General features: G+C 61.9%; 49 protein-coding genes (2 of these 49 only partly in view). 31 read left to right on the forward strand and 18 right to left on the reverse strand.

Annotated features, from left to right (window positions below):
- A protein-coding gene (locus QZH45_RS14980; protein ID WP_024777683.1) for a L,D-transpeptidase family protein crosses the window boundary here: on the forward strand, positions 1 to 1,534 show its 3' portion. Its footprint begins 38 nt before the window's first position; 1,534 of the gene's 1,572 nt are visible here — the last part of the coding sequence; the start codon falls outside the window, past its left edge; it ends in the stop codon at positions 1,532 to 1,534.
- Positions 1,535 to 1,858: 324 nt separating this feature from the next.
- Here the strand turns inward: QZH45_RS14980 and QZH45_RS14985 are convergent, their stop codons facing one another.
- Positions 1,859 to 2,032, reverse strand: coding sequence for a hypothetical protein (locus QZH45_RS14985; RefSeq protein WP_155254733.1), 174 nt, complete (start codon positions 2,030 to 2,032; stop codon positions 1,859 to 1,861).
- Between QZH45_RS14985 and nirB the strand changes: the two genes are divergently transcribed.
- The 3 genes from nirB (at position 2,022) to QZH45_RS15000 (ending at position 5,583) form a co-directional block, all read left to right on the forward strand.
- Positions 2,022 to 4,583, forward strand: a complete 2,562-nt coding sequence (nirB, locus tag QZH45_RS14990; protein WP_055135987.1) for a nitrite reductase large subunit NirB — start codon at positions 2,022 to 2,024, stop codon at positions 4,581 to 4,583. The two genes, QZH45_RS14985 and nirB, sit on opposite strands and share 11 nt — an antisense overlap.
- Complete coding sequence (gene nirD, locus QZH45_RS14995; protein ID WP_024777681.1) at positions 4,583 to 4,963, forward strand: nitrite reductase small subunit NirD; 381 nt, start codon at positions 4,583 to 4,585, stop codon at positions 4,961 to 4,963. The genes nirB and nirD overlap by 1 nt, the downstream gene beginning before the upstream one ends.
- A 179-nt stretch (positions 4,964 to 5,142) precedes the next feature.
- Positions 5,143 to 5,583, forward strand: a complete 441-nt coding sequence (locus QZH45_RS15000; RefSeq protein ID WP_024777680.1) for a CBS domain-containing protein — start codon at positions 5,143 to 5,145, stop codon at positions 5,581 to 5,583.
- A gap of 190 nt (positions 5,584 to 5,773) precedes the next feature.
- On the opposite strand, the gene QZH45_RS15005 is transcribed toward QZH45_RS15000, so the two are convergent.
- The 4 genes from QZH45_RS15005 to QZH45_RS15020 are packed head-to-tail and all read right to left on the reverse strand — an operon-like array spanning position 5,774 to position 10,393.
- Complete coding sequence (locus QZH45_RS15005; protein WP_024777679.1) at positions 5,774 to 6,238, reverse strand: response regulator; 465 nt, start codon at positions 6,236 to 6,238, stop codon at positions 5,774 to 5,776.
- Entirely contained in the window at positions 6,235 to 8,547 is a 2,313-nt protein-coding gene (locus QZH45_RS15010) for an ATP-binding protein (protein ID WP_055136237.1), read from the reverse strand. Before QZH45_RS15010 ends, QZH45_RS15005 begins: the two co-directional genes overlap by 4 nt.
- Positions 8,544 to 9,212, reverse strand: a complete 669-nt coding sequence (locus QZH45_RS15015; RefSeq protein WP_069018209.1) for a response regulator — start codon at positions 9,210 to 9,212, stop codon at positions 8,544 to 8,546. Before QZH45_RS15015 ends, QZH45_RS15010 begins: the two co-directional genes overlap by 4 nt.
- Entirely contained in the window at positions 9,209 to 10,393 is a 1,185-nt protein-coding gene (locus tag QZH45_RS15020) for a sensor histidine kinase (protein ID WP_055136236.1), read from the reverse strand. The genes QZH45_RS15015 and QZH45_RS15020 overlap by 4 nt, the downstream gene beginning before the upstream one ends.
- A 185-nt stretch (positions 10,394 to 10,578) precedes the next feature.
- Here QZH45_RS15020 and QZH45_RS15025 point away from each other — a divergent pair, with 185 nt between their 5' ends.
- The 13 genes from QZH45_RS15025 to QZH45_RS15085 all read left to right on the forward strand — a co-directional run bounded on the left by QZH45_RS15025 (position 10,579) and on the right by QZH45_RS15085 (position 27,721).
- Positions 10,579 to 11,100 carry an SgcJ/EcaC family oxidoreductase gene (locus QZH45_RS15025; protein WP_055136235.1) on the forward strand — a complete coding sequence of 174 codons (522 nt, stop codon included), beginning with the start codon at positions 10,579 to 10,581 and terminating at the stop codon, positions 11,098 to 11,100.
- 467 nt (positions 11,101 to 11,567) lie between these two features.
- Positions 11,568 to 12,077: a sigma-70 family RNA polymerase sigma factor gene (locus QZH45_RS15030; protein ID WP_024777674.1), complete on the forward strand. Its 510-nt coding sequence runs from the start codon at positions 11,568 to 11,570 to the stop codon at positions 12,075 to 12,077.
- Positions 12,077 to 13,021, forward strand: a complete 945-nt coding sequence (locus tag QZH45_RS15035) for a FecR domain-containing protein (protein ID WP_053191781.1) — start codon at positions 12,077 to 12,079, stop codon at positions 13,019 to 13,021. Before QZH45_RS15030 ends, QZH45_RS15035 begins: the two co-directional genes overlap by 1 nt.
- A 67-nt stretch (positions 13,022 to 13,088) precedes the next feature.
- Positions 13,089 to 15,512 carry a TonB-dependent receptor gene (locus tag QZH45_RS15040; RefSeq protein ID WP_053191783.1) on the forward strand — a complete coding sequence of 808 codons (2,424 nt, stop codon included), beginning with the start codon at positions 13,089 to 13,091 and terminating at the stop codon, positions 15,510 to 15,512.
- A 317-nt stretch (positions 15,513 to 15,829) separates the two neighbouring features.
- Entirely contained in the window at positions 15,830 to 17,206 is a 1,377-nt protein-coding gene (locus tag QZH45_RS15045) for a diaminobutyrate--2-oxoglutarate transaminase (RefSeq protein ID WP_053191785.1), read from the forward strand.
- A 170-nt stretch (positions 17,207 to 17,376) separates the two neighbouring features.
- On the forward strand, positions 17,377 to 19,161 hold the full coding sequence (locus QZH45_RS15050; RefSeq protein ID WP_024777670.1) for an IucA/IucC family protein: 1,785 nt from the start codon (positions 17,377 to 17,379) through the stop codon (positions 19,159 to 19,161).
- On the forward strand, positions 19,154 to 20,365 hold the full coding sequence (locus tag QZH45_RS15055) for a type III PLP-dependent enzyme (protein WP_024777669.1): 1,212 nt from the start codon (positions 19,154 to 19,156) through the stop codon (positions 20,363 to 20,365). The genes QZH45_RS15050 and QZH45_RS15055 overlap by 8 nt, the downstream gene beginning before the upstream one ends.
- 32 nt (positions 20,366 to 20,397) lie before the next feature.
- The gene (locus QZH45_RS15060) at positions 20,398 to 21,768 is read left to right on the forward strand and encodes a DHA2 family efflux MFS transporter permease subunit (protein WP_050593813.1); all 1,371 of its coding nucleotides are present in this window, start codon (positions 20,398 to 20,400) and stop codon (positions 21,766 to 21,768) included.
- 16 nt (positions 21,769 to 21,784) lie between these two features.
- Positions 21,785 to 23,641 (forward strand): IucA/IucC family protein, encoded by a 1,857-nt coding sequence (locus QZH45_RS15065; RefSeq protein ID WP_024777667.1) that lies wholly within the window; start codon positions 21,785 to 21,787, stop codon positions 23,639 to 23,641.
- Positions 23,635 to 24,417: an HpcH/HpaI aldolase family protein gene (locus tag QZH45_RS15070; RefSeq protein ID WP_024777666.1), complete on the forward strand. Its 783-nt coding sequence runs from the start codon at positions 23,635 to 23,637 to the stop codon at positions 24,415 to 24,417. The genes QZH45_RS15065 and QZH45_RS15070 overlap by 7 nt, the downstream gene beginning before the upstream one ends.
- Complete coding sequence (locus tag QZH45_RS15075) at positions 24,414 to 26,297, forward strand: IucA/IucC family protein (RefSeq protein ID WP_024777665.1); 1,884 nt, start codon at positions 24,414 to 24,416, stop codon at positions 26,295 to 26,297. The genes QZH45_RS15070 and QZH45_RS15075 overlap by 4 nt, the downstream gene beginning before the upstream one ends.
- 4 nt (positions 26,298 to 26,301) lie before the next feature.
- A complete protein-coding gene (locus QZH45_RS15080) occupies positions 26,302 to 27,123 on the forward strand; it encodes an IucA/IucC family C-terminal-domain containing protein (RefSeq protein ID WP_024777664.1) in 822 nt (273 codons plus the stop codon).
- Entirely contained in the window at positions 27,116 to 27,721 is a 606-nt protein-coding gene (locus QZH45_RS15085; protein WP_024777663.1) for an RraA family protein, read from the forward strand. The genes QZH45_RS15080 and QZH45_RS15085 overlap by 8 nt, the downstream gene beginning before the upstream one ends.
- Positions 27,722 to 27,780: 59 nt before the next feature.
- Here QZH45_RS15085 and QZH45_RS15090 read toward each other — a convergent pair whose 3' ends face one another.
- Complete coding sequence (locus tag QZH45_RS15090) at positions 27,781 to 28,182, reverse strand: hypothetical protein (RefSeq protein WP_024777662.1); 402 nt, start codon at positions 28,180 to 28,182, stop codon at positions 27,781 to 27,783.
- A 259-nt stretch (positions 28,183 to 28,441) separates the two neighbouring features.
- Between QZH45_RS15090 and QZH45_RS15095 the strand changes: the two genes are divergently transcribed.
- On the forward strand, positions 28,442 to 29,503 hold the full coding sequence (locus tag QZH45_RS15095; RefSeq protein WP_055135464.1) for a peptidase M42: 1,062 nt from the start codon (positions 28,442 to 28,444) through the stop codon (positions 29,501 to 29,503).
- A gap of 411 nt (positions 29,504 to 29,914) precedes the next feature.
- Here QZH45_RS15095 and QZH45_RS15100 read toward each other — a convergent pair whose 3' ends face one another.
- Both QZH45_RS15100 and QZH45_RS15105 read right to left on the reverse strand, forming a co-directional pair.
- On the reverse strand, positions 29,915 to 30,394 hold the full coding sequence (locus QZH45_RS15100; RefSeq protein ID WP_053193863.1) for a DUF1348 family protein: 480 nt from the start codon (positions 30,392 to 30,394) through the stop codon (positions 29,915 to 29,917).
- Between the two features lie 57 nt (positions 30,395 to 30,451).
- A complete protein-coding gene (locus QZH45_RS15105) occupies positions 30,452 to 31,021 on the reverse strand; it encodes a TetR/AcrR family transcriptional regulator (protein ID WP_024777329.1) in 570 nt (189 codons plus the stop codon).
- A gap of 194 nt (positions 31,022 to 31,215) precedes the next feature.
- Here QZH45_RS15105 and pssA point away from each other — a divergent pair, with 194 nt between their 5' ends.
- Both pssA and QZH45_RS15115 read left to right on the forward strand, forming a co-directional pair.
- Entirely contained in the window at positions 31,216 to 32,559 is a 1,344-nt protein-coding gene (gene pssA / locus QZH45_RS15110) for a CDP-diacylglycerol--serine O-phosphatidyltransferase (protein WP_024777328.1), read from the forward strand.
- 11 nt (positions 32,560 to 32,570) lie between these two features.
- Positions 32,571 to 33,587, forward strand: a complete 1,017-nt coding sequence (locus QZH45_RS15115; protein ID WP_024777327.1) for an AraC family transcriptional regulator — start codon at positions 32,571 to 32,573, stop codon at positions 33,585 to 33,587.
- Between the two features lie 25 nt (positions 33,588 to 33,612).
- Here QZH45_RS15115 and QZH45_RS15120 read toward each other — a convergent pair whose 3' ends face one another.
- Genes QZH45_RS15120 through arnB form a run of 8 tightly spaced genes read right to left on the reverse strand, consistent with a single transcriptional unit; the run spans position 33,613 to position 42,410 of the window.
- Positions 33,613 to 34,992, reverse strand: a complete 1,380-nt coding sequence (locus tag QZH45_RS15120; RefSeq protein ID WP_024777326.1) for a UDP-glucose dehydrogenase family protein — start codon at positions 34,990 to 34,992, stop codon at positions 33,613 to 33,615.
- On the reverse strand, positions 34,989 to 35,390 hold the full coding sequence (gene arnF, locus QZH45_RS15125; RefSeq protein WP_024777325.1) for a 4-amino-4-deoxy-L-arabinose-phosphoundecaprenol flippase subunit ArnF: 402 nt from the start codon (positions 35,388 to 35,390) through the stop codon (positions 34,989 to 34,991). The genes QZH45_RS15120 and arnF overlap by 4 nt, the downstream gene beginning before the upstream one ends.
- Complete coding sequence (arnE, locus tag QZH45_RS15130) at positions 35,387 to 35,731, reverse strand: 4-amino-4-deoxy-L-arabinose-phosphoundecaprenol flippase subunit ArnE (protein ID WP_055136142.1); 345 nt, start codon at positions 35,729 to 35,731, stop codon at positions 35,387 to 35,389. The genes arnF and arnE overlap by 4 nt, the downstream gene beginning before the upstream one ends.
- Positions 35,728 to 37,377 carry a lipid IV(A) 4-amino-4-deoxy-L-arabinosyltransferase gene (gene arnT, locus QZH45_RS15135; protein ID WP_024777323.1) on the reverse strand — a complete coding sequence of 550 codons (1,650 nt, stop codon included), beginning with the start codon at positions 37,375 to 37,377 and terminating at the stop codon, positions 35,728 to 35,730. The genes arnE and arnT overlap by 4 nt, the downstream gene beginning before the upstream one ends.
- The gene (gene arnD, locus QZH45_RS15140; RefSeq protein WP_024777322.1) at positions 37,374 to 38,258 is read right to left on the reverse strand and encodes a 4-deoxy-4-formamido-L-arabinose-phosphoundecaprenol deformylase; all 885 of its coding nucleotides are present in this window, start codon (positions 38,256 to 38,258) and stop codon (positions 37,374 to 37,376) included. The genes arnT and arnD overlap by 4 nt, the downstream gene beginning before the upstream one ends.
- Positions 38,258 to 40,249, reverse strand: coding sequence for a bifunctional UDP-4-amino-4-deoxy-L-arabinose formyltransferase/UDP-glucuronic acid oxidase ArnA (gene arnA, locus QZH45_RS15145; RefSeq protein WP_053193867.1), 1,992 nt, complete (start codon positions 40,247 to 40,249; stop codon positions 38,258 to 38,260). Before arnA ends, arnD begins: the two co-directional genes overlap by 1 nt.
- Positions 40,246 to 41,265, reverse strand: coding sequence for an undecaprenyl-phosphate 4-deoxy-4-formamido-L-arabinose transferase (arnC, locus tag QZH45_RS15150; RefSeq protein WP_024777320.1), 1,020 nt, complete (start codon positions 41,263 to 41,265; stop codon positions 40,246 to 40,248). Before arnC ends, arnA begins: the two co-directional genes overlap by 4 nt.
- Positions 41,262 to 42,410, reverse strand: a complete 1,149-nt coding sequence (arnB, locus tag QZH45_RS15155) for a UDP-4-amino-4-deoxy-L-arabinose aminotransferase (RefSeq protein ID WP_053193870.1) — start codon at positions 42,408 to 42,410, stop codon at positions 41,262 to 41,264. Before arnB ends, arnC begins: the two co-directional genes overlap by 4 nt.
- A 577-nt stretch (positions 42,411 to 42,987) precedes the next feature.
- Between arnB and QZH45_RS15160 the strand changes: the two genes are divergently transcribed.
- The 9 genes from QZH45_RS15160 to QZH45_RS15200 all read left to right on the forward strand — a co-directional run bounded on the left by QZH45_RS15160 (position 42,988) and on the right by QZH45_RS15200 (position 52,361).
- On the forward strand, positions 42,988 to 43,959 hold the full coding sequence (locus tag QZH45_RS15160; protein WP_024777318.1) for an NAD-dependent epimerase: 972 nt from the start codon (positions 42,988 to 42,990) through the stop codon (positions 43,957 to 43,959).
- 30 nt (positions 43,960 to 43,989) lie between these two features.
- Positions 43,990 to 44,733, forward strand: a complete 744-nt coding sequence (locus QZH45_RS15165) for a glycosyltransferase family 2 protein (protein WP_024777317.1) — start codon at positions 43,990 to 43,992, stop codon at positions 44,731 to 44,733.
- 1 nt (position 44,734) lies between these two features.
- Positions 44,735 to 45,028, forward strand: coding sequence for a lipid-A-disaccharide synthase N-terminal domain-containing protein (locus tag QZH45_RS15170; RefSeq protein WP_024777316.1), 294 nt, complete (start codon positions 44,735 to 44,737; stop codon positions 45,026 to 45,028).
- Positions 44,991 to 46,553, forward strand: a complete 1,563-nt coding sequence (locus QZH45_RS15175; protein ID WP_080686201.1) for an ArnT family glycosyltransferase — start codon at positions 44,991 to 44,993, stop codon at positions 46,551 to 46,553. Before QZH45_RS15170 ends, QZH45_RS15175 begins: the two co-directional genes overlap by 38 nt.
- 241 nt (positions 46,554 to 46,794) lie before the next feature.
- Positions 46,795 to 48,459, forward strand: coding sequence for an AMP-binding protein (locus QZH45_RS15180; RefSeq protein WP_024777314.1), 1,665 nt, complete (start codon positions 46,795 to 46,797; stop codon positions 48,457 to 48,459).
- 16 nt (positions 48,460 to 48,475) lie between these two features.
- Positions 48,476 to 49,237, forward strand: a complete 762-nt coding sequence (locus QZH45_RS15185; protein ID WP_024777313.1) for an SDR family NAD(P)-dependent oxidoreductase — start codon at positions 48,476 to 48,478, stop codon at positions 49,235 to 49,237.
- Positions 49,238 to 49,249: 12 nt separating this feature from the next.
- Positions 49,250 to 50,437, forward strand: a complete 1,188-nt coding sequence (locus tag QZH45_RS15190) for an acetyl-CoA C-acyltransferase (RefSeq protein ID WP_024777312.1) — start codon at positions 49,250 to 49,252, stop codon at positions 50,435 to 50,437.
- A 9-nt stretch (positions 50,438 to 50,446) separates the two neighbouring features.
- A complete protein-coding gene (locus tag QZH45_RS15195; RefSeq protein WP_024777311.1) occupies positions 50,447 to 51,574 on the forward strand; it encodes an acyl-CoA dehydrogenase in 1,128 nt (375 codons plus the stop codon).
- Between the two features lie 13 nt (positions 51,575 to 51,587).
- Positions 51,588 to 52,361 carry an enoyl-CoA hydratase gene (locus tag QZH45_RS15200; RefSeq protein ID WP_024777310.1) on the forward strand — a complete coding sequence of 258 codons (774 nt, stop codon included), beginning with the start codon at positions 51,588 to 51,590 and terminating at the stop codon, positions 52,359 to 52,361.
- A gap of 286 nt (positions 52,362 to 52,647) precedes the next feature.
- Here QZH45_RS15200 and QZH45_RS15205 read toward each other — a convergent pair whose 3' ends face one another.
- Positions 52,648 to 54,315, reverse strand: coding sequence for a diguanylate cyclase domain-containing protein (locus tag QZH45_RS15205; RefSeq protein WP_338107687.1), 1,668 nt, complete (start codon positions 54,313 to 54,315; stop codon positions 52,648 to 52,650).
- A gap of 442 nt (positions 54,316 to 54,757) precedes the next feature.
- Between QZH45_RS15205 and QZH45_RS15210 the strand changes: the two genes are divergently transcribed.
- Positions 54,758 to 55,537: a DeoR/GlpR family DNA-binding transcription regulator gene (locus QZH45_RS15210; RefSeq protein ID WP_024777308.1), complete on the forward strand. Its 780-nt coding sequence runs from the start codon at positions 54,758 to 54,760 to the stop codon at positions 55,535 to 55,537.
- Between the two features lie 175 nt (positions 55,538 to 55,712).
- On the opposite strand, the gene QZH45_RS15215 is transcribed toward QZH45_RS15210, so the two are convergent.
- Entirely contained in the window at positions 55,713 to 56,633 is a 921-nt protein-coding gene (locus QZH45_RS15215; protein WP_033034170.1) for a DMT family transporter, read from the reverse strand.
- A gap of 74 nt (positions 56,634 to 56,707) precedes the next feature.
- Here QZH45_RS15215 and QZH45_RS15220 point away from each other — a divergent pair, with 74 nt between their 5' ends.
- Positions 56,708 to 57,277: the 5' portion of a LysR family transcriptional regulator gene (locus QZH45_RS15220; protein ID WP_024777306.1), read on the forward strand. 285 nt of this gene lie beyond the right edge of the window; 570 of the gene's 855 nt are visible here — the first part of the coding sequence; it begins with the start codon at positions 56,708 to 56,710; its stop codon lies off the right edge, out of view.

Below are 57,277 nucleotides of genomic sequence, written 5' to 3' on the forward strand. Positions count from 1 at the left end.
GCTCGCTTCGCCATTGGTCGCGACAGCCGGTGACGTTCCGTTTGGTGAACAGGCACCCGTACAGGCCACGCTGGCACAGCTATCGGTTGCATGCCCGGCGCTGGCGGCGGGTGTCGACTTCCCGACGATGCTGAGCTTGCAGGCGTTTTATCAGCAAAACGCCGGCCAGGAGGTCTGGTCGGACGACGAGCGGTTGATGGCTTTACGGGTCCAGTTGCAGCAATTGGCCGATGACGGACTGGACCCGGCCCGCTACAGCTTGCCGGCCGACAACACTTCCCCAAGTCCGGACTGTGTCGATATCGCCATCAGCCAACGCTATCTGCAAGCCTTGCACGAACTGCGTTTCGGCTATTTGTCCCAGGACCGCCTCGAGCCGGTGTGGAAGGCCAATGCGCAGCCCCAGGACCGCCAGGCGATGATCCTGGCCATTGCCGGGCCAGGCCTGAACAACCTGGCCGCAGCCTTTGACCAGGCGCGCCCGAGCCTGGACCTTTATCGCAACTTGCGGGTGCTTTATGCCCAGCAGCGACAACAGCCTTTGGCCGAATGGCAACCGGTGCCCACAGGTGCCCTGTTGCAGCCGGACAAGCAGGACGCCCGGGTACCCGTCCTGGCACGACGGCTGTTCAGCGAAGGCTACCTGAGTGCGCCGCCGGCCGAGGGCGATGAGCATTACAGCCCCAGCCTGGTGGAGGCGATGAAAAGTTTCCAATTGCGGCATTCACTGCAGGCCGACGGCGTGGTGGGACCGTGGACCGTCACTGAGCTGAATGTCAGCCCTGCCATGCGTCGCGAGCAATTGCGAATCAATCTGGAGCGTATGCGTTGGCTGGCCCAGGACCTGGAACCTGACAGTGTGTTGGTCAACGTGGCGGCCGCCCAGTTGACGGTGTACCAGGGTGGCGCGCCGGTCTGGCAAACCCGCACCCAGGTGGGTCGTGCGGAGCGGGAAACCCCGCTGCTCAAATCCCGGGTGACAAGGTTGACCCTCAATCCCACCTGGACCATCCCCCCGACCATCCTCAAAGAAGACAAGCTGCCGCAGATCCGCCGCGATCCCGAGTTCCTCAGTCGCCAGAACCTCAGGATCATCGATCGCAACGGCCAGCCGCTGATGGCCGAGAACATCGATTGGGATCATCCGGGCGACCTGATGCTGCGCCAGGATGCCGGGCCGAAGAATCCGCTGGGCAAACTGGTGATCCGCTTCCCCAACCCGTTTTCCGTGTACCTGCACGACACGCCCAGCCAGGCACTGTTCAGCAAGGGGCCGCGGGCGTTCAGTTCGGGATGTGTACGAATCGAGCAGGTGATGCACCTGCGGGACCTGCTGGTGACCCCGGCCGAACGCTTGCGCACCGACACTCTATTGGCCGACGGGCAGACCCATGAGTTCAGGCTGGCCAGGCCCATGCCGATCCTGCTGGGTTACTGGACGGTGCAAGCGGACGGCCAGGGCCAGGCGGTGTACATCCCGGATATCTATGGGCGGGATGTGAAGCTGTCCGCAGCCCGCGGCCGATCGCTCTGAGCCAGGCTCAGTGCCGCTATCGCGAGCAGGCTCGCGATGAGGCCCGCCCATCCAACCTCTGTACTGACTGATCCCCCGCCAGAGGCGCTGCACTTTTATGAAGCCGGCAGTATCGGATCGCACCATGGGAAGGCAATTGCCCCGGCGTCGCAGACTTTGAGTTTCCAAGGTAAGCGGAGGGTCGTCTTGGCGAGCGAGCCTGCACCCGCAAGGTTAAAGCCAGTGCGGGTCTTTGGAATCGACGCAAGCAGCAGGGTTGGCACGCTCGCTGCAAGAGAGCCTTCAGGCCCGCCGCGAATACAATCGAGCGGGCAACCCCATCGGTCAACGAAGATCGAGCGCCAGCAGGCCGGGGGATAACGGTAGATCCGGCGCAGTCGTCAGGTCGATACCGCACAGAACAGGCAAAGACGCCTGGAACCGCAAGGTTTCAGGCGTCTTTTTTTTTGCTTTCAAAATCGTGATGGGCTTTTGTCGGGTGCTTTCTATGAATTCCAACGTTGCTTCCCTGAACAAGCTGCAAACGCTGATCGTGATCGGCAATGGCATGGTCGGTCATCACTGCGTCGAACAACTGATCGAACGCGGTGCCCTCAACCATTACCGTCTGCATGTGTTCAGCGAAGAGCCGATGCGTGCCTATGACCGCGTGCACCTGTCCGAGTATTTCTCTGGCCGCGACGCCGAATCCCTGGCCCTCGGCGAAGCCTCGTTGTACCAGACCCCCGGCGTCACGCTGCACTTGGGCGTACCGGTGCTGGAGATCGATCGCCAGGCCCGTCAGGTTGTCACCGGCCAGGAGCGCATCGGCTATGACAAACTGGTGCTCGCCACCGGCTCCTACCCGTTCGTGCCACCCATCGAAGGCGCCGACGGCGACTCTCGCCTGGTTTATCGGACCCTGGAAGACCTGGACGCGATCCGCGCCGCCGCGACCAGTGCCCGTCGTGGTGTGGTGGTTGGCGGCGGCCTGCTGGGTCTGGAAGCGGCCAATGCCCTCAAGACCCTCGGCCTGGAAGCCCACGTGGTGGAATTCGCCCCACGCCTGATGCCGGTGCAACTGGACGAGCAAGGCGGCCTTGCCCTCAAGGCGCGCATCGAAAAACTTGGCGTTGGCGTGCATCTGTCCAAGGGCACCCAATCCATCAGTGCCGGTGAGCACTACCGCTATCGGATGAACTTCGGCAACGACGACTTCCTGGAAACCGACCTGATTGTGTTTTCCGCCGGTATCCGTGCCCAGGACGCCCTCGCTCGCTACAGCGACCTGCAGATCGGCCCACGCGGTGGCGTGGTGATCGATGACCAATGCTTGAGCAGCGACCCGGACATCTATGCCATCGGCGAATGCGCGGCCTGGAATGGCAGCATCTTCGGCCTGGTCGCACCGGGTTACCAGATGGCACGTAGCGTCGCGGCGCAATTGAGCGGTGAAAACGGCGAGCCGTTCACCGGCGCCGACATGTCCACCAAGCTCAAGCTGCTCGGCGTCGACGTTGGCTCCATCGGCGACGCCCACGGGCACACGCCGGGCTCGCGCAGTTTCCAGTTCATCGACGAAACCAGCGCCAGCTACCGGCGACTGGTGGTGGACGCCGACGGCAAGCGAGTCATCGGCGCGGTGCTGGTGGGTGACAACAGCTACTACGACACCCTGCTGCAGTACATGCAGAACGGTATCGCCTTGCCCAAGGATGCCGCCAGCCTGATCCTGCCCACCTCCGAAGGCGCACCGACCCTCGGCCCGGCCGCGTTGCCTGCGGCGGCGACCATCTGCTCGTGCCACAACGTCACCAAAGGCTCCATCTGCTCGGCCATCGATGGCGGCTGTACGGATCTGGGGCAACTCAAGTGCGACACCAAGGCCGGTACCGGTTGCGGTGGTTGCGCAGCGCTGGTCAAGCAGGTGTTCGAACATGAGCTGGTCGCTCGTGGCGTCAGTGTCGACAAGAGCCTGTGCGAACACTTCGCCTACACCCGCCAGGAGCTGTACGCCCTGGTGCGGGTGGAAGGGATCATCAGCTTCGACGAATTGCTGGCCAAGCACGGCCGTGGGCACACCGGTTGCGACCTGTGCAAACCGGCGGTGGGCTCGATCCTGGCTTCGTGCTGGAACCAGCCGATCATGGATCCGTCGTTGGTGCCGTTGCAGGACACCAACGACACCTTCATGGCGAACATGCAGAAGAACGGCACCTATTCGGTAGTGCCGCGCATCGCCGGCGGCGAAATCACCGCCGACAAACTGATCGCCATCGGTGTGGTGGCGAAGAAATACGACCTCTACACCAAGATCACCGGTGGCCAGCGCATCGACCTGTTCGGCGCCCAACTGCACCAGTTGCCGGACATCTGGGCCGAGCTGATCGAGGCCGGCTTCGAAACAGGTCATGCCTACGGCAAGTCCACCCGCACGGTGAAATCCTGCGTGGGCAGCACCTGGTGCCGTTACGGCGTGCAGGACAGCGTGCAAATGGCCCTGACCCTGGAGGATCGCTACAAGGGCCTGCGCTCGCCCCACAAACTCAAGTTCGCGGTGTCCGGTTGCACGCGCGAGTGCGCCGAGGCCCAGAGCAAGGACGTCGGCGTGATTGCCACTGAGAAGGGCTGGAACCTTTATGTCGCCGGCAACGGTGGCATGCGTCCGCGGCATGCAGAGCTGTTTGCCACCGACCTGGATGACGCAACCCTGATCCGCTACATCGACCGCTTCCTGATGTTCTACATCCGCACCGCCGACAAGTTGCAACGCACGTCGGTCTGGCGTGAAAGCCTGGAGGGCGGCCTGGATTACCTCAAGGACGTGATCATCGACGACAGCCTGGGCCTGGGGGCCGAGCTTGAAGCCCAGATGCAACTGGTGGTCGACCGCTACGAATGCGAATGGGCCAATGCCCTCAACGATCCGGAAAAACTCAAGCGTTTCCGCACGTTCGTCAACGACAAGCGCGGCGATCCGGATGTTCATTTCGTCCGCGAACGCGGCCAGCGTCGACCGGTTCACGCCGGCGAACTTCACCTGATTCCCGTCACCGAGGAGGTGCTCTGATGAGCCAGTCAAACGTCGTTCGTATCCCAACCGCCGAAGCCCAGGTGCAATGGCGTGCCCTGTGCAGCCGCGAAGACCTGGTCCCGAACTCCGGCGTGGTGGCCTGGCACGACGGCAGCCAGGTGGCGCTGTTGTACCTGCCTGAACAGCAGGACAAGCCGCTGTACGCCATCGACAATCGGGATCCCAAGTCGGGTGCGAATGTCATCGGCCGCGGCCTGTTGGGCAGCATCAAGGGTGATCTGGTGATTGCCTCGCCGATGTACAAACAACACTTCCGCCTGGAAGACGGCCACTGCCTGGAATACCCGGAACAGCGCCTGCGGGTGTGGCCGGTGCGGTTGAATGGTGATGTGGTGGAGATTAGCGAAGAGGCATGACAAGGCCGAGGGGCCTGTGGGAATCCTGTGGGAGCGAGCCTGCTCGCGATAACTGTGTGTCAGGCAGCATCAATGTTGGCTGACAGCACGCCATCGCGAGCAGGCTCGCTCCCACAAGGGGATCATTGACCAAGCGGCATGCGTCTCAGCGTGCCGTCAATTGAAACCGGGAATTAGCAATGAAAACCGCCGCTCAACTGGTGAAACTCAAGAGTGTGCAGAACCAGCAGGTCCATAGCATCGCGCCCGAGCAGACGGTGCTCGAAGCCCTGCGGATCATGGCCGAGAAGAACGTCGGCGCGTTGCCGGTGATCGAGGATGGCCAGGTGGTGGGGGTGTTCAGCGAGCGGGACTATGCGCGCAAGATGGTGCTGCACGGCCGCTCTTCAGTGGGGACTCCGGTGCGCACCATCATGAGCGCGCCGGTGGTCACTGCCGATAGCCAACAGAGCATTGAGCGCTGCATGGAGGTCATGACCGACAGCCATCTGCGGCACTTGCCGGTGCTGGATAAAGGGCAGTTGATCGGCCTGCTCTCGATTGGCGACCTGGTGAAGCAGGCCATCGTCGAACAAGCGGATCTGATTCGGCAGTTGGAGCATTACATTCGCGGTCATTGAGACCGTACCCACAGGTTACTATGGGAGCAAGGACTTGCCTTGATGACAGGCAGCCAGCGCAAACCCTGTGGGAGCAAAGCTTGCTCGCGATAGGGGCAGACCAGTCGACATTTTTGCTGGTTGACCTACCGCAGTCGCGGGCAAGCCTTGCTCCCACAGCCCACAGCCCACAGCCCACAGCCCACAGCGCCTACTGGCTTGGCCCGGGCCGATGCTGGCGCAACAACTCGATCTGCTGGGCAGGAATCAACTCGCGCAGCGCCTTGTAGAGCGCGCGGGTTTCCAGCAGGTTCCAGATGCGCAGCATGGTTTCCAGGGCATCGAGGGGTTTGCTGATGAAGTCCCGGGCACCGAGGGCCAGGGCACGCAGGCGGGTGTCCCGGGTGGCGTCGGCGGTCAGTACCAGGATGGGCAGGTAATCATTGGCCGGAATGCGCCGGTTGAGTTGTTCCAGCACGGCGAAACCGTCGAACGCCGGCATGTGCAGGTCGAGGATCACCAGGTCCGGCTCGAAGCTGTTGAACAGATCCAGGGTGCGCAGGGGCTCGGTGCTGCTCAGCACGTTGTGCAACCCTTCGCGGGCCAACAGTTGCTCCATCAGGTCCAGGTTGGGGCGCTGGTCGTCGATGATCAGGATGCGCAAGTCGCGATTCATGCAGGCTCCGGTAAATAACGTTCAAGGTGGGCCAGGAAGGCCTGGATATGGATGGGTTTGGTCAGGATCGCCGTGGCACCGGCATCCTGAAGGGCGCGATGGGTCAGGTCGCTGGCATCGGCCGTGATCATCAGCACCGGGGTGGATGCGGTGGCCGGGGACTGGCGCAAGCGGCGCAAGACTTCCAGGCCTTCCAGGTCCGGCAGCGTCACATCCAGCAGGATCAGTTGCGGCGCATGCTGGCGCGCCAGGTCCAGGCCCATCTGGCCCTGCATGCTCGACAGCAGTTGGATGCCGGGGCGGCGCTGCATCAGGGTTTCGATCAACGCCAGGCTCGAGAGGTTGTCCTCTATGCACAAAATCCTGCCGTGGTATTCAACGGGCGGGCGGGTGACCTTCAGGGCCGCGATGGGTGGCAAATGAGTGGTAATGACTTGGGCGCCCGGCAACTGCAAGGTGAAACAGCAACCCTGGTCGGGTACGCTGCGCACCTGAAGATTGCCCTGCATCATCTCCAGCAGGCTCTTGCTCAGGGACAGGCCGAGGCCGGTGCCTTCGACCTGCGGATCGGCGCCCAGACGTTCGAACGGCTTGAACAACTGGTCGAGTTGTTCCGGGGCAATGCCGCGTCCGGTATCGCTCACGGCAATGTCCACCCGTTTGTCCTGGACGGTCACTTCAATGCGTACTTCACCCTCGGGCCGGTTGTATTTGATGGCGTTGGACAACAGATTGAGCAGCACCTGGACCAGCCGCTGCCGATCGGCCAGCACGCCGCTGCCCTCGGGCAGCGACGGCAGTTCGACCAGACGAATGCCGGCGTCGGCAGCCATGGGGGAAACCAGCGTCAGGGCTTCGTGCAGAACGCTTGCCAGGGCTATGGGCTCGATGTTCAGCGGCAAGCGGCCGGCTTCGATCCGGGCAATGTCCAGCACTTCGTTGATCAATGCCAGCAGGTGTTGGCCTGCGCGCAGGATGTGGCTGACCTGGGGACGCTGGCCGGCCGTGGAGTCCATGTCCAGCAGTTGCGCGAAGCCGAGGATGGCATTCAATGGCGTGCGCAGTTCGTGGCTCATGCGCGAGAGAAACTCGCTCTTGGCCCGGCTGGCACTTTCCGCTTCTTCGCGGGCGGTGCTCAGGGCGATCTCGGCGGCGCGCCGGTCGGTGATGTCGCGGGTGATCTTGGAGAAGCCGCGCAAGGCGCCGGTACTGTCGTATTGGGCGGTGATGACCACGCTGGCCCAGAAGCGGCTGCCGTCCTTGCGACAACGCCAGCCTTCTTCCATGTAGTGCCCGTCGCGGGTGGCTTCGCGCAAGGCCATCTCCGGATGCGCCGGACATTCTTCGGCCAGGTAGAACAGGGAAAAATGCCGGCCGATGATCTCCTGCTCGGTGTAGCCCTTGATCCGTTCCGCGCCGGCGTTCCAGGTGATCACATACCCCTTGGCGTCCAGGGCGAAGATCCCGTAGTCCCTTACGCCATCGATGATCAGCCGCAGGCGTTCTTCGTTGTCGCGCAGGGCCCGCTCGCGTTCGGCCAGCAACTGCCCGGCTTCCACCAGGCGAGTGCCCAACTGGCCGATTTCATCCTGTTCCGGCGGTTGCGGCCGCAAGGGTTGGCCCAACGCCAGGCGCCGGGCATTGCCTTGTACCTGCTGCACCCGGGCGACAATGCCCTTGGACAGGAACAACACCGCGACAATTGCGCCGAACAGTCCGCACAGCGCGGCGAGCAGAGTGGCGAACAGCAACCGCATGCGAGTGGCCGAGGCGGCGGCGCTGCGCTCGGCGAGCAGAGCATCCTCGCGGATACGCATGGCGTTGATCTGTTCACGCAGCACGTCCAGCACTTGCTTGTTCTTGATCAGCAGCGCGGTGATTGCCTCGGTGTCGTCGCCCTTGCCGCTACGCAGTTCCACCAGTCCGCTGAGTTTCTCGTCGATCAGCGGGGTGATGGTCTGGAGATGTTCGCGCATCCTGGCGTCGCGGACGTTGTGGTCCAGGCGTTGCAGTGCGGCCTCGATCAACTGCGTGGCCTGTTCATAGCTGGGCAGGAAGTCCTCGCGCCGGGTCAGCAGGTAGCCACGCACGCTGGCTGCCGCTTCTGCCAGCAGGGTATGCACCGTTTGGATATCGCCCTGGACGCGCAATACCCGACGAACATCTTCTTCGGCCCGGGCGGTCTGGCGTTCGGTGATGTAAATCAGCACCAGTGACAGCAGCAGGATCACCAGCGGCAGGGAGATCACCACCAATGCCTTGCCCCGTAGTGGCAGATCGGCCCAGCGGCGGGCAGCAAGGTATTTCATGGCCATTGTCCGGCGGGTTGTGCCACCAATCCCAGAGCGATGCCGCGCACGGCGGCCTGGGTCCGGTCGGCGGCCCCAAGCTTGCCGATGACCCGTTCCACGTGGGCCTTGGCAGTGCCGGGGGCGATGCCGAGCTTTTCGCCGATTTCACGGTTGCTGAAGCCGCCGGCCACCAAGCCCAGTACCTGGCGTTCCCGTGCGGTCAGGGCCTGGAGTTGTGATGCGCCGCCGGCGCCACGTTCGGTCATGCGCCGCAACAGGCGCGCACTGACCGAACTGTTCAGTGCCTCTTCGCCCCGGGCGACCCGCTTGAGCGCGTCCAGTACCTCGTCACGGCTGGCATCCTTGAGCAGATAACCGACAGCTCCCGCACCGATGGCCGCCTCCAGGTGGTCGGGACTGTCGTCCATGGTGAAGATCACCACTTTGATGCCCGGTTGGCGCTGCTGCAGGATGCGCGCCGCCCCCAGGCCGTTGAGCACCGGCATGCGGATGTCGAGAATGGCGATGTCCGGTTGCAGCTGCTCACACAGGTCGAGGGCTTCCTGGCCATCGCGGGCCTGGCCGACGACCTCGAACCCTGCGTTGCCGGCCAGCAGGGCGATGAACCCGGCGCGGGTGACTTCGTGATCGTCGGCCAACAGCAGTCGTAAAGGAGAGGTCATGGATGTGCTCCGTGGAGGGGCAGCGGTACGCTGGCCAGCAATCGGGTGCCATCGCCGGGCTGGCTGAAACACGTCAGGTGGCCTCCCAGCAGGATGGCCCGCTCCTGCATGGCTGCGAGGCCCAGGTGGCGAGTGCCGTTGGTTTCGATAGGGGGCTCCAGGGCAAAGCCACGGCCATTGTCTTCCACCCGCAGGGCGGCCTGGCCGTTGCCGATCGAGAGTCCCAGGCTCACGTGGCCGGCCCGGGCGTGCTTGAGAATGTTGTTGATGCCTTCCTGGGCGATGCGGAACAGGGCGATTTCGATATTGCCTGGCAGGCGTATGTTGCTTTGTTCGACCCAATTCACTGTCAGGCCGGCCTCGCGCAGGCGATCGGCTTCCTTGTCGACGGCTTTGTACAGGCCGAAATCATCCAGCACATGGGGGCGCAGGCCGCCGATCAGTTGCCGACCCTCACCGACACAGCCCTGGGCCAACGCCAGGATGGTCTGCAATTCGCTCGCCAGGTCTGGCGGCAACACCGGGCAACGCCCGGCAAACCCCTGCAGGCGCTGATGCAGGCCGGCCAGGTTCTGCGCCAGACCGTCGTGCAGGTCATAAGCCACGCGCTTGCGTTCGTCCTCCTGGGCAGTGAACAACCGGTGGACCAGTTCGGACATGGTGCGCTCGCGGGCCTGGAGCGCTTCGAGCAGCCGATGATTCTCCAGGTGCGCGGCCAGCAGGGTCGCCAGCAATTGCAGGGATTCGATGTCTTCGCTGTCGGGCGCGCTGATGATCACGCTGTTGCCCAGCAACAACACACCGAACACTGTCCCGTCGGCGGCTCGCAGCGGGACCCGCAGGACCTGGGGCAGGGGGCTGCCGGGGTATTCGAGCCACTGCGGGCCGGATAGTGGCGAATGAGCGAGGCTGGCGAGCCAATCGAGTCGCTCGCCACTGCCATGGCAGGCCAGGGCGCTTGCCGGGTGATCTGGCGTCCATTCCAGCAGCAGGCCATGGTCCATGGCGATGAACGCGCAGGCCCTTTGCACGACGCGCTGGCGCATCTGCGCCAGGGGTAATCGGGTCAGTTCGTGACCGGTGCCCAACAACAGGCCCAGGCGCGCGGCGCGGCTTTGAGACTGACGGTACTGGCTACGGATGGCCAGGGCGCTGCCAGGATCATGGGGTGGGCTTTGCATGAGGGCTCCAGCGTGAAAGGGACCGGTCCGGTCGCGACGTCGGTATTAGAGCGCGTCATCGGCGCCGGGCCTATCTGCCGATCGGCATAGTCGATCAGCACCGGTTGGCCGATGGCGGGAGCTGCTGCGAGCGGCAAAGTGGGGTCATTGAAACCGACGCTATTAATACCGAAAGGAACGCTACGATGAAAATGAAAACCCTGGCCCTCGCCACTTTTTTTGTACTGACTACGGCTTTTGTCCACGCCGCCGATGCCACGCCTTTCGTGTATCGCACCGTGGCTGAACAACCCCAGAACGTAAATGACCGGGAGATCGCTGCGCTGTTCGACCAATGGAACAAGACGCTGCAGACCGGCAATGCCAGCGCGATGACCAGCCTCTATGCGCCGGATGCGATCCTGCAGCCGACCCTTTCCAACAAAGTGCGCACCACGCCGGCGCAGATCCAGGATTATTTCGAACACTTCCTGGCGGGCAAGCCGGTCGGGCAGATCAACTACCGGGAAATTCGTCATCTGGGGCCCGATGCGGCGATGGACAGTGGGGTCTACACCTTCACCCTGACCAATGCCGATGGCAGCAAGAAGGACGTCCAGGCACGCTACACCTACCTCTACGAGCGCTTGAACGGGCAATGGAAGATCATCAACCACCACTCTTCGGCCATGCCGGAAGTGCCGAAAGTCCTGCACGCCAGCCACTGATATCCCACGCCACCCGAGCGCCCTTGATCCCAAGGGCGCTTTTTTTGTGTGTCAGAAAGATCCCTGTGGGAGCGGGCTTGCTCGCGAAAGCGGTAGACCTGCTTGCATCGATGTTGACTGACCCACCGCCATCGCGAGCAGGCTCGCTCCCACCATGTCCCGGTTGAATCCAATCCCAGCGTCTGACCGCCGCCCCACAGTATTGCGCGGCGCCTGCGAAAGTCCTGAAGGCCCGCAATTCCCCTGTGGGAGCGAGCCTGCTCGCGATGGCGGTGGGTCAGCTTGCATTGGTGTTGACTGGCAGACCGCTATCGCGAGCAGGCTCGCTCCCACAAGAGATGGTTGGCCTAGAGCCCTCGGTTTCGCCTTTATTTACACATCTCGCCGCACAAAGGACTTGGATTAGCTCGAGAACATTAATTAGAATCAGTCTCATTTAAGACATTCCATGCGCAGGGCTTCTTGACATGTTTGATGCAGCTACGCCGGCGGAGCACTCCCTTCACGCGTTGTACCGTGACCATGGCGGTTGGCTGGAAGGCTGGTTGAGGCGGCGCATGGGCAATGCCTGGGATGCGGCGGATCTGCGCCAGGATACTTTCCTGCGGGTATTGTCCAGTGCCCAACCCCTGGCGGACCTGCATGAACCACGGGCCTATCTGCTCACAGTGGGCAAGCGGCTGCTGAGCAATTTCTATAGCCGTCGCAATCTGGAGCAGGCTTACCTCGATGCCCTGGCAAGCCTGCCCGAAGCGTGCGTACCGTCGCCGGAGCAACGCTGGCTGCTGCTCGAAACCCTGCACGCCCTGGATGAATTGCTTGATGGCCTGCCACCCCAGGTGCGGCGGGCTTTTTTGTGGAGTCAGCTCGAAGGCCTGGGCTACCGGGAAATCGCCGAGCGCATGCAGGTCTCCGAACGCACCGTCAAGCGCTACATGGCCCAAGCCTATGAGCATTGCCTGCTGGTGGACTTTTGATGCGCCCGGCCCCGTCGTCCGAGGCTCGGGACATCGCCCGGGCGGCTGCCCGCTGGCTGACCCTGATGGAGTTCGGCGGCAACGAGTTCGACTCCGCCGGCCTGCAACGCTGGCGCGACAGCAGCGCTCACCACGAAGCGGCCTGGCAGAAGGCTCAGCGACTTCGTCAGCGCTTCGCCGGGGTGCCGCCTTCGCTGGGCATGGCGACCCTGGATCGTCCGTCCTTGCCCCGGCGTGCCGTACTCAAGCGCGCACTGGGTGTCGCCGCGCTGGTTCCAACGGCCTGGATGCTGGGCCGGGCGTTGCCACTGGACGCCTGGCGCGCCGACCTGCACACCGCCACCGGCGAACAGCGGAGCTGGTCGCTGGTCGATGGCAGCCTCTTGCAACTGAACACCGACAGCGCCGTGAACCTGGACCTCAAGGCCCGGCGCCTGAGGCTGGTGCAAGGCGAAATGGCCCTCAAGGTCAGTGGCGTCACGCCCTTGGCTGTCCAGGCGCCCTATGGGCTGATTACCGTCAGCCGGGGTGAAATCTGCGTGCGCCTGGGTGAGCAAGGTTGCCGGGTGTCGGTGGTCAGCGGTTCGGCACAGCTGCAACCGTTGCACGGACTTGTGCTGCGGCTGGAGGCGGGCCAGCAGGCCAGCCTCCACGCAGCAGGCGCAGGGCCAGTGGTCGGGCTCGACGTCACGCAACCGGGTTGGCGCGAAGGGGTGCTCGTGGCGCAGAACCAGCCGCTGGGGGACTTTCTCCGTGAACTGGGCCGCTATCGTCCCGGTGTGCTGCGCTGGGACGACGCCCTGGAGTCGCTTCGGGTAACCGGCAGTTTCCGCCTGGAAAACACCGATAAAGTCCTCGCTTTACTTTCGGCCAGCTTGCCCCTGGATATCCAGATGCGCACCCGTTATTGGGTCACTCTGACGCTTCGAAAAAATATCGCCTGAAGCCTGTCCCCTTTTTTTGTCTCGCTTGTCATTCAAGGCAAGTGCACAAAAACGAGAGCTCCTTCCAATGTCCGCAGTAGTCCCTTTGCATGTTCGCCCGGCCCTTGCCGGCTGGCGTCCGCTGTTGAACCTGAGTCTCATGCTGAGCCTGAGCGCCAGCCCGTTCTTCATCTCATCCAGCCATGCCGAAGAAGCGGCCCGGCGCAGCTACCAGGTGCCGGCCGGCAGCCTCAGCGCGGCACTGACCCGCTTCGCCGGGTTGGCGGGTGTCAACCTGTCGGTGGATCCGGCGCTGGTGAGTGGTCGCAACAGCGCCGGACTCTCGGGCGAATATGGGGTGGAGGAGGGGTTTGCCCGGTTGTTGCAAGGCTCCGGCCTGCAACTGCAATCGGTGGGTGAACAGGCCTACATCCTGGCCCCGGCGCCGGAGGGGGGCAGCCTGCAACTGGCGCCCACCTCGATTCTCGGCACCGCGAGTTCGGAGGAGGGCGAAGTGTATGCCGGCGGCCAGGTCGCACGTCGTGGCTCCCAAGGCTTGCTGGGCTCGCGTGACTTCATGGAAACGCCGTTCAGCATGACCACCTACACCAGTGAGGCCGTCAAGAATCAACAGGCCCGAACCCTGGGCGACCTGGTCAACAGCGACCCCTCGGTGCGTGCGACCAACCCGGCAGGCGGGCGGTATGAGCAGTTCACCATTCGCGGCTTCAGTCTGTTCAACAGCGATGTGGCCTATAACGGCCTCTACGGCATCCTGCCGACCTATACGATCGACATGGAAATGGCTGAACGCGTCGACATCCTCAAGGGACCGAGCCAGCTCATCAACGGCATCTCGCCGCGAGGCAGCGTAGGCGGCGGGATCAACGTGGTGCCCAAGCACGCCACCGACAAGCCCATCACCTCGTTCACCGGCAGCTACGCGTCCAACAACCAGCTCGGCGGTGCCGTGGATGTCGGCCGACGCTTTGGCGAGGACAACAAGTTCGGCATTCGCTTCAACGGCGTGAAACAGTCCGGGGACACCGAATGGGATCACCAGAGCGTGGACCGCGAGATGGCCGTGGTTGGCCTGGATTTTCGCGGTGAACGGCTGCGTCTCTCCACGGACATCGGCCACACCGAGCGCGATACCGATGCGCCGCAGGAACGTGTGCAGGTTGCCGCCGCCGCGCCGGTTCCCCATGCCAGCGATGTGCGCAGCAACTATGCCCAGTCCTGGAGCAAGGCACGGACCAAGGACACCTTCGGCATGGTGAACGCCGAGTACGATGTCAGTGATTCGACCATGCTGTACGGCGGCGTCGGTGCACGCAGGAGTAATCATGATTTTCTTCGGCACGGCGTTATCGTCACTAATGCCGCTGGTGATTTCAGCGTTGCCCCGCGAGACTTTACCCGAGATGAGAATGTCCAGACGGCTAACGTAGGGGTGCGAAACTGGTTCCATACAGGGCCGGTGAGCCATGAGGTCAACCTGGCTGCCAGTTATTTTTATATGGACTTTACCAATGGCGGCGCGCGTTATGCGGCCTCCCCAAGCAATCTATATGACCCCGTTGAAACGCCAACCCCGAACGCCCCCACGCGTTCGGACCCAAAGGTCTATACCGAGAACCACTTCAGCGGAGTAGCGTTGTCCGACACATTGGGTTTCTTTGATGATCGGTTGCTGCTGACCCTCGGTGCCCGCTGGCAGCGGGTAGAGGTTGACGATTGGTCGAATGGTGTCAAAGGCCTCACTGCCTACGATGAGGAAAAAGTCTCGCCATCGGGCGGCATCCTGTTCAAGGCCACCGATAAACTGTCGCTGTATGCCAACTACATGGAAGGCCTGAGCCAGGGCAAGATCGCGCCGTCAACCTCGATCAACGAGGATGAGATTTTCCCGCCATTCATCAGTCGCCAGGTCGAGGTAGGGGCCAAGTACGACGCCGGTCCGTTCGCCTTGACTGCCGCTCTGTTCCGGATCAAGCAGCCGGCCTACGCGACCGACGCCACGACACGTGTCTTCGGTCCGAATGGCAAGCGTGAAAACACCGGCGTGGAACTGAGCGTCTTCGGTGAACCCCTCAAAGGTACCCGCCTGCTCGGTGGCGTGATGTACATCGACAGCGAACTGACCAACACCACCGGCGGCACTTACGACGGCAACCGCGCGCCGGCCACGCCGAAATACAACGTCAACCTCGGCGCCGAGTGGGACGTTCCGACTGTGCAGGGCCTGACCCTGACCAGCCGCGGCATCTATTCCAGCTCGCAGTACCTGGACCAGTCCAACACCAAGGAAATCGATTCCTGGGTACGCTTCGACGTCGGTGCGCGCTACGGCTTCAAGGTCGATGAAAAGAACATCACCCTGCGTGCCAACGTCGAGAACGTGGCGGACAAACGCTACTGGAGTTCAGCCGGGGCTTCGGATGACAGCGAGCCCGGTCTGACATTGTCGACCCCGCGCACCTACCTTCTGTCGGCTACCGTGGATTTCTGAACGGTGTACAGCTCCACGGACGGAGCTATTTACCTATTGTGATGTATCGTTCTGATATTGGTTGATATTAATCTGCAATTATTTGAGGCCTGTAATTCGATATAAAAGCTGATTAACACTGCTTTCGGTACTGATATTAAAGTGCCTTGTCCCTATGTTTATTCCTGAATACTCCAATTCATTTCGGTGAATTTCCCCTGCGCGTCATTTAATAAAAATAGACCGCGAAAAATGCCCAATTTATTTGAAATTAAATATTGCACTCATCAGCGAATGAGAATAATTTGCATATCGGGACTTAATCAGGATTGATTCTCATGTTGAATGAAAGCGCTGTACGCATCGATTCTTTGCAGAAGGACAATGCACATTATCTGCGCCGCCAAGGCCAGTTCGAATCCAATGTTCGCAGTTACCCGCGCAAGTTGCCCCTGGCCATCGCCAAGGCCCATGGCGTCTGGGTGACGGACGTGGAAGGCAAGACCTACCTCGACTGTCTGGCGGGGGCCGGGACGTTGGCATTGGGGCATAACCATCCTGACGTCATGGCCAGCATCGATTACTTCATCTCCTCAGGCATGCCGATGCACACCCTGGACCTCACCACGCCGCAGAAGGACGCCTTCAGTGAAAAGCTCCTGAGCCTGCTTCCAGGGCAAGGCCATGACTACTGCCTGCAATTCTGCGGGCCGTCCGGGGCGGATGCGGTAGAGGCGGCGCTCAAGCTGGCCAAGACGTTCACCGGGCGCAGCAGCATCATCAGCTTCAGCGGCGGCTATCACGGCATGACCCACGGTGCGTTGTCGGTGACAGGTAACACCGGGCCGAAAGACGCTGTGGCGTCCTTGATGCCGGGCGTGCAATTCATGCCGTACCCCCATGAGTATCGCTGCCCGCTGGGCATCGGCGGCGAAGCCGGGATCGAAGCGCTGGGCTATTACTTCACCCAGTTCATCGAGGACGTCGAAAGCGGAGTGTCGCTGCCGGCGGCTGTGATCCTCGAGGCGGTGCAGGGCGAGGGCGGTGTCAACTGCGCGCCGTCGCAATGGTTGCGCCGTATCCGCGAAGTCACCCAGCGGCACGGTATTCTGCTGATCATTGATGAAGTGCAGGCTGGCTTTGGTCGCACGGGCAAGATGTTCGCCTTCGAGCACGCTGGGATCGAGCCTGACATCATTGTCATGTCCAAGGCCGTAGGCGGTGGATTGCCGTTGGCCGTGCTGGGCCTCAAGCGTGAGTTCGATGCCTGGCAGCCGGGCGCCCATACCGGGACATTCCGAGGCAATCAGATGGCCATGGCCACGGGCCTGGCGACGCTCAACGTTTTGCAGCAGCAGGACCTGCCCGCCCAGGCTGAACGTCGCGGCGCCTGGCTCAAGACTCAGTTGGTGCAGTTGCAGCGCCGTTATCCGGCCCTTGGGCAGGTGCGAGGACGCGGGTTGATGCTGGGGATCGAGATCGTCGACGAGCGCCAGGCCCCTGATCGCCTGAGCAGCTATCCGGGCGACCCCACCCTCGCCGTGGCCATCCAGAAGCATTGCTTCGACCACGGGCTGTTGCTGGAGCGGGGAGGACGACAGGGCAACGTGATCCGGTTGTTGCCGCCGCTGATCATCGATGACGAGCAATGCGCCTTGGTAATGGAGCGATTTGAACAAGCGCTGCAGGCTGCACTTTCACAAGAACGTCGTTAAACAATCATTCGATATATACGTGGCGATATAAGTTATATCGGCCACTTGATAAACAGCGCTAAACAATTTTCCCGAAGTTGGGGAGGCGGGCACCTATTGTCTTGGCGCTGAACAAACGAACTTGCCCAGACATGAAGTCATCCGTAACCCGCAAGTTACGAGGAGCAACTATGCAATATCCCGATCGTACTGCTTTATCCCACCGCGTCAGTGAATTGGCGAGCACTCGCGCCTTGCTCAATTGTTTGATCAAGGAGTTCGCGCTGCCGGAAAACTGCCTGGATTATCACTGGCCCCAGGATATGCGCGGCATTGCACCTGGAAGTTATCTGGAAGGGCTGCAATCGAAGGGGATTCCCCTGACCATCAGCCTGCCCAACGGCCAACAGTTCTTCGTGCTGGTGGATCGTCGCGATCGTCTCGGCAGCCATCGCTACCTGTCCGATGTGTATGCGCGGCAGGGCGATACGTCGTGGAGCAACCTGGCGTTCCCCGAGTTCGTCGCGCAACTGCTCGGCGCCTGTGAGCACATGACCCGCGCCAGCAACGACGAGTTGCTCGAACAGGTGCTGCAAAGCCAGTCCCTGACCGCCGCCATCGTCGCCCACAATATCGACGGTGATGGTCCGGCGCCGCTGAGCAACTACCTGGCCAGCGAGCAGGGGCTGTGGTTCGGTCATCCGAATCATCCGGCGCCCAAGGCGCGGCTCTGGCCAGCCCACCTGGCCCAGGAAACCTACGCTCCCGAGTTCCAGGCCCGGACAGCGCTGCACCTGTTCGAGGTCCCGCGCGAAGGACTGCGGATCTCCGCCAACGGACTGACCGAAGAACAAGTGCTGGCCGGATTCGCCGACCAGCGTCGTGCCCGGCCGGGCCGGGCGATCATTTGTCTGCATCCGGTCCAGGCACAGCTGTTCGTGCAGGACCGACGGGTACAACAGCAACTGGAATTGGGCGAATTGCGGGACCTGGGCACCACTGGCGCGCTGGCCAGCCCGACGGCCTCCATGCGCACCTGGTACATCGAAGGGCATGACTACTTCATCAAGGGCTCGCTGAACGTGCGCATCACCAACTGCGTGCGCAAGAACGCCTGGTATGAGCTGGAAAGCACCCTGATCATCGACCAGTTGTTCCAGCGCTTGCAGCAGACCCAGCCGCAAACCCTGGGTGGCCTGTCCACCGTGGCCGAGCCGGGCTCTTTGAGCTGGGCGCCCAAGTATGCGAGCGAAGCCGACAGCCACTGGTTCCGCGAGCAGACCGGCGCGATCCTGCGCGAGAACTTCTGCCGTCGCGGCGGCGCGGACGTGAGCATCATGACCGGTACGCTGTTTGCTCGGGATATTCATTCCCAGCCGCTGGTCCATGAATTCCTGCAAGGTTTTAACGGCCGGACATTGGATGACGGGCAATTGCTCGACTGGTTCGACCGCTACCAGGCGCTGCTGCTGCGTCCGGTGCTGGCGCTGTTTTTCAACCACGGCGTGGTGATGGAACCCCATCTGCAGAACAGCGTGCTGATTCACGACGACGGCCAGCCACAGCAACTGCTGCTGCGGGACTTCGAAGGGGTCAAGTTGACTGAGGAACTGGGCATGTCCGGCATAGACGTTGGCCTGCATCCCCGCGTGCGCCAGTCGCTGGTCTACAGCCGTGAGCAGGGCTGGAGTCGCATCAGTTACTGCCTGCTGATCAACAATCTGTCCGAAGCGGTGCTGGCCCTGAGCTGGGAGCGTCCGCACCTGGCCCCGTTGATGTGGGAACGGGTGACGCGCCAACTGCGCAGCATTCGTCAGGAGCTGGTACGGCCTGCGCCGGAACTGGACGCGCTGATCGCCGGCGAATCGATTTCCTGCAAAACCAATCTGAAGGTGCGCCTGGCCGCCAAGGCCGATCGTCAGGCCGGTTACGTCAGCCTGCGTTCGCCTTGGGGCGAGGAGGTGCGTTATGCGTGATCTGCCCGAAACAGTGATGGCCGCCATTGATGCGGCCCGACGCAACAGCGAGGATCCGCTGGCGCTGTTTGTCTATGACCTTGAGGCGCTGACCCGCCATGTCAGCGAGGTCATGGCCGCGCTGCCCGCTGGTGTGGAGTTGTATTACGCGATCAAGGCCAACAGCGAGGCGCCGATGCTCGCGGCCCTGGCCCCCCTGGTCAGCGGTTTCGAGATTTCCTCGGGCGGCGAGATCGAGCGGGTCGTGGCGTGCCCGACGCGCAAGCCCTACGTGTTCTCCGGGCCGGGCAAACTCGACTCGGACCTGCGGGCCGCCCTGGAGAACCGGGTCGAGGCGATCCACCTGGAAAGTCTCAATGAAATCGACCGTCTGCAGCGTCTGGCGCAACAGGCCGGCCGTGTCCAGCCAGTGTTCATCCGCATCAACCCGCAGTTGCCGTCGATTTTGTCGAGCAAACTGGCGATGGCCGGCACCGCGACGCCCTTCGGCATCGACGAAGCGGAACTGCCGGAAGCCGTGCGACGGGTGCAAGCGTTCAGTCACCTGAGCCTCAAAGGCTTCCATGTGCATGCAATGTCCCACCAGAACTCGGTGGAGCGTCACGAGCAGCTCTTGGACTTCTACCTGCAGCGCTGGAACGAATGGAAAGCGCTGGCGACCGGGGATGAGCAGCCTACTCACCTGAACGTCGGCGGCGGCATTGGCGTCGACTACCTGAGCGGGCAGCGCTTCGATTGGCAGCGTCTGTGCCGGCACCTGGGCAAGTCCCTGGCGCAGCATGAGCAGCCACCAGTGGTGCGCTTCGAGCCGGGCCGCTTCATCAGCGCGTTCTGTGGTTACTACGTGATCGAAGTGCTGGACACCAAGACCAGCCATGGCGAGCACTTCCTGGTCTGTCGTGGTGGCACCCACCAGTTCCGTCTGCCGGCGGCCCAGAGTCACGATCACCCGGTCATCCACCTGCCACGTCGGCGCAAGCCGCAGCCGGACACCGCGCAGGCCTGGACCGTGGTCGGCCAGCTGTGCACGCCCAAGGATGTACTGAGTCGCGGCCGCCAGTTGCAAGGCGCCGAGGTGGGGGACCTGTTGGTACTGCCCATGGCCGGTGCCTATGGCTACAACATCTCCCACGCGGACTTCCTGTGTCATCCGCGTCCGCTGCAACAGTTTGTCGGCGCCACTGCGACTGGAGCGCGGTTGTGACGGTGCCGCGTCACTGGGTGGTGATCAACGTCATGTTGGGCACCCTCACGGTCAGCCTCAACAACAGCTCGCTCAACCCGGCGTTACCGGCGTTCATGGCGGCGTTCGCCATCGGACCACTGATGGCGACCTGGATCGTCGCGGGTTTCATGACCGCCATGGGCATGACCATGCCGTTGACCAGCTTCCTGAGTCAGCGCCTCGGCCGCAAGCGCTTGTATCTGTGGGGCGTGGCGCTGTTCATCGGCGGTTCGCTGATGGGCGCGGTGGCTGACTCGATAGTGCTGGTGATTGCGGCGCGGGTGGTCCAGGGGATCGCCAGCGGGCTGATGATCCCGTTGTCCCTGGCAATCATTTTCTCGGTGTATGCCAAGGACGAGCGGGGGCGGGTCACGGGGCTGTGGAGTGCCGTGGTGATGCTCGCCCCGGCGGTGGGGCCATTGTGCGGCAGCCTGTTGCTGGAGTGGTTCAGCTGGCGCTCGCTGTTCCTGATGAACGTGCCCATCGGGCTGGTGGCGCTGATCCTGGGATTGGGCGTGTTGCCGGCTTCCGAACCGCCGGAGCGCAAGCCGTTCGATGGCGCCGGGTATCTGCTGATCGCCTCGGGTATTGGTTTGCTGATGGTCGCCACCAGTCGCCTGCATCACGCCGACGGCCTGCTGGATCCGCTCAACCTGGGGATGCTGACGGCGGGCGCGCTGTGCCTGACCGCCTTCGTGCGCGTCGAGTTGAGCCGTCCGGAGCCGCTGCTCAACCTGCGGATCTTCAACCTGCGCGGCTACCGCCTGAGCGTGATCATCGCCGTGGTGCAGTCGGTGGGCATGTTCGAGTGCCTGGTGCTGGTGCCGCTGCTGGTGCAGATGGTGCTGGGCTACAGCGCGATCTGGACCGGGTTCGCCCTGCTGTGCACCGCCGGGTTCGCCAGTCTGTTCGGCCAGATGGGCGGCAAGTTGCTCGACCGGCACGGGCCACGGGCCGTGGTGTCGGTGGGCATGCTGCTGACCGGCGCCTCGACCCTGGCCCTGGGCATGCTCGGCCCGCAGGCCACCCTCGCCACGGTGTTCGTCTTGATGATGGCGCGCGGTGCCGGGCTGGGGCTTTCCTACATGCCGGTGACCACCGCCGGGCTCAACGCCTTGCCGGAGCCGATGGTCACCCAGGGCGCGGCGATGAACAACATCTCCCGGCGCCTCGTGTCGTCGCTGGCCATCGTGATCGCCTCGCTCTGGCTGGAAATGCGCCTGGGCGCCGAAGCGGGTTCTGCGTTGCGAGCCTCGGGCGCCGTCAGCGAGGTGTTCATCGCCACCGGCGTGCTGATCCTGCTCGCCTTGCCCTGCGCCTGGCGTTTCCCCATGCCGGAACGGGCGCCCGAAGTGCGGTCCGTGGCGCTCGAACAACGTTAATTGATAAGGAATTCCCATGACGATTTTTGAACAAGCCCCTCAGCCCACCGCCCCAGGTGTCTGGCTGGCGGATACCGATGCCGATGTCCGGGTAAAAGTCCAACAAAGGGTGGTCGGTCAACTGCTGCAAACCCTGCTGTACGAGGACGTGCTGGCGTACCAGTGCCAGGCGCTTGCGGACGGCCGGTATCGTTTCATGGTGCAAGGCATCGATGCCGCGCAACAACCGGTGCAATACCACTGCAATGGCCTGCGCAGCAGCAGTTTTGAGCTGATCCGCCTGGATCACGCCAGCCTTGAGCGAGTCGATGCCGCAGGCCATTCCCGGGTACCTGACCTGCACCAGGCGTTGGCCGAACTGCTTGGCGAGTTCGAGGGCAGCACCCATCTGCCGCGCTTTATCCAGGAACTGGAGCAGACCCAGCTCAAGGATCTGCAATCGCGCAGCCAAGGCTACCGTGCACCGCGTGCTCCCCATCGGCTGGACGTGGATGCGCTGGAACAGCACTTCATGGACGCCCACAGCTACCACCCGTGCTACAAATCGCGGATCGGTTTCTCCCTGCACGACAACACCCGCTACGGGCCGGAGTTCGCCAGCCCCATCGCCATTGTCTGGCTGGCCGTGGCCAAGTCCTGCGGGGCGATGAACCATTCCAGCAAGATGGATTTCGACGCGTTCATCCGCCAGGAAGCAGGGGAGACGCGCCTGCAACAGCTGGCCACGATCCTCGAAGGCCGCGGTCAGTCGCCGGACGCTTACTGGGTGCTTCCCGTCCACCCATGGCAATGGGAAAACACCATTGTCCCGACGTTCTACCCTGAGCTGCTCAGCGGCGAATTGATTTACCTGGGCACCTCGCAGGACCAGTACAAGGCCCAGCAATCGATCCGCACCCTGGCCAACGCCAGCGCGCCCGAGCGCCCTTATGTCAAGCTGGCGATGAGCATGACCAACACCTCCAGCACGCGGATTCTGGCACGGCATACGGTGATGAACGGCCCGATCATCACCGACTGGCTGCAGCAACTGATCGCCACCGACAGCACCGCCCGTGCCCTGGATTTCGTCATCCTCGGTGAAGTGGCCGGGGTCAGCTTCAGCTACGACCACCTACCGGTCACCCGCGCGTCTCAAGCCTACGGCACTCTCGGCGCTATCTGGCGTGAAAGCATCCATGCCTACCTCAAGCCCGATGAGCAAGCGGTGCCATTCAACGGCCTGAGCCATGTGGAAAACCGCTACGGCCAGGGCGAGCAACTGCCGTTCATTGATGCCTGGATTGCCCAGTACGGTTTGCAGGCCTGGACCCAGCGGCTGCTGGAAGTCACGGTGCCGCCGATCATTCATATGCTTTACGCCGAGGGCATCGGTATGGAGTCCCACGGTCAGAACATTGTGCTGATCACCAAGGACGGTTGGCCGCAACGCATTGCCCTCAAGGACTTCCACGACGGCGTGCGCTACTCCCCGGCGCACCTGGCGCGGCCGCAACTGTGCCCGACCCTGGTGCCATTGCCCGCCAGCCATGCAAAGCTGAACCGCAACTCGTTCATCCTCACCGATGACGTGAATGCGGTACGGGATTTCTCCTGCGACTGTTTCTTCTTCATTTGCCTGGCGGAAATGGCGATTTTCTTGCGCCAGCACTATCAGCTGGATGAAACCCGCTTCTGGCAGATGACCGCCGACGTCATCACGGCTTACCAGGCTGCGCACCCGCAACACCGCGAGCGCTTTGCGTTGTTCGACGTGTTCGCACCGTCCTATGAGGTGGAGGAACTGACCAAGCGCCGCCTGCTGGGCGACGGGGAGCGGCGCTTCAAGTCGGTGCCCAATCCGCTGCACCCCTTCAGGCCGCAGACATGCTGAGAACCAATCAACTGAAGCTCAAGCTCGCTGCGGGACAGGCCGCCTATGGCCTGATCAGTTCGATTCCGTCGGCCATGGCGATCGAGTTGATCGCCGAGGCCGGTTACGACTTCGTGATCATCGACATGGAGCATGTGCTGATCAACCCGGAAACCGTGGAGCACATGATCCGCATGGCCGAAGCCTACGCCGTCACACCCTTGGTGCGGGTGGCGGACCTGAATCCGAAAACCCTGCTGCGCCTGCTCGACGGCGGCGCCCAGGGCATCGTGTTGCCGATGATCGAAAGCCCGGAGCAACTGGCCGATGCGATTGCCGCGTGCAAGTACCAGCCGTTGGGGCGGCGCAGCCTGAATGCCGGGCGCCCCGGTTCGTTTGGCAAACACAGCCTGGCCGAGTACGTGGGACTGGCCAACGAGCAAATCATGGTGGTGGCGATGATTGAAAGCGCCGAAGGCGTACGGCGTGCGGCGGACATCGCGGCGGTGCCCGGCCTGGACATGATCCTCGAAGGCGCGGCGGACCTGTCCCAGTCTCTTGGCACGCCCTGGCAGATCAACACGCCGGCGGTGCAACAGGCGCTGCTGGACACCTGGCAGGCGGCCCGCGATGCCGGCATTCCCTATTGCGCCATTCCCCGCCAACCCGACGACCACGCCCGCTGGCGTGCCCGAGGGGTGAACACCTTTGTACTGGGCGACGAGCGCGGCATCGCGTTTCGCGCCCTCCAGGGCCGCTTGGCCACACTTTCTTCAGAAGGACATGAATCAAGATGACTCGCCTGACCTCACAAGCCCTGGCCCAAGCCGCCGATATCGTCATGCAGGATCTGGTGGATTGCTTGCTGGCCGAACATTTCTTCGGCAGCGAGCCGTTGCCCCTGGCACGCATCGGCGACTGGCAGCAGGCCCACCCGACAGCGCCGGTGCTCGACGGGCTGCCCCCGCAACAGTGCATCTGGGATTGGTGTTACGACCCGACCGAACAGCGCTTCATCAGCATTGCCCTGCGTGCGGGTATCACCCAACAGTGGGAAAAAGTGCCGGGTACAGCGGTGCTGGCCCGGCAGGAGGAACAATGGACCGTGCTCTCCCCGGAAGACTTCATGAAGCGGGTGTTCAGCGCGATGGCCGAACGCTTCAAGGACAACGATAAAGGGCTGGCGCTGTTTCTCGATGTGCTGCGCACCAGCGTCAAGCAGACGGCACTGTCCTTGTCCCATGCGGTAGATGACCGTGAGTTGATGGCCCAGGATCCGGCGACGTTCTTGCGCACCATGGAACAGTGGGCCTCGCTGCGCGACCGTCCCTATCACCCGCTGGCCAAGGCCAAGCAAGGGCTCGACGACGAGGAGTACCTGCGTTACCAGGCCGAGTTCGCCCGGCCGGTAGCCTTGAACTGGGTGGCGGTGGACCGCACGCTTCTGCAATGCGGTGAAGGCGTGGGAGACCTGGCGCAGTGTTATCCGGCACGTTATCTGTTGCCTGAACCTCTGCAGGCCCGGCTCGCCGGGGAAATGCAGTCACGGGGCCTGGCCGACAGCCACATCGCGCTGCCAGTCCACCCCTGGCAGTGGGACCACGTCCTCGACGAACAGCTGGGTGCGGTATTTGCCAAGGGCGACTGCCAGCGCCTGAGCTTCAATGAGGGTGATTTCTTCGCCACCTCATCGCTGCGCTCCATGACGCCGTGCTTCGACAGCGCCGACTACCTCAAGTTGCCAATGGCCATCCACTCCCTGGGCGCATCGCGCTACCTGCCAGCGGTGAAGATGATCAACGGCGGCCTGAGCGAAGCCTTGCTCCACGAGGTCCTGGACAAAGACGCGACCTTGCGTCACTCGCTGCACCTGTGCAACGAGGGCAAGTGGTGGGCGTTCATGCCACCCGAGGCCACGCTGTTCGATGAGGCACCGAGGCACCTGTCGGCTATGGTTCGGGGTTACCCCAGCGCGTTGCTCAACGATGCCGATACCCGCCTGCTACCCATGGCCGCCCTGGGCACGCCGCTGCCGGGCAGCAACCGCCACTTCTTCGATGACTGGATGCGGTATCGCAACCTGCCGGCGGACGCCGAGTCGGTCATGACCCTGTTCCGCGAACTGGCCCGCAGTTTCTTCGACATCAATCTGCGCATGTTCCGCCTCGGCATGCTGGGGGAAGTCCACGGCCAGAACGCTGTGCTGGTGTGGAAGGACGGCCATGCCGAAGGCTTGCTGCTGCGCGACCACGATTCGCTGCGGATCTTCGTGCCGTGGCTGGAGCGCAACGGCATGGCGGACCCGGTGTACCGCATCAAGAAAGGCCACGCCAACACGCTGTACCACGCGCGTCCTGAAGACCTGTTGTTCTGGCTGCAGACCCTGGGCATCCAGGTCAACATGCGCGCAATCATGGACACCCTGGCGCAGGTCTATTCGATGCCGGTGAGCGGTTTGTGGCAGGCCCTGCGGGACGTGCTGGACGAGTTGATCGAGACCATCGACTTCGACGCCGAGACCCGGGCGATGCTCAAGGCGCAACTGTTCGACGCACCGAACTGGCCGCAGAAGCTGTTGCTCACGCCCATGATCGAGCGGGCCGGTGGGCCGGGCAGCATGCCGTTCGGCAAGGGCGAGGTGGTCAACCCGTTCCGCCGGCTGTCGCTGGAGGCCTGAGGGCATGGCGGTCACTCGAGGGCTCGGGATCGAACCGGCATTCACCGATGCGGCCCGCCGGTTTACGGCTGGCGAGTGGGCGGTGCTCAGCGGCCCCTTGCGGTTGAAACCGGCAGGGGAACGCGATTCGTCGCGTTCCCTGGCGGCCCATGAACTGTTGAATGGCGGTGTGTGCCTGCGGCTGTTGGACGAGCTGACGCCGGTCCTTGGCTCACCGTCCCGGGCAATCACCGCCTCGCTGTTGAGCAAGCGAATGTCGTTCCTCATCACCAACACCTGCCTGTATGCGCTGTCGGCATGCGACAAGGGGCTGCTGATGTCCTTGGACAACAGCGTCATCGAATACGGTCACGACGAGGGACGCTGGACCTCGTCGATGCCATTGCTGGACCTGGAGAGCTGGACCTATGCCGCCGGCGAGCGGGAGGCTTGGCGTGAAGCGGTGGTCGGCAGCCTGTTCGCCGGGCTGCTCAAGCCATTGTGGGATCGGTTCGCCCAGGTCAGCGGCATCTCCCGACGCATCCTCTGGGAAAACACGGCGGTGCGGGTCTATTCGCTGTATGAAAAACGCATGGACAGCCTGCGGGACCCGTCCACGCGCCGGCGCATCAATGCCGACTTCGACTGGCTGCTGAACCAGGCCGATCCTGGGCTGTTCGGCCTGGATTACAACCCGTTGCAGCATTTTCGTCGCGCCCCCATGCCCCTTGCCGATGGAGGCTGTCGGCGATTGCGGCGCACGTGCTGTTTCTATTACCAAGCGAGCAACCCGGTCGAATACTGTTCGGCCTGCCCGTTGCTGCGCAAGAGAACAAGACATGAATGATTCAATCACGCCAGCGGAGCTCACTGAGTCGCTGTTGGCACAGTACCGGGGTATCGCTTCGTCCACCCTGGGGCACTTCACCGACAGCGGTTACCTGCGGGGTATTCGCCCGCTGTTCGATAACCTGCGCATGCTCGGCAGGGTGGTCACGGTCAGGCTCTTCACACCCGACGGCAGTGTCTTGCGCGAAGCCTTGCTGTTGAGCGAGCCGGGGGATGTGCTGGTGGTGGAATGCGTGGGTGACCCCGATTGCGCTTGCTGGGGAGAATTGCGCACCCTGGCCGGCCTGATCAAAGGCCTGGCCGGCGTCGTGGTGTGCGGCGCGGTGACCGATGTGGCCGCCCTGCGGGCCCATCGCCTGCCGGTGTTCAGTCGCAGTGTCAGCGCTTTCACAACCCGTAGCCTTGGGCTCGGCGGCGAAGTCAATCAGCCGATCCGGGTGTCGGGTGTCACTGTGCATCCGGGCGACCTTGCCATCGGCGATGACGACGGTGTGTTCATCCTCGGGGTGCAACAGGCCATCGATCTGCTGCCCAAACTACTGACGAAAGAACAGGCGGATCGGCAGAAAAGAACCGAGTTTCTGCAACGGATTTAGTGGCCTGTGTGGTTGATTCGCGCACTCAAATCAACCGTACAGGTCACTAGCGCTGAGCGTCAGGCGTCGCGGAACAAGTCGTGGGCGTCCAGCAAGCGCCAGGCGATTTCCGGGCGTTTTTCCAGCCCGCGGCGAATGGCGGCCGGGATCGATTGGCGAATCTTGCGGCAGAGACCGGGTTGTTCCTGGAACTCGATGGCGATACCGCGCATGGTCCGGACTTCGTTATAGCCCGGCTCGATGGTCAAGCGGATGCCCAGGTTTTCGTAAAGCCGCTGTTGCAACCGTTCGAGCTCGGCCAGGTCCTGGATGTTTTCCAGCCGTTCGAGCAGGCGCTTTTCTTCCTGACGGTTCAGGCAAAGGATGCGCAAGTCGCTGCCCGCCGTTTCCAGCAATGCATCGCGCCCGCAGTCGCAGACGCCAGGCGGGCAGGGGGGGCGGATCGGAATCGACGCGGTCATGGGCTCCACAAATCCGGGTACGACGAAACTGCCGTTGAGTCCATCGGCGGTCCAGGCAATGTGATGCCTGGCGATATTGGGGTCAACCCTGTCATATGGCCGCCGGTCTGTCACCTGGCATGGCCCGCTCGTCTGTTTATCCGCCGATCCGATCAAATTTTTCCAACACGGGCACCCTCAAGAAAGACAGGCACGTTACGGTCCGCTCCGTCATCGGCACCGCGACGGCCCCGTGGCAAGCATAAGGAGAGTCCGATCGATGCAAGCGAATCTGTCTACATTACCGTTGCTGGAAGAGTTGCTGATGGCCCGCGGACCCGGCGGACAGGAAGACGAAGTCCGGCAAATCTGCCTGCGGGAACTGGAACCCCATTGCGACAAGACCTGGGTCGACCCGGCCGGCAACGTGATCGGCTTGATCAAGGGAGTCGTCAGCGGTAGCGGCCGCCAAACGCCGGTCAGGGTCATGGCGCATCTGGACGAAATCGCCATGCTGGTCAAACGCGTCGAACCCGATGGAACACTTCGGGTAGTGGCCTTGGGAGGTGCTAACCCGATCAACTTCGGCGTGTGCCCGGTGGACATCCTGGGCGATCGGGATTTCATCCCGGGTGTGTTGTCGTTCGGCTCCATGCACAGCACGGCCGAAACCCATCAGGGGGCGGATGTCCTGTCCGGGAATGTGCACTGGGAAGATGTCCACGTGATCACCCGTTGTTCCCGGGAACAATTGCACAGGCACGGTGTGCGCCCTGGCACGCGGGTGGTGCTGAGCCAGCACTGGCGCCGGCCGTTTCGGGTGGGCGATGCCATTGCCGCACACTTTCTCGACGACCGTGCACCGATGGTCGCGACCCTGCAGGCTGCCGCGCTGTTGGCCGAGCGCCGGGCGGAACTGACCGGTGAAGTGTATTTCGTGTTCAGCACCCTGGAAGAGGAGTCCAATGCCGGAGCACTGTATGCCGCCGCCCACCTGCCGGGCGAGGTGACCGTTGCCGTCGAGGTCGGGCCGGTAGTGCAAGAGTATGGAACCCGGTTGAGCGTCAACCCGATCATCAATACGGGGGACGAAAAAGGCTGCTACAGCCGCAATATCGTCGACCAGTTGTACCGTGCCGGCGAACGCAGCGGCCTGGAGCCGCAATTTGCATTGCTTGTGGACTTCGCCAGTGATGCCAGCGCCGTCATGGGCAGCGGCGTGTCGGCCATGGGAGGTTGTATCGCGATACCCACGGAAAACACCCATGGGTATGAGCTGATCCTGGAAGGCAGCATTGAAGCCTGCGCGGCGACGTTGCTGGAGTTCCTGCTCAATCGATGAGGCCCTGCGGCCAGTGAACCCTATGGTGTGCGAGCCTGCTCGCGATGACGGCGGAACCTTCAACACAGGAGCAAGCAGATCCACCGCTATCGCGAGCAGGCTCGCTCCCACAATGGGCCAAGGTGCCAGCAGGATTTGAGTCCCACCGCAGGTTCTCTGTGGGAGCGGGCTTGCTCGCGATGACGGTGGCACATTCAACACTGGAGCGGGCAGACCCACCGCTATCGCGAGCAGGCTCGCTCCCACAATGGGCCAAGGTGCCAGCAGGATTTGAGTTTCACCGCAGGTTCTCTGTGGGAGCGAGCCTGCTCGCGATGACGGTGGCACATTCAACACTGGAGCGGGCAGACCCACCGCTATCGCGAGCAGGCTTGCTCCCACATTGGGCCAAGGTATTGGCAGGTGTTGTGTCTACAACCCCAGTTCGGACAACCCAGGGTGATCATCCGGCCGGCGCCCCAGGGGCCAATGGTATTTGCGTTCGCTTTCCTGGATCGGCAGGTCGTTGATGCAGGCGTAGCGGTTGCGCATCAGGCCTTGTTCATCGAACTCCCAGTTCTCGTTCCCATAAGAACGGAACCAGTTGCCCGAATCGTCGTGCCATTCGTAGGCATAACGCACGGCGATGCGGTTGTCGGTGAACGCCCAGAGTTCCTTGATCAGCCGGTAATCCAGTTCCTTGGCCCATTTTCGGGTCAGGAAGGCCTTGGCGTCTTCGCGGCTATGGACGAATTCGGCGCGGTTGCGCCATTGGGTGTCCAGGGTGTAGGCCAGGGACACTCGCTGTGGGTCACGAGAGTTCCAGCCGTCCTCGGCCAGGCGAACTTTCTCGATAGCCGATTCACGGGTGAAGGGCGGCAACGGCGGACGAACTTCAGCAGGGGACGACATGGCAATTCTCCGGCGAGTGATGAATCAAGTTTCATGACCTTTGATGAGGCAGGCTTTTTACTGCTTTTCAACCAACAACACTTTCAACATGTCCTGGGCGTGATCGGCGGCACTGTGATCGCCCATGACCAGTGCGACAGTAATGGCCCCATCGATCAGAATGAGCAGTTGTCGGGCCAGGGCTTCGGGATTTTCGGCGCCTTGTTCAACGCACAACCGGGTGACGTAATCGAGCAACTTCTGCTTATGCAACTTCGCCAATTGGCGAACCGGGTCCTGTGGGTCTCCGGTTTCACCGCTGGTATTGATGAACGCGCAGCCTCTGAAGCCGTCGCTGTCAAACCAGCCCTTGAGCACGGTGAACAGGTTGTACAGCCGTGCAGCCGGGGTAGGGGCCTTGTCGACCTCGGTGCTGAACCAGTGCATCCAGCGCTCGTCCCTTCGCGCGAGGGCGGCCAGGATCAGCTCGTCCTTGTTGGCGAAATAGCGGTAGATGCTTTTCCTGGAGACGCCGGCGGTTTTCACCAGAAGATCCATGCCGGTGGCGGCAATGCCACTCTTATAGATCAACTTTTCGGCGACATCGAGGATGATGTCTCGTGTGTCGTTACTGATGATTTCGTTCATGGCGAATACAGTGGAACGACCGTTCTCCTTGGTCAAATGTTTTTTTCCTGTGGCTGCCCTTTTTGAAACATGGCTTGCTGGCAATGGGGCTCCGCCATCGTGATCGCGAGCAAGCTGTGCTCCCACAGAGTCCCAAACCCATCCGCCATGGTGTAAGCTCAGCGGCTCTTCGGAATCGACCTTTTGCGAGCCCTATGCCGTCGCTTTTCAAACGCTCCCTGCTGCCCAAGCTGCGCAGCTTTGCACTGACCGCCGATGCCGTGACCATCCTCGATGGCGCAGCCGAGTTTCGCCGTTGCCTGCTGGAAAAAATCGCCCAGGCCACCCAGCGCATCTACATCGTCGCCCTGTATCTGCAACAGGACGAAGCCGGCCAGGAAATCCTCGACGCCTTGCATGCCGCCAAAGCGGCGCGCCCGGAACTGGAGGTGGTCGTGGTGGTGGACTGGTTGCGGGCCCAGCGCGGGCTGATCGGCGCCAAGAAGCAGCCGGGCAACTCGGCGTGGTACCAGGAGCAGACGCGCACCCATGCCAGCAAAGTGCCGATCTACGGCGTGCCGGTACAGACCCGCGAACTGTTCGGGGTGCTGCACCTGAAAGGTTTCGTGATCGACGATTGCGTGCTCTACAGCGGCGCGAGCCTGAACAACGTCTACCTGCACAAGTTCGACAAGTACCGCTACGACCGCTATCACCTGCTGCAGAACACGGCGCTGGCCGATTCGATGCACCACCTGGTGCAGCACGGCCTGATCACCTCCAAGGCCGTGCATCGCCTGGACCTGCCGAACCTGCCCAGCACCCGCAGCTTGCGCAAGGACATTGGTGACCTGCGCAGTCGACTCAAGTACGCGGCCTATGACACCACGTCCGGTAGCCTCGACAAGAGTGGCCTGTCAGTGAGCCCGTTGCTGGGCGTCGGCAAGAACAATCCGTTGAGTCGGGTCATCGGCGAACTGATCGCCAGCAGCCGCCAGCAACTGACCATTTGTACGCCTTACTTCAACCTGCCCCTGGCGGTGACCCGGGAGCTCAACCGCGCCCTGGCCCGTGGGGTAAAGATCGACATCATCGTCGGCGACAAGACCGCCAACGACTTCTTCATCCCGCCCAGCGAACCGTTCAAGATCATCGCCGCGCTGCCTTACCTGTATGAGATCAGCCTGCGTCGTTTCGCCAAGCGGCACCAGCGCTACATCGACAGTGGTCAATTGAACCTGCACTTGTGGCGTGACGGCGACAACAGCTATCACCTCAAGGGCATGTGGGTCGACGAGCGCTACACCTTGCTGACCGGCAACAATCTCAACCCACGAGCCTTCCGCCTGGACCTGGAAAACGCCTTGCTGCTGGACGACCCCAAGGGTGAGTTGCTGGGGCCTCGTCAGGCCGAGCTCGAGCAGATCTACCGGCACACCCGCCGAATCGACCGCTACCTGGACCTGGAAGCGCTGCCGGACTACCCGGCCGCGGTGGCCAAGTTCCTGAAACGGGTCAGTCGGGTGCGGATCGAACGGCTGCTTTACCGGATCCTGTGAACGCCGGCACCATGGCCGAAAAAGACACCATCTCGATACAGCTGGTGCGTGAGGCGCTGCTGCAAAGCTGCGCCCCAGGCCCTGCAACCGATGAAGTGTTGAGCAAGGTCGGCATCGATCCCGGGTGGCTCGACAATCCCCTGGCGCGGGTGCCTGCCGCAGCCTATGCGCGGCTCTGGCGCTTGCTCGCAAGGCGCCTGGACGATGAGTTCTTCGGCATGGATCCGCGCAAGCTCAAGTCCGGCAGCCTGGCGTTCCTGTGCCAGTGCGCCATGGCGCAGCCAACACTGGCGACCGGCCTGACAGCGGGGCTGGGGTTCCTGTCGCTGATGCTTGAGCAGTTGCCTGCCCAATGGGTGCGCCAGCAGAGCCTGGCGGAAATCGTCTTGCTGGAAGACGATCAGGAGCCACGTCGGGCCTTTACCTACTTCACCTATTGGATGATCGTCCATGGCGTGGCCTGCTGGCTGGCTGGACGGCGCATTCCCATCCTCTCCGTCGAGCTGCGCTGCCCGGCGCCGGATTTCTGCGATGACTATCGGGTGATGTTTTCCCAGAACCTGCGCTTCGACCGCCCCCGTACCCGGATGATCTTCGCCGCCGAGTACCTGGACCTGCCCATTCGCCGCAGTGTCGAAGAACTCAAGCGTTTCCTGGCCCGGGCGCCGGCCAATATCCTGGTCAAATACCGCGACCCGCAGAGCCTGGCCAGCCGGATCCGGCACGACCTGCGCCAGTTGCCGGCCGAGCAATGGCCGGAAACCGAAGCGCTGGCCCAGCAGTTGTGTGTGTCGGCGTCGACCCTGCGCCGGCGCCTGGCGGAAGAAGGGCAGACCTATCAGGGACTCAAGGACAGCGTGCGCAAGGAGCTGGCGATCACCTGGCTCGCCGAACCCTCCATCAGTTTCGTCGACATCGCTTCGCGCCTGGGTTTCGCCGATGCCAGCTCGTTCTACAAGGCATTTCGCAAGTGGTCCGGGTCCAATCCGGGGCATTATCGCAGCTTGATTCTCAACGACCCCCGCTGATTCATCGGGCCCCGGCTTTCAGCTTTCAGCGCGCGATACGGGGCTCCCACTTTGTTTGATGCGAGATCGGCAACTTGCACGAATCGCCACGGCCTATCGGAAAGTACTGGAACCCCCGCTGCGCCAGGCGCTCTGCGTCGTACAGATTGCGGCCATCGAAGATCACCGGGGCCTTGAGCCGTTTTTGGATCAGGTCGAAATCCGGCGCCTTGAACTGTTGCCACTCGGTGCAGATGATCAGCGCATCGGCACCGCTGAGGGTCGCTTCCGGTGTGCCCATCAGGCTGAGATTGAGATGATCCTGGTACAACGATTGGGTCTGGCGCATGGCCTCCGGGTCAAATGCCCGTACGTGAGCGCCGGCTTCCCATAGCGCTTCCATGAGTACCCGGCTGGGCGCGTCCCGCATGTCATCCGTGTTGGGCTTGAATGCCAGGCCCCACACCGCGAACGTCCGGCCTTGCAGGTCGCCCTCGTAGAACGCATTGACTCGCTCGAACAGTTTTTGCTTCTGTCGCTGGTTGATCGCTTCCACCGCCTGCAACAGGTCATTGGAGCACTGGACCTGCTGGGCGCTGTGGATCAATGCGCGCATGTCCTTGGGAAAGCAGGAACCGCCATAGCCGCAGCCGGGGTAGATGAAGTCATAGCCGATGCGCGAGTCGGCGCCGATGCCCAGGCGCACCGATTCTACGTCGGCGCCCAGGTGCTCGGCCAGCTCGGCGATCTGGTTGATGAAGCTGATCTTGGTGGCAAGCATGCAGTTGGCCGCGTACTTGGTCAGCTCGGCGCTGCGCAGGTCCATGAACATGATGCGTTCATGGTTGCGATTGAACGGTCCATACAGTTCACGCATCACGTCGCGGACATCATCCCGCTCGCATCCGATGACGATCCGGTCGGGACGTCTGCAGTCAGCAACGGCTGAGCCTTCCTTGAGAAACTCCGGGTTGGAGACGATAGCGAAATCCAGTATCCGGCTGTGGTGTCGCAGGGCCTCGTTCATTCGGTCACGCAGGGCATCGCCGGTGCCCACGGGGACCGTGGATTTTTCAACGACGATGACGGGCTCGGTACGGTGCCGGGCAATGGCTTCCCCCACTGCGAAGACGCTGCCCAGGTCTGCTGAACCGTCCGGGTGCGAAGGGGTGCCTACGGCAATGAACAGGACCTTGCCATGCTCTACGGCAAGCTTTTCCTCGTAGGTAAAACGCAGCCTTCCATTATCCAGATTGTCCTTTACCAGCGCGGCCAGGCCAGGCTCGAAAATGCTGACGTGGCCCTGATTGAGGGCCGACACTTTTTCGGCGTCGATGTCCATGCAGACGACATCGTGACCGACCTCTGCCAGTACGGCTGCCTGGACCAGACCGACATAGCCGCTACCGAATACGCTGATTTTCATACGACCTTCCTGGGTTCGGATGCTTGAACGGGGCGAGAGTTGATGGTGAGGACGCCGAGGATGACCAAGGTCACTCCGAGGCTTTTCGAGAGGCTGAAGCTTTCATTGAAGAGTGGCAGCGCGGCGGCAAGCAGGTACACCAGCGCATAGCTGATGCTGAGCAGCGAATAGGCGCGGCCCAACGGCAGGTCCCGCAACGCAAACAGCCAACAGAGCATCGACAAGGCATAGGCAAAAATGGCTCCCAGGACCACGACCAGCGCCATTGGGTCGACGCTGCCCGCGAGCCACTGCCCAGGCAGCGGAAGGCGACTCATGCTCCAGCGCAAAGCCAGCTGCGCGATGCTGACCAGCAACACGCTGCCCAGCGCAAAAATGACACCGCGGCGAAGATTCATGCGTGCTGTCCCAGCAACATCACCCCGACGATCACCAGGGCGACGCCCAGCCAATGGCGACGGTCAACGGTCTCGTGGAATACAAAGCGGGCGACAAGGGTGATCAATACGAAATTCAGGCTCAGCATGGGGTAGGCGATGCCCACTTCGAGGCGCTGCAGTACCAGCAGCCACACCAGCAGGCCAGCCCCCAGCGTCGCAAGCGCCAGCCACAACCACGGCGAGCGCAGTTTCTCTCCCCAGCCCGACGACCGGCCGCGCCAACCCTCGACGGCGTACTTCTGGGCAATCTGTCCCAGACACGTCAGCACGCAGGCAGCCAATAGCAGCAACAAGCTCATGATGCGTCCTGAGAAAAGATCAGGATGACCAGGTTGCCCTGTTCATAACGTTTTCCGTCCTTGGGTAACCGTTCGATTTCCTCCAGCTCCTCTTCACCCTTGACGCGCATGACCACGCCGACCGAACCGCCTCGACGGGCGTCGCGCATCCATTGCTGCACCTGTGGCGGGTCGACCCGTTGCTGCAGGCCGTCAGGGTAGGCAAGGCCATACTTCAATTCACCGATGGTGTTGTACAACGCCACCTCCGGACGCTTCAGGCGCCAGGCGAGGGCGGATGCGGCGCCAAGGTCGTTGGCCAGCAACTTGTCGGTATGACTTAGTTCATCGAGGTGTTCGAGGATGAACTGGTCGGGCATCTTGTTGGTGACCACGGACGCGGGCATCGCCATTGGTAGCAAGCCGATCAGCAGCAGGCTGCCGAAGGCCGGGGCCGCCCAGCAGCGCAAGGGCCTGAGGGCTTGCAGCAGGTTGCTCATGATCCAGCCGATCAGGCCGACAGAAACCAACACAAGATTGTGCGGCTCATGGGCGTACAGCGGTTTCTTCAGTTGCAGATAGACCAGGGCAAGCAACGCCAGCAAGCCCAGCACCAGGTTGAGCCAACCGTTCATGGCAAGGGAGCGGCCTTGCTTGTGCTCCAGCCGGTCCGCCAGGGCATGGCCCAACAGCAGCGCCAGCGGCAGCAGGCACGGCAGGATGTAGCTTGGCAACTTGCCTTTGCTGAGGCTGAAAAACAGCAGTGGCATCAACAGCCACAACAACAGGAACGCGATACTCGCCTGACGCCGTGTCTGCCACGCTTGCCGTAGCGCAGGCGGCAGCAGCGCCACCCACGGCAGACTGAACGCCACCAGCAGCGGTAGATAGAACCACCAGGGCGAGTCATGCTGGGCATCGTCCCCGGCAAAGCGCCGGATATGCTCATGCCAGAAAAAGAATCGCCAATAGTCCGGTTCCTCGGCGTGCACCGCCAGGGCCCAGGGCAGGCTGACGATAATCGCCACCGCGATTGCCAGTGGCCCGAAGACCAGCAACTCACGCCAGCGTCGTTGCCAGGCCATCCAGGGCAGGGCGATCAGCACCGGCAGCAACCAGGCGAGAAAACCCTTGGTCAAGAAGCCCATGCCGCATGCCAGCCCCAGCATCGCCCAGCCGATCAGGCGCTGGTTGCGGCCGTTGCTGTCCAGAGCAAACCACAAGGCGGCCAGACTCAGGTTGACCCAGAAGGTGAACTGCGGATCGAGGTTGGCGTAACCTGCCGCGCCTGCGACCACGGTCAGGCTCATGTACAACAGCGCGCAGACGAAACTCTTGCGAGGATCGTTCCATAGCCGGCGGGCAAGCAGGTAGCACAGCATCACGCTGAGCCCGATGCTGATGGCCGAGGCAATGCGCACACCGAACAGATTCTCACCGAACAGTGCCTGGCCGAGGGCGATCATCCAATAGCCGGCCGCCGGTTTTTCGAAGTAGCGCAGGCTCATGAAGTGGGGCGAAACCCAGTCGCCACTCAGCAGCATGCCCTGGCTGATCTGGGCGTAACGGGTTTCGTCGGGAATCCATAGCCCATGACTGGCCAGCGGGAGCAGGTATGCCAACAGGCAGGTCGCCAGCAGCAGGGGGAGTGCCCAGGGCTTGCTCATGCGCCTTGCACTCCCAGCCAGCCTTCACGCCCTTCGAGCGTGCCGCGCTTCACCCGACCTGCTGGCAAGCCTTCAATGGCTGCAGGTAGCAGATCGCCCAGGGGCTGAAAGCGGATGCTTCGTCGGCCCGCTTGCGCCAGCAATTGGCGGAAAGGGTTGGCCATCAGTATCCCTTCGACTTCGGCATGGATCGTGTAGACGTTGAGTTTTCCGGCGGCAAAGCGCTCAAGGATGAAAGCGTTGTAATCCTTGGCCATGACGCTTGGGCCAACCACCTCGTCGAAGGTCGGCAGGTCCACGGGGATCTGTGGCGTGCCCAGGTCCCCGCCGGCCAGCACGGGCCGGAACAGGCTCTGTCCCCGGCAATCGCTGTTGTAGCGAAAGCCGAACCCTTGCTTGGCCTCGATCACGCGTTCATCGGCGCGCCAACCAGCTGCCGCCGAACATGTAACGGGTTCGCCGAGGATATCGCCGAGGCTGTCTACGCCTCGGCGAATCTGCTCGATCAGCCGTGCCTGTCCCCAGCGCCCTGCGTTGGCCTGCCAGCTATGGTGATCCCAAGCGTGCAAACCAACCTCATGCCCAGCCGCCCGAGCCTGACGCATCAGGTGCCCGAGATCGCGGCCGATAGGCTTGCCGGGCCAGGCGGTACCGGCCAGGAGAATGTCCCAGCCATACAGCCCAACGGCGTTGGAGCGCAGCATTTTCCATAGGAATTGCGGTCGCAGCAGTCGCCACAGATGACGTCCCATGTTGTCCGGCCCGACGCTGAAGAAAAACGTCGCCTTGACCTGTGCCTCCTGGAGAATATCCAGTAACTGCGGTACGCCTTCGCGCGTGCCCCGGTAGGTGTCGACATCGATTCGAAGACCCGCCTGCATCAGCGTTGGTCCGCGATTTCAAGCATCGCTTCGCGCAGGAAGAAGTCCAGCGTGTTGGCGATGGTTTCACTCATCTGCACGGTTGGCGTCCAGTCCAGCAGGCGCTTGGCATTGGCGATGCTTGGTTTGCGGTGTGAGACGTCCTGGTAACCGGTGCCGTAGAAGGCCTTGCTTTCGACGTCGCGGAACCCGGCGAAAGGCGGAAAGTTGTCGCGCAACGGGTGCGCCTCGAACTGTCTCAGCAGCTCCTCGCCCAACTGGCGGATACTGGCTTCGTTGTCCGGGTTGCCGATGTTGATGATCTGCCCGTTGCAGGCGTCATTCTGGTTGTCGATGATCCGCGCCAAGGCCTCGACACCGTCGGCGATATCAGTGAAACAACGCTTCTGTTCACCACCATCAAACAGGCGGATCGGCGTACCTTCCACCAGGTTGAGGATCAGTTGGGTAATCGCCCGGGAGCTGCCGATGCGTGCCGAATCCAATCGATCCAGGCGCGGCCCCATCCAGTTGAAGGGGCGGAACAAGGTGAATTTCAGGCCTTTCTGGCCGTAGGCCCAGATCACCCGGTCGAGCAGTTGCTTGGAAATCGAGTAGATCCAGCGCTGCTTATTGATCGGGCCGACAACGAGGTTGGAGGTGTCTTCGTCGAAGTTGTTGTCCTGGCACATGCCATAGACTTCGGACGTCGAGGGGAAGATCACGCGCTTGTTGTACTTGACGCAGTAGCGCACCAGTTTCAGGTTCTCTTCGAAATCCAGCTCGAACACCCGCAGCGGATTACGGGTGTACTCGATGGGTGTGGCGATGGCTACCAACGGCAGGATGACGTCGCATTTCTTGATGTGGTATTCGATCCATTCGGAATGGATGCTGATGTCGCCTTCGACGAAGTGGAAATGCGGGTGACTACGCAGGCGCTCGATGGCATCGGAGCCGATGTCGAGGCCATAGACATCGTATTTGTCGTCGCGCAGCAGTCGTTCCGACAGGTGATTGCCGATGAAGCCGTTGACGCCCAGGATCAACACCCGGGTACGCCGTGGACCTCGGCGAGACTCCGTGCCGCGTAGCACCGAACCGTCAACCAGTCCCAATTCGTTGGCCAGTTGTGGCCCGCCCAGGTACAGGCCGTTTTCGTTGCGTTGGCCCGAGGTGATCACCAGCGAATCCACACCACACGCAATGCGCAGCGGGTCGACGCTGATGACGCGCCCCGGATCCTGGCCTTCGTTGCCCTCGACGACTTCCGCGCTCCAGACGATCAGCTTGTGTTCGCCAACGGCGCAAAACGCCCCGGGATAGGGTTGGGTCACGGCTCGGACCAGATTGAACAGTTCCTCGGCCGGGCGCTGCCAGACCAGCTTGCCGTCAGCCGCCGTGCGCCGACCGAACACCGTGGCCTTGGATTCGTCCTGCTCTCTTTCGCGGACCTCACCGGCAAGCAGGCTGGGCAGCGTGTCGCGCAGCAGGTCGATGGCCGCCTGGCGTAATTTGCCATGCAAACTCAACGCGGTGTCGCTGCGCTCGATGGCGACCTTTTGCTGGGCCAGGATCGCACCGGCATCCGCGCGTTTGACCATGCGATGCAGGGTTACGCCAGTCTCGGTTTCACCGTTGACCAGCACCCAATTGGCCGGCGCCCGTCCGCGATAGCGCGGCAGCAGGGAACCGTGCAGGTTGAACGCGCCTTTAGGAGCAATGGCGAGCAGCGGTTCGCTCAACAAGTGACGGTAGTAGAAGGAGAACAGGTAATCAGGAGCGAGCTTGCCGATGCGCTCGATCCACAGCGGATGATTGACGTCTTCGGGAGCATGAACCGGGATGCCCTTGCGCGCGCACAATTGCGCGACGGAGCCGTAGAAGGTGTTCTCCTTGGGGTCGTCGGCGTGGGTAAACACCGCGACAATGTCGAAGCCGGAATTGAGCAGGGTTTCGATGCCGGCACAGCCGATATCGTGATAGGCGAAAACTACGGCTTTTGTGCTCATGAGTGAACCTGATCTGAAGAAATGGAAGTAAGGCCGTCAACGGTGATAACGGGAGCCGGCGTGGCAGGTTGTCCACGCAGGACTTTTTCGACGAAGAAACGGGGGCGGGCACGCACATCGCTGTACATCCGCCCCAGGTATTCCCCCAGCAAGCCCATGCCAATGAATTGCCCGCCGGTGAACACGAACAGCACGGCGAACAGCACGAAGGTTCCGCCGCCGGCCCAGCCGGCACCGAAGACCAGCCGCAGGACGATCAAGGCGATGGCGAACAACACGCCCAGACCGGCCATGGCGAAACCAACGATGCTCAGCAGCCGCAGAGGTGTGGTGGTCATGCAGGTGATCAGGTCGAACATCAGGTTGACCAGGCGCATGGCGCTGTACTTGGATTCCCCGTGCTCGCGCTCGGCGTGGCTCACCAGGATCTCCGTGGTGTGCCGGGCAAAGCTGTTGGCGAGGATCGGGATGAAAGTGCTGCGTTCGCGGCATGCGAGCATGGCGTCGACGATGGACCGACGATAGGCACGCAGCATGCAGCCGTAGTCGCTCATGGCAACGCCGGTAGAGCGTTGCACCGCCAGGTTGATCAGCTTCGACGGCCAGCGCCGCAGGGCCGAGTCCTGGCGGTTGTTGCGCACCGTGGCGACTACGTCATAGCCCAGTTCGGCCTGGGCCACCAGGCGCGGAATCTCTTCGGGCGGGTTTTGCAGGTCCGCGTCGAGGGTGATGATGACGTCGCCCTTGCAGTGTTCGAAACCGGCCATGATCGCGGCGTGCTGACCATAATTGCGGTTCAGGATCACCGCGACGATCGGGCTGCCCCGCAGCGTCGCGGCTTCTTCCAGTATCTGCGCCGACTCGTCCCGACTGCCGTCGTCGACCAGCACGATTTCGTACTTGTGGCGCAATTGCCGACATGCCGCTTCGGTACGCCGAAGCAATTCGGGCAGACTTTCTTCCTCGTTGTAAACCGGAATGACAATTGACACGCAATTGATCGGATAAGGTTTCACAGGTGTGCATCCAGGACGTTTTCAATGGTGTCGACGACGCGACTCACGTCATCGCCGGTCATGTCGGGAAACAGCGGGATCGAGCACAGACGAGCCGAATTCCATTCTGTGTTGGGCAGATGGACGTCAGGGAAGCGCTGGCGGTAGTAGGTGTGCAGGTGCGTTCCGATAAAGTGGATGCCCGTGCCGATATTTTGCTCCTGCAAGGCTTTCATGAACGCTTCGCGGTCCAGGCCGCAGCGCTCGGCATCGATACGCAGGACGAACAGGTGCCAGGCGTGCTGCTGCGCATAGGTCGGGATCGCCAATGGCTGTACCTTTGAACCTTCCAGCCGTTGCAAGTACACCTTGGCCAGTTCCGTGCGCTTGGCGTTGATGTCGTCCAGGCGCTCCAATTGCACGAGAGCTATGGCGGCGTTGATGTCGGCCAGGTTGTATTTGAAGCCTGGCTCCATCACTTGCGCCTGGGGCTTGCGACCATGGGTGAGGCGGTCGTAGGCGTCGACGCCGAGGCCATGGAACTTGAGCATGCGCACCCGAGCGGCGAGTGCTTCATCGTCCGTGACGAACATGGCGCCTTCGGCGCAGGTCATGTTCTTGATCGCATGGAATGAGAAAATGGCCGTGCCCTTGGCGCCGACGTGGCGATCTTTGTAGCGGGTGCCGGCCGCGTGCGCGGCGTCTTCGATAACGGCGATACCGTGTTTTTCCGCCAACCCATAGAGAGGGTCGAGGTCGAACGCGGCACCGGCATAGTGCACCGGGACGATCGCCCGGGTACGCGAGGTAATGGCCGCTTCGATGCTCGACAGATCACTCATGAGCGTGTCGCGGTCCACGTCGACGAACACCGGTGTGGCGCCTAGCAGGCAGATCATGTTGGCCGTCGACACCCAGGTCTGGGACGGCGTAATGACTTCATCGCCCGGGCCAATGCCTAATGCAAGTAACGCGATATGCATACCGCCGGTGGCCGAAGAAAGTGCAACGGCGTGCCGGCAGCCGACATAGGCGGCGAACTGCTCTTCAAGTTGCTGGCTTTTCGGGCCCGTGGTGATCCAGCCGGAGCGCAGTACCTCATTTACAGCGGCAATCTCTTCCTCGCCGATACTGGGGCGAGAGAAGGGCAGAAACGTTCGACTCATGGGGGCCTCAGGGACTGAAGAGTAACCGTTGAAACGAGAGATTGGATCCAGCGACAGCGTAGACGCTAAAAGAAAAGCTGCATCAAAGAGTTACCTTGTAGGAAACACATCCTTGTCATGTTTTCACCACCGGTTGGCGGATGCACACTTATGACAAGTGGCCCCGTATTCATTGAGGTTAGGCGATTTTCTTTGAAAGGATTGTGAAAAAAAGATCAGTGAAAAAAACTTAACTTGTCAGGTGCGACTCAGGTTTAAGTCTGTTTCGTACATCGCTAGTAGCGGAATGCTTACAGGCGATTTTTAATATGTATTACATTTTCGTTACTGGGCAGATATTTTTCTGATACCTATCAACAGGATCGCGCACGAAACGTTTTTTTTACCGTTGTCACTCCCGCATTGAGCAAGTCATGTTTCGATCATAAAACCGTCATTTGTTTTTGATAGAAGCTCTGCAAGTGCCGAAAAAGTTGGGCCATCAAACAGAGTGAAGTATGCAAGTGACCGTTTTGAGTAGCCGGTATGTCAGTTTCAAGGCGCGCGCCTGTCTTCCAGTTGGACAGGAGTCCGTCGCATGACCATTCTGGTCACCGGCGCCGCCGGCTTCATTGGCTTCCATACCGTCAAGCGGCTATGCGCCGATGGCCATCAGGTCATTGGCATCGATAACCTCAATAGCTACTACAGCGTCGAGTTGAAGCGGGCCCGGCTGGCACAGCTGGATGCCTGCTCCAACTTTCAGTTCCGCTGGCTCGATGTCGCCGACAATCAGGCGTTGCGGGAGCTGTTTGCCGAACAACCTTTCGAGCAGGTCATCCACCTGGCTGCCCAGGCCGGCGTGCGTTATTCCATCGACAATCCCGACACCTACGCGCAAAGCAATCTGGTGGGGTTCCTCAATATCCTCGAAGCCTGCCGTGCCCATGGACCGGCGCATCTTGTCTACGCCTCGAGCAGCTCGGTATATGGCTTGAACGAACACCTGCCATATGCCACGACCGACCCGGTCGATCGGCCCATGTCGTTCTACGCCGCGACCAAGCGCGCAAACGAGTTGATGGCCCATTCCTACTCCCATCTCTATGGCATCCCTACGACCGGCCTGCGCTTTTTCACCGTGTACGGACCTTGGGGGCGACCCGACATGGCGCTGTTCAAGTTCACTGACGCTATCCTGAACGGCCGCGCCATTGATGTGTACAACGATGGCGCGATGTCTCGGGATTTCACCTACATCGACGACATCGTCGAAGGCATCGTCCGACTGCTGCCACTCCCGCCCACCGACAAGAGCGGTGCACCGAACAAGGTCTACAACATCGGGCACGGTTCGCCGGTGAAGCTTCTGCATTTTGTCGAGTGCATTGAAGAGGCGACGGGCTTGCGCGCCATCAAGAATTTCTTGCCGTTGCAATCAGGCGACGTGGTCGACACGTGGGCGGACACCCGCGACTTGGAAGAACGGGTGGATTTTCGCCCTCGGACCCCGGTGTCCAGCGGCGTGCGGTCGTTTGTCGATTGGTACCGCGACTATTACCGCGTTTAACCGCGCATTTGGAATATCTATAGGAAAGTCATGCACGAAACCCCTTATGTATCCGTCTTGATCCCGGCGAAGAACGAAGCAGGCAATCTCATCCCCCTGTTGGAGGAGGTGCGTGCGGCGCTGGTCAACGAGGCATTTGAAGTGATTGTGGTGGACGACGGCAGCACCGATGCCACCGCGGCCGAACTGCGCACGCTGCAAGGCCAGGGCTACCCTCAGTTGCGGGTGCTCAGCCATGCGCGCTCCCTGGGGCAGAGCACCTCGATCCACCATGCCGCGGTGGTGGCTCGCGGGCACTGGTTGGCGACCCTGGATGGCGATGGCCAGAACGATCCGGCCGATTTGCCGAAGATGCTCGACCTCGTACGTGGTTCGGAAGGCAAGCCCGCGGGCGTCAAGCTGGTGGCGGGGCATCGGGTGAACCGTCGCGACACGGCGAGCAAGCGCTGGGCTTCACGATTTGCCAACAAGCTGCGGGCCAGCCTGCTGAAGGACCAGACCCCGGATACTGGATGCGGCATCAAATTGATCGAGCGCGAGGCGTTCCTGCGCCTGCCGTACTTCGATCACATGCACCGCTTCATTCCTGCCCTTATCCGTCGTCATAACGGTCGGATGCTGGTTCAGCCGGTCAATCACCGTGAACGCGGGGCAGGGGTGTCCAACTACGGGAACCTGGACCGGGCCCTGGTGGGCATCGTCGATCTGTTGGGGGTGTGGTGGTTGATCAAACGCACCCGTCTGGACGTCAACGCGCAAGAAAGCGAGGCCTGACATGGGCAGGGAATCGATGTGGTTGGCCGTGGGATTCATGGGCCAGTTGGTCTTTACCGGGCGCTTTGCCCTGCAGTGGCTCTACAGTGAGTACAAGAAACGCAGCATGATCCCGGTCGGCTTCTGGTACCTGAGCATCGCTGGCAGTGCATTGCTGTTGGCGTACGCCATTTATCGCGAAGACCCGGTCTTCATTCTCGGCCAGTCCTTTGGCTTCATCGTGTATCTGCGCAACTTGCAACTGATCGCTCGGCAGCATGAAAACAAAGGCCTTGAGCTGGATAAAAGAGGCTGAAACGGTGCGGATACGATTAGCTTCCCCTCGGTTGGAATTACTGGGCTTTGCAGTGTTGGCGCTGGTCATGGTGGGGGCCGGGCTTGGCTGGCGGCAACCGCTGAATGTCGATGAAGAGCGTTTCCTCGGCGTGGCTCTGGAAATGCTGCAGAATGGCTCGTGGTTCATTCCTCACCGGGCCGGGGAAATCTACGCGGACAAGCCGCCTCTGTTCATGTGGGCCGTGGCGCTGTTCGTGCAACTGACGCACCTGCCCAAAGTTGCCCTGTACTTGCCGGCGCTGCTGGCCGGCAGTGTGACCACGGTTTGCCTGTATGACCTGGGCCGGCGCTTATGGGGGCGACGTATCGGTGTGATTGCTGCGCTGCTGTTCCTGGCGACCTACCAGACCTACAGCATTCTGCGCACTGGACAGATCGATGGCTTTCTCGCGCTCTGGACCATTCTGGGTCTCTATGGCCTGTGCCGGCATCTGTTGCTTGGGCCGGACTGGCGCTGGTACTACGTGGCCTGTGCGGCGATGGGATTCGGCATCATCAGCAAAGGAGTTGGCTTTCTGCCGGTGTTGATGCTGATTCCTTACGCCTATGCAGTGCGCAAGGGCTGGAAAGGCGTGGTGCCGATGCCTGGCAAGGCCGGTGCCTGGTGGCTGGGGCTGCTGGTGGCGCTCGCTGCCGTTGCGGTATGGCTGGGCCCGCTGTTGCTGATCGTGGCGCAGGGCAGTGCCGACAGCCTGGCCTATGCCCAGGAAATCCTGTTCAAGCAAACGGCGGGGCGCTACGCCAACGCGTGGGAGCATCGCGAACCCTTCTGGTACTTCTTCGTCGAGGTGATTCCCAAGTACTGGTTACCCATATTCTTCATGCTGCCCTGGCTGGTGCCAGCCTGGCGCAAGCAGTTGCTCAAGCACGATGGTCGGGTGTTGGTATTGCTCGGCTGGGTGGTGCTGGTACTGCTGTTCTTCAGCCTGAGCAGCGGCAAACGCAAGTTGTACATTTTCCCCGCTTTGCCCGGGTTGATCCTGCTGGTGGCACCGCTGGTTCCGTGGATGTTGCACCGCTGGTTCAGCCAGCGTCCGCGAGGCAGGACGGTATTTACCGTGCTGACCGTGGCGTGGCTGTGCGCCTGGTTTGTTCGCGGGTTCATCGAGCCGCACAAGGAGGGCGTCAATCCCCACGAAACCCTCATGGCTGACGTCGCGCGACTGAGCAATAACGCCGAACTGGTGTTGGTGGGATGGCGCGAAGGGCACTGGTTGTTCGCCCGACAACCTATCGTGCACTTCGGTTTCTATAGCAATCAGTCCCTGGAACAGTCCGCGCTGTGGCTTCGCAGCCATCCGCAGGCCTATGCGCTGGTGCCTGAGCGGGACCTGGCGCGCTGCTACGACCCGCAAAAGGCCCGCAGCGTCGGCGAGACCTCCAGGGCCGAGTGGTTCCTGGTGGGGGCCGATGCGGATAACCAGCAGTGCCAGCCTCCGGCACCGGGGAAGGTGTATTCATTCGCGTGGAAGCAGCTTTTGTAGCGACTGGGAGATTGCTATCGCGGGCAGGCTCGCTCCCACAGGGGATTTGTGTTCACCGTGAAACCCTTGTGGGAGCGAGCCTGCTCGCGATAGGGCCATGACCGGCAACCCACCCCCAAACCATGGCCAAACCAGTCAGCCAACTTGATAGCTTTGACCATTGCCGCCCAAGTCCTTCGGCGCGAGTATTCCCCTGTTTACGGTTCCCCCAACCAATAAAAAGTACAGAGGGATTCTGGTCATGCGCGATTATCTGTCCGCTACGTCGCAGTTCGATTACCTGCACACCGTCAATACCGCACTGCACGGCTCGCTCGAGGCGTTGAACGCCTGCGTCGAGTGTTGCGACCGGCATGCGTTGCCGGGACGCATCGCATTGTTCTGGGAGGGCCGTGACGGCAGTGACGCGACCTGGACTTATCGTGATCTGCAGGACCGCGCCGCACGCTTCGCCAACTTCCTGCTGGCCCAAGGCGTAAACAAGGGCGACAAGGTGGCCGGTCTGCTGCCGCGTACCGCAGAGTTGCTGATCGTGGTGCTCGCCACGTGGCGTATCGGGGCGGTGTATCAGCCGTTGTTCACCGCGTTCGGCCCCAAGGCCATCGAGCATCGTCTCGGCAGTTCCGGCGCCCGTATCGTCGTCACCGACGGGGTCAACCGGCCCAAACTCAATGAAGTGAGCGGTTGCCCCACCGTGGTCACCGTCGGCGGCGAAAAAGGCCGGGGGATCGTGCGGGGCGACTACAGCTTCTGGGCTGAAGTCGAGAACCACTCCAATCAATGCGAACCGGTCATGCTCACCGGTGAAGACCCGTTCCTGCTGATGTTTACGTCCGGTACCACTGGGCCAGCCAAGGCGTTGTCCGTGCCGCTCAAGGCCATCGTTGCCTTTCAGAGCTACACCCGGGACGCTGTGGACCTGCGTCCCGAAGATGCCTTCTGGAATCTGGCTGATCCGGGCTGGGCCTATGGCATTTACTTCGGCGTGACCGGCCCGTTGGCGATGGGACATCCCGTCACCTTCTACGATGGTCCGTTTACCCTGGAAAGCACGTGCCGGGTCATCAACAAGTACGGCATCACCAACCTCACGGGCTCGCCCACGGCCTATCGCCTTTTGATTGCCGGAGGCGAGCAGTTCGCCCGGTCGATCAAGGGTCGGCTGCGTGTTGTCAGCAGCGCCGGCGAGCCGCTGAACCCGGAGGTGATCCGCTGGTTCGCCGATCACCTGAATGTGGTGATCCACGACCATTACGGCCAGACCGAACTGGGCATGGTGCTGTGCAATCACCACGGGCTTGAACATCCGGTTCACCTGGGGGCGGCCGGCTTCGCCTCGCCGGGCCACCGGATCGTGGTGCTGGATGAAAACCACCAGGAACTGGACGTCGGCCAGCCGGGCATTCTCGCCGTCGACCGCAGCCAGTCGCCGATGTGCTGGTTCGCCGGTTATCAGGGCGGGCCCACCAAGGCGTTCGTCGGCAATTATTACCTGAGCGGCGATACCGTCGAGCTGAACCCGGACGGCAGCATCAGTTTCGTCGGTCGCAGTGACGACGTGATCACCACCTCGGGCTACCGCGTTGGTCCCTTCGATGTGGAAAGCGCCTTGATCGAACACCCTGCGGTGGTGGAAGCCGCCGTGGTCGGCAAGCCCGACCCGGAGCGTACCGAGCTGGTGAAAGCCTTTGTCGTGCTCAATGCCCAGTATCGCGCCGAGCCGGAGCTGGCCGAAGAGTTGCGCCAACACGTGCGCAAGCGCCTCGCGGCCCATGCGTATCCCCGTGAAATCGAATTTGTCAGCGACTTGCCGAAAACCCCAAGCGGCAAATTGCAGCGCTTTATCTTGCGCAACCAGGAGATCGCCAAAGCTCAAGAGGCCGCGGCGGCTAACGTTTCAGCTTGAATCCAAGGAAACCATGATGCAGATCGACAACAAGATTTTCCTCGTCAGCGGCGGTGCGTCCGGCCTCGGTGCGGCCACCGGCGAGCTGTTGGTCAAGGCCGGCGCCAAGGTGATGCTGGTGGACCTCAATGCCGAAGCCGTGGCCACCCAGGCACAGAAGCTCGGCTGCCAGAGCGTGGTGGCGGACATCAGCAACGAGGCGGCGGCCGAAGCGGCAATCAAGGCCACCGTCGAGGCATTTGGCGGCCTGAACGGCCTGGTGAACTGCGCCGGCATCGTGCGTGGCGAGAAGATCCTCGGCAAGAACGGCCCTCACGGGCTCGCCAGCTTCAGCCAGGTGATCAACGTCAACCTGATCGGTAGCTTCAACTTGCTGCGCCTGGCCGCTGCGGCCATCGCTGAAACCGAGGCCGATGCCGACGGCGAGCGTGGCGTGATCATCAACACCGCGTCGGTGGCCGCCTTCGACGGCCAGATCGGCCAGGCGGCCTATGCGGCATCCAAGGGCGCCATTGCCAGCCTGACCCTGCCCGCTGCCCGGGAGCTGGCGCGTTTCGGCATCCGTGTGATGACCATCGCACCGGGGATCTTCGAAACGCCGATGATGGCCGGCATGACCCCGGAAGTCCGCGATTCCCTGGCCGCAGGCGTACCATTTCCGCCGCGCCTGGGCAAACCCGCCGAGTACGCGGCGCTGGTCAGGCATATCATTGAAAACAGCATGCTCAACGGCGAGGTGATTCGTCTCGACGGCGCCTTGCGCATGGCAGCGAAGTAAGGAGAATTTGTCATGACCCACGATCCGATTGTCATCGTCAGCGCCGTCCGCACGCCAATGGGCGGCTTCCAAGGTGAACTCAAGAGCCTCAGCGCCCCGCAATTGGGCGCGGCCGCGATCAAGGCCGCCGTGGAGCGCGCCGGCATCAGCCCTGGCTCCGTTGAAGAAGTGCTGTTCGGTTGCGTGCTCGCCGCAGGCCTGGGCCAGGCCCCGGCGCGGCAGGCGGCGTTGGGTGCCGGGCTCGACAAATCGACCCGTTGCACCACCCTGAACAAGATGTGCGGCTCGGGCATGGAAGCGACCATGCTCGCCCATGACATGCTCGTTGCCGGCAGTGCCGAGGTGGTGGTGGCCGGTGGCATGGAAAGCATGTCCAACGCCCCGTATCTGCTCGACCGCGCCCGTAGCGGCTTGCGCATGGGCCACGGCAAGGTCCTGGACCACATGTTTCTCGATGGCCTGGAAGACGCCTACGACAAGGGACGCCTGATGGGTACCTTCGCCGAGGACTGCGCCGAAGCCAACGGTTTCAGCCGTGAAGCCCAGGACGCCTTTGCCATTGCGTCCACCACCCGCGCCCAGCAGGCGATCAAGGACGGCAGTTTCGACGCCGAGATCGTGCCGCTGCAGGTCATGGTCGGCAAGGAGCAGGTCACGGTGAGCCACGACGAACAGCCGCCAAAGGCACGAATCGACAAGATATCGTCCCTCAAGCCGGCGTTCCGCGAGGGCGGCACGGTGACGGCGGCCAACGCCAGCTCCATCTCCGACGGAGCCGCTGCGCTGGTGCTGATGCGCCAGAGCCAGGCGACTCAGCGGGGCTTGAAGCCCCTTGCAGTGATTCACGGCCACGCGGCGTTTGCCGACACTCCGAGCCTGTTCCCCACCGCACCGATCGGCGCGGTGAAAAAGCTGATGCAAAAGACCGGCTGGTCGCTGGATCAAGTCGATCTGTTCGAAATCAACGAAGCGTTTGCCGTGGTAGGGCTGGTGACCATGGACAAGCTGGAGATTCCCCACGACAAGGTCAACATCCACGGTGGCGCCTGCGCCTTGGGCCACCCGATCGGTGCATCCGGGGCTCGGATCCTCGTGACACTGCTCTCGGCCCTGCGTCAGAAAGGCCTCAAGCGCGGTGTTGCGGCGATCTGCATCGGCGGCGGCGAAGCCACGGCCATGGCCGTTGAATGCCTGTATTAAGGAATCACCATGCTCCCAACTGAAGAACAGATACAAATCAGCGACGTGGCCCGGCAGTTCGCCCAGGAACGCCTGAAGCCGTTCGCCGCCGAGTGGGACCGCGAGCACCGCTTTCCCAGGGAAGCTATCGCCGAGATGGCCGAACTGGGCTTCTTCGGCATGCTCGTGCCGGAGCAGTGGGGTGGTTGCGACACCGGTTACCTGACCTATGCCATGGCCCTGGAGGAGATCGCCGCCGGTGACGGGGCGTGCTCGACCATCATGAGCGTGCACAACTCGGTGGGCTGCGTGCCAATCCTCAAGTTCGGCAGCGATGAGCAGAAGGCCCGGTTCCTCACGCCCCTGGCCAGCGGCGCGATGCTCGGCGCCTTTGCCCTGACCGAGCCCCAGGCCGGCTCGGACGCCAGCAGCCTCAAGACCCGTGCGCGACTGGACGGCGATCATTACGTGCTCAACGGTAGCAAGCAGTTCATCACCTCGGGGCAGAATGCCGGGGTGGTGATCGTATTCGCGGTGACCGATCCGAGCGCGGGCAAACGGGGTATCAGCGCGTTCATCGTGCCCACCGATTCACCGGGGTATAGCGTGGCGCGGGTCGAGGACAAACTAGGTCAACACGCCTCCGATACCTGTCAGATCCTGTTCGAGGATGTGAAGGTGCCGGTGGCCAATCGGTTGGGGGAGGAGGGTGAAGGCTACAGGATCGCCCTGGCGAACCTGGAAGGCGGGCGAGTCGGCATCGCGGCGCAAGCGGTCGGCATGGCACGCGCGGCATTTGAAGCGGCCCGGGATTATGCCCGCGAACGTCAGAGCTTCGGCAAGGCGATCATCGAACACCAGGCCGTGGCGTTCCGCCTGGCGGATATGGCGACCCAAATCGCCGTGGCGCGGCAGATGGTGCATTACGCCGCCGCGCTGCGGGATAACGATCAGCCTGCACTGGTAGAGGCTTCCATGGCCAAGTTGTTCGCCTCGGAAATGGCCGAAAAAGTCTGCTCCATGGCGTTGCAAACCCTGGGTGGATACGGTTATCTCAATGACTTCCCGCTGGAACGCATTTACCGCGACGTACGGGTCTGCCAGATCTATGAAGGCACCAGCGACATTCAGCGCATGGTCATTTCGCGCAATCTTTGAACAGGAGTCCTGCATGAGCTACGAAACGATTTTGTTGGAAATCAAGGACCGCGTCGGCCTGATCACCCTCAACCGGCCCCAGGCGCTGAACGCCTTGAACGCGCAGATCGTCAGCGAGTTGAACCACGCGCTGGACAGCCTGGAAGCGGACCCGAAGATCGGCTGCATCGTACTGACCGGCTCGAAGAAAGCCTTCGCCGCCGGGGCCGATATCAAGGAAATGGCCGAGCTGACCTATCCGCAGATCTACCTCGACGACCTGTTCAGCGACAGCGACCGCGTGGCCAACCGCCGCAAGCCGATCATCGCGGCGGTGAACGGCTTCGCCTTGGGTGGCGGTTGTGAGCTGGCCCTGATGTGCGACTTTATCCTGGCCGGCGACAATGCCAAGTTCGGCCAGCCGGAGATCAACCTTGGCGTGCTGCCGGGCATGGGCGGCACCCAGCGCCTGACCCGGGCGGTGGGCAAGGCCAAGGCCATGGAAATGTGCCTGACCGGACGCTTCATCGATGCGGTGGAGGCGGAACGTTGCGGCATCGTGGCGCGGATTGTACCGGCTGATGAGCTGTTGGACGATGCCCTGAAAACCGCTGCACTGATCGCCTCCAAGTCGGTGCCGATCAGCATGATGGTCAAGGAAAGCGTCAACCGTGCGTTTGAAGTGAGCCTGTCCGAAGGCGTGCGTTTCGAACGACGCGTGTTCCATGCGGCGTTCGCGACCCAGGACCAGAAAGAAGGCATGGCGGCCTTCGTGGCCAAGCGGCCGGCGGAGTTCCAGGACAAGTAAGCGGCGCCCTGACAGACGCCATCGCGAGCAGGCTCGCTCCCACACGGGATCGGCGCTGTACGCAGCCTTTGCATACGCCGCAGGATCCTGTGGGAGCCGGGCTTGCCCGCGAAGACGGCAGTCCATCCAACATCACCGTGGTAGACACGCCGCCATCGCGAGCAGGCTCGCTCCCACAGGGTTCTATGGCGTACACACATGCTGCGTACATCGTAGATCCCGTGTGGGAGCGAGCCTGCTCGCGATGGCGGCCTATCGGCTTGCAGTCATTTGACTGGCAGGTTCGCTACGCGGCCTCGTGGAACTTCGCCTGGGATTTGCCGGCACGCTTGGCCCGGTACAGCGCTTCGTCGGCCTGGGCCAGCGCGTCGGCAAACGCGCCGCCGCTCCAGAGCGTGCCACCGATACTGCAACCGATCTTGATCGAGTGTCCGGCCAATACCACCGGTTCGGCCAGTTTCGCGAGGATGCGTTGCGCAGCACCCTGCATACTGGCCAGTGATTCTTCGCTGTTCAGGCGCAGCAGCAACACGAATTCGTCCCCTCCGTGGCGGACGGCAATGTCGCCTTCGCGCACAGCCGTCAGCAGTCGAATGCCGACTTCATGAAGTAACGCGTCGCCAGCGGCATGGCCGAAGTCATCATTGACGGGTTTGAAACCGTCGAGATCCACGCACAGCACGCCGAAGTCGCACTGTGTTTCGACTTCGCGACCCACGGCCTCGACATACTTGTTCAGGGCCGCCCGGTTAGGCAGGCCAGTGACGACATCGCGATAGGCAATGCCTTCGACCACCGCCAGTTGGCCTCTCTTTCTGGTCAGGCTGTCGACGAGGTGGCGGATCGCAACACTCAGCGTTTCGACCTCCCGACTGCCCTTGAGCAGAGGGATGCTGACATCGGCGCCCTCGGACAGCCGGGCGGCCGCCTCGGCGATTTTATTGATGGGGCCGGTAATGATGCCCGCGACAAACCACCCGATCACGGCAAACAGGACGGACAGCAGGGCACCCCACATGAGGATATCGTTACGCAATCGATGCGCTTCAGCGAAAGCCGCTTCAGTCGGCTGTCGCGTGACCACAGTCCAGCCCAGGCCGCGATAATCGCCGACGCCAACGCTCCGGGCCGAACCTGCCATGTACACGTTACCGTCCTGCCAGCGCTTGACCGACCAGCTTTGCCCGACACCTTCGTTGACAGTGATGCCGATAGGTTTACCGATCATTTCGTCAGGCCCCAGGATGACGGTGCCATCTTTGCTGATCACCAGGAACTCCAGCCCAGGCAGGCGCTTTTGCAAGGGTGCGAACAATGACCGTCCAACCTCGTCAGCCCACTTCCACGACAGGTGCGCCGCCAGCACTCCCATGAATTGGCCGGAGTTGTCCCGGACTGGCATGCTGATGTCGACAAACTTCATCGCTTCACCGGAAGGGTTGGGCAGCAGCTTCGCTAGCATGACCGCCTCATGGACATCGCCGATAAAGGCCTCGTCCTGACCATTGACGAAGACAGGGCGGTGTGAAATGTCGACGCCTTCGAGCAGTCTTTCGGTCGAGGCGACCACGGTGCCATGGGCATCGGTAAGGCCGATCCATGAATAGCTCGGGAACTGATCGCTGAGATGATTGAGCAGTGCTCGTGCTTCATCGATGTTCGCAGCGTTGCGCAACGTCTCCAACTGACTCAGGACGGTGAGCGCCTTTGACCGGTTACTCATGTCGCGATCAAGGCGATCAACCATCGAGTACGCATATTCGCTCAGTTGAAGACCGGTTTTGCCTTTGAGCCTGGAGATGGACGATTCGCCTATAACGGTACCGAACAGGCAACTGAGGACCAGCACGACCAATGCGACAGTCAGCGCAAGTCGCGCTCGTAAACTCTGAAAGGGAAGGGAATACATGTGAGCCGCCAAAGGGATGGAATCGAATACCTGGGTCCCTGGCATCCTGTTGTTTCGTTATCGTCTCAGAATTCCCTCGTCCAGGGTACTGCAGTCGGTAAATGGAGATGGCTACGCGCCGTCTCCACGCTGACTCGATAGGTAGTTGGCGCACAAAGCAGGAGAATATCCGCCGGGCTCACGACGCACGGGAGACGCGCGACCCAAACCCGGCAGCTGTTTCAGTCAGAAGATGAATTTGAGTAGCGCGATGACCACGATCAGGCCGATCAGGAAAATAATGCCAACGGTACTGCCAAGAAATTTCAACATGGGAAGTGCTCTCATCGGATGGGCTTAATGGTCTAGACCTCTGGTGCGGGAGCTCGTTTCGATTATTTTTCGATGGCTTCCACCCATCCGAATGCTCGGTTTGACGATCCTCGACATAAGCGGCATTATTGCTCGATTGTGAGCATTGTTGCTCGATTGTGCGGATTGTGAACTCATGGGCTCATCCAACGACGTATTTCCCGGCGAACGCCAGCAATTGATCAGCGAACGCCTTGCCCGATATGGCCGTGTGATTGCGGCTGACCTGGCCAGTGAACTGAATGTATCCGAGCACTCGATCCGACGTGACCTGGGCGCGCTGGCGGCGGCAGGGTTGTGCAAGCGCGTGTATGGTGGCGCTATCCTGCTGCCTGCGGCGGAACGACCGATAGGTGTTCGCGTCAGGCAGGATGCCGGACGCAAGGACTGTCTCGGCCAGACCGCTGTCTCGTTGCTGAGCGCCGGCCAGCACGTTTTCATCGATGCCGGGTCGACCAACCTCGCTATCGCCTGCGCCATTGATCCCCAGCTCCCGCTCACCATCACCACCAACTCGCCGTTGATTGCGGTGCAACTGATGAAGTTGCCTCGCGCCGAGGTCATCGTGTTGGGCGGGCGCTTGAACACTGTCGCGGGAGGCGCAATCGGGCTGGCTGCAGCACAGCAACTACGGCAGTTCAGTTTCGACCTGTGCTTTCTCGGCGCTTGCGCCATCGATCCGGACAACGGCATTACAGCCTTCGGCCTGGACGACGCCGAGTTCAAGCGCGCAGTGGTCGCGGCGAGCGGCCAGGTGGTCGTGGCAGTGACCAACGAAAAACTCTCCAGCGTTGCGCATTATCAAGTGGCCGCGTGTGGCGAAGTGTCTACCCTGGTGGTGGAACACGATGCGCCGCGGGAGCGCCTGGAGCCGTTTTTCAACCGGATCTCCAATGTCGTCACGGCCGCTCGTTAAGTCGCTGGCTGTCGGGCTTGCCCCAATGCCAGTCAGTTGAGGAGCAAACGGCGCAAATCCTGTGGGAGCAAAGCTTGCTCGCGACAGCGACAGACCAGTCAACATTGTTGCTGACTGACTTACCGCAATCGCGAGCAAGCTTTACTCCCACAGGTTGTGGCTTAACTGATTGGCATTAGGCTTGCCGGGCCTCGACGCGAACGACCATCCAGATGCCGCCCCCGGACACCAGTATTCCCAATGCCATCGGCCACGACAGTGGTTCGTTGAACATGGCCCACGCCCAAAGCATCGTAACCGGTGGGCTGAGGTAGAGGATGCTCGCAACGCGAGTGGCAGTTGCGCGGCGCAGGCAGAGCCAATAGAGCCCATAGCCGCCTATCGTGGACAACCCTACCGTCCATAGCACGCTCAAGGCAAACCCGGCGCTGGGTATCGGAACCAGGCTAGCCGGTATGCCTTCAAGAAGAGCGAATACCACGCCCGAAACACAGCATTGCAGCCAAAGGTTGGGCATCAGGCCCAGTGATTCGGACGCTGGCAAATACTTTTGCCACAAGGTCGCGACAGCCAGGGAAAGCATGCCCAGCAGGGGCAGGGCGTAGGCCCACCCTGGCGCGTTTCCCCAGGTGAGTGCACCGTGGGTGGCCAGCGCCGCGCCAGCCAGGCCGATTATCAGGCCTGCCCAGACCTGCCAGGCCAGTCGTTTTCCGAGTACGCAAGCCGCCAACAGCGCCATGCCCATCGGCAAAAGGTCGGCAAACAGCGCGGCAAGGCCCGCTGGCACGCCCAGGGCAATGCCTTGGGTAATGCCGGCGAGATAGCCCCCCATGGCCAGCAGGCCGATGCCGGCGTTTTTCAGGAGCACCGCCACCGTCGCCTGTCGTAACTGCTTCGCGACGAAGGGAAACAGTACCAGCGTGACAACCAAGCAGCGCCAGAACACCACCAGCAACGGAGGAGCGTAATCGATGGAAAAGCGCGCGCCGACAAAACCGGAGCTCCACGTCAGGATCAACGCGGCTTCCAGAAAGGGTAACGGAATCATCCAGTACCAGGCTGAACGGGGTGAGGCTGTGCATGGGGTCGCTTTCATGACTCCACGCTACAAAAACGGCGTAATCTGATAAATCAAAATGTATTGCAGCAGTCCTTCATAAAAGGTGAATCATGGCGGCCGTACTCGACATTGAGCTGATTCGTACATTTCACGCCGTCGCGCGTATCGGCAAGTTCAGCGCCGCGGCAGAACACCTGCATAAAAGCCCGGCGGCGGTGAGCGTGCACGTGCAGCGGCTGGAGACGGTTGCCGGGGGGCGCTTGCTCAACCGTGATAATCAGTCGGTCTCGCTGACGGCGCTGGGCAAGCGCCTGCTCGTGTCGACCACAGAGCTGCTGAGCGCCCACGACCGGGTGCTGGCCGACCTGCATGGCAACCGTCTGGCTGGACGCATCAGCCTGGGGGTGCCGGACGAATATGCGAACCATGTCATCCGTGACATTCTTCCGACGTTCGTAGCGGCCTGGCCGAACGTGGTGCTGGAGCTCAAGACTGCCCCCAGCTATGCGCTACAGGACCTGGTGCAGCGTGGAAAACTCCAGGCGGCTGTCGTTACCCGGCCGAAGGAACGGCCGGACGCGCCAGGGCAGGTGCTGGTACCCACAGCGCCCGTCTGGGTCGGACCGATCAACATGATGCTGGCCTCATCGCAGCCGCTCCCACTGGCCGTGCACGCGGCA

The sequence above is a fragment of the Pseudomonas corrugata genome, assembly GCF_050920615.1.
GTDB lineage: Bacteria > Pseudomonadota > Gammaproteobacteria > Pseudomonadales > Pseudomonadaceae > Aquipseudomonas > Aquipseudomonas corrugata.

Excerpts from the sequence above, each read along its gene's own strand:
- QZH45_RS15040 (WP_053191783.1), top strand. The coding sequence starts at position 13,089 with ATGTCCGCAGTAGTCCCTTTGCATGTTCGCCCGGCCCTTGCCGGCTGG.
- QZH45_RS15065 (WP_024777667.1), top strand. The coding sequence starts at position 21,785 with ATGACGATTTTTGAACAAGCCCCTCAGCCCACCGCCCCAGGTGTCTGG.
- QZH45_RS15045 (WP_053191785.1), top strand. The coding sequence starts at position 15,830 with ATGTTGAATGAAAGCGCTGTACGCATCGATTCTTTGCAGAAGGACAAT.
- arnA (WP_053193867.1), bottom strand. The coding sequence starts at position 40,249 with ATGAGCACAAAAGCCGTAGTTTTCGCCTATCACGATATCGGCTGTGCC.
- QZH45_RS15115 (WP_024777327.1), top strand. The coding sequence starts at position 32,571 with ATGGCCGAAAAAGACACCATCTCGATACAGCTGGTGCGTGAGGCGCTG.
- QZH45_RS15075 (WP_024777665.1), top strand. The coding sequence starts at position 24,414 with ATGACTCGCCTGACCTCACAAGCCCTGGCCCAAGCCGCCGATATCGTC.
- QZH45_RS15085 (WP_024777663.1), top strand. The coding sequence starts at position 27,116 with ATGAATGATTCAATCACGCCAGCGGAGCTCACTGAGTCGCTGTTGGCA.
- nirD (WP_024777681.1), top strand. The coding sequence starts at position 4,583 with ATGAGCCAGTCAAACGTCGTTCGTATCCCAACCGCCGAAGCCCAGGTG.
- QZH45_RS15215 (WP_033034170.1), bottom strand. The coding sequence starts at position 56,633 with ATGAAAGCGACCCCATGCACAGCCTCACCCCGTTCAGCCTGGTACTGG.
- QZH45_RS15060 (WP_050593813.1), top strand. The coding sequence starts at position 20,398 with ATGTTGGGCACCCTCACGGTCAGCCTCAACAACAGCTCGCTCAACCCG.
- QZH45_RS15185 (WP_024777313.1), top strand. The coding sequence starts at position 48,476 with ATGCAGATCGACAACAAGATTTTCCTCGTCAGCGGCGGTGCGTCCGGC.
- QZH45_RS15025 (WP_055136235.1), top strand. The coding sequence starts at position 10,579 with ATGAAAATGAAAACCCTGGCCCTCGCCACTTTTTTTGTACTGACTACG.
- QZH45_RS15210 (WP_024777308.1), top strand. The coding sequence starts at position 54,758 with ATGGGCTCATCCAACGACGTATTTCCCGGCGAACGCCAGCAATTGATC.
- QZH45_RS15070 (WP_024777666.1), top strand. The coding sequence starts at position 23,635 with ATGCTGAGAACCAATCAACTGAAGCTCAAGCTCGCTGCGGGACAGGCC.
- QZH45_RS15055 (WP_024777669.1), top strand. The coding sequence starts at position 19,154 with ATGCGTGATCTGCCCGAAACAGTGATGGCCGCCATTGATGCGGCCCGA.
- QZH45_RS15020 (WP_055136236.1), bottom strand. The coding sequence starts at position 10,393 with ATGCAAAGCCCACCCCATGATCCTGGCAGCGCCCTGGCCATCCGTAGC.
- QZH45_RS15200 (WP_024777310.1), top strand. The coding sequence starts at position 51,588 with ATGAGCTACGAAACGATTTTGTTGGAAATCAAGGACCGCGTCGGCCTG.
- QZH45_RS15050 (WP_024777670.1), top strand. The coding sequence starts at position 17,377 with ATGCAATATCCCGATCGTACTGCTTTATCCCACCGCGTCAGTGAATTG.
- arnF (WP_024777325.1), bottom strand. The coding sequence starts at position 35,390 with ATGAATCTTCGCCGCGGTGTCATTTTTGCGCTGGGCAGCGTGTTGCTG.
- QZH45_RS15205 (WP_338107687.1), bottom strand. The coding sequence starts at position 54,315 with ATGCCAGGGACCCAGGTATTCGATTCCATCCCTTTGGCGGCTCACATG.
- QZH45_RS15000 (WP_024777680.1), top strand. The coding sequence starts at position 5,143 with ATGAAAACCGCCGCTCAACTGGTGAAACTCAAGAGTGTGCAGAACCAG.
- pssA (WP_024777328.1), top strand. The coding sequence starts at position 31,216 with ATGCCGTCGCTTTTCAAACGCTCCCTGCTGCCCAAGCTGCGCAGCTTT.
- arnB (WP_053193870.1), bottom strand. The coding sequence starts at position 42,410 with ATGAGTCGAACGTTTCTGCCCTTCTCTCGCCCCAGTATCGGCGAGGAA.
- QZH45_RS15035 (WP_053191781.1), top strand. The coding sequence starts at position 12,077 with ATGCGCCCGGCCCCGTCGTCCGAGGCTCGGGACATCGCCCGGGCGGCT.
- QZH45_RS15195 (WP_024777311.1), top strand. The coding sequence starts at position 50,447 with ATGCTCCCAACTGAAGAACAGATACAAATCAGCGACGTGGCCCGGCAG.
- QZH45_RS15105 (WP_024777329.1), bottom strand. The coding sequence starts at position 31,021 with ATGAACGAAATCATCAGTAACGACACACGAGACATCATCCTCGATGTC.
- QZH45_RS15095 (WP_055135464.1), top strand. The coding sequence starts at position 28,442 with ATGCAAGCGAATCTGTCTACATTACCGTTGCTGGAAGAGTTGCTGATG.
- QZH45_RS15090 (WP_024777662.1), bottom strand. The coding sequence starts at position 28,182 with ATGACCGCGTCGATTCCGATCCGCCCCCCCTGCCCGCCTGGCGTCTGC.
- QZH45_RS15190 (WP_024777312.1), top strand. The coding sequence starts at position 49,250 with ATGACCCACGATCCGATTGTCATCGTCAGCGCCGTCCGCACGCCAATG.
- QZH45_RS15010 (WP_055136237.1), bottom strand. The coding sequence starts at position 8,547 with ATGAAATACCTTGCTGCCCGCCGCTGGGCCGATCTGCCACTACGGGGC.
- QZH45_RS15015 (WP_069018209.1), bottom strand. The coding sequence starts at position 9,212 with ATGACCTCTCCTTTACGACTGCTGTTGGCCGACGATCACGAAGTCACC.
- QZH45_RS15100 (WP_053193863.1), bottom strand. The coding sequence starts at position 30,394 with ATGTCGTCCCCTGCTGAAGTTCGTCCGCCGTTGCCGCCCTTCACCCGT.
- QZH45_RS15120 (WP_024777326.1), bottom strand. The coding sequence starts at position 34,992 with ATGAAAATCAGCGTATTCGGTAGCGGCTATGTCGGTCTGGTCCAGGCA.
- QZH45_RS15005 (WP_024777679.1), bottom strand. The coding sequence starts at position 6,238 with ATGAATCGCGACTTGCGCATCCTGATCATCGACGACCAGCGCCCCAAC.
- QZH45_RS15080 (WP_024777664.1), top strand. The coding sequence starts at position 26,302 with ATGGCGGTCACTCGAGGGCTCGGGATCGAACCGGCATTCACCGATGCG.
- nirB (WP_055135987.1), top strand. The coding sequence starts at position 2,022 with ATGAATTCCAACGTTGCTTCCCTGAACAAGCTGCAAACGCTGATCGTG.
- arnE (WP_055136142.1), bottom strand. The coding sequence starts at position 35,731 with ATGAGCTTGTTGCTGCTATTGGCTGCCTGCGTGCTGACGTGTCTGGGA.
- QZH45_RS15165 (WP_024777317.1), top strand. The coding sequence starts at position 43,990 with ATGCACGAAACCCCTTATGTATCCGTCTTGATCCCGGCGAAGAACGAA.
- arnT (WP_024777323.1), bottom strand. The coding sequence starts at position 37,377 with ATGAGCAAGCCCTGGGCACTCCCCCTGCTGCTGGCGACCTGCCTGTTG.
- arnD (WP_024777322.1), bottom strand. The coding sequence starts at position 38,258 with ATGCAGGCGGGTCTTCGAATCGATGTCGACACCTACCGGGGCACGCGC.
- QZH45_RS15180 (WP_024777314.1), top strand. The coding sequence starts at position 46,795 with ATGCGCGATTATCTGTCCGCTACGTCGCAGTTCGATTACCTGCACACC.
- QZH45_RS15175 (WP_080686201.1), top strand. The coding sequence starts at position 44,991 with ATGAAAACAAAGGCCTTGAGCTGGATAAAAGAGGCTGAAACGGTGCGG.
- QZH45_RS15160 (WP_024777318.1), top strand. The coding sequence starts at position 42,988 with ATGACCATTCTGGTCACCGGCGCCGCCGGCTTCATTGGCTTCCATACC.
- QZH45_RS15170 (WP_024777316.1), top strand. The coding sequence starts at position 44,735 with ATGGGCAGGGAATCGATGTGGTTGGCCGTGGGATTCATGGGCCAGTTG.
- QZH45_RS15030 (WP_024777674.1), top strand. The coding sequence starts at position 11,568 with ATGTTTGATGCAGCTACGCCGGCGGAGCACTCCCTTCACGCGTTGTAC.